We start from the raw sequence: 57,671 nt of genomic DNA, 5'->3' as shown, positions 1-57,671 counted from the left end.
TTGACGTTGATCGCGCGGGTCGGCACGCCGTTTTGCCAAACCAGGCCTTCGACGGTGAATCCTTCACCCCCCTTGAAGCCGAGTTTGATTTGTGCGGCGACTTCACGGCCTTTCCATTGGCGCGGGATTGTGCCGGAAAACCGGAACCACGTCGTGTTCCACATTGCGCCCCACGGTTGTCCGACGGCGAACGGCGTGTATTTTTTGGCCAGGGCTTCGGTGGCGGGAATCGGCTCGCCGTGGACATGATATGCGGCTATGGAAATCGGAGCGGGCTTGCTGTGAATGAGGCCCTGGATACGGCCGAGGGTTTGGGCGATACGGCCTTCGGTCAGGTTCGGGTGCTTATGCATGGTTGAGCGGGGCATTTAACAAGAGAATACGGTCGTGGCCAGCACGAAAATTGTGACGGCCTGTGGGCTGTTGAGTTCATTGGCAGCCATCAATGCCCCGTGCTCGGTGAAAACGAAAGGCCGGTAGCGCCGTCCCCCACGCCCCTTGTTTGGGGTCGCATATTGCGACCTCAAAGCATCCCATTCTTTATCGGAAAGCTGAAATGCGAAATCTTCGGGAAAACGATCCTGATTGCGGCGCATCTGTTCATTGAGCCGTTTGGACATAAAAATCAGATGGGCTTCTGATTTTCAATGAAAGGGATTGCGAGAAGTTAGTCAAGTACTTAATGGAATGTTAGATTCAAGTGTTTTTAAAGGGTCTGCAGCCCCACCCGCACTATATCAGTCTGGTGTTTGTCACGTGTTGGTTCGCCCCTTCGGGGCTTGAGGTTTGTGCCATGTGCATTCTCCCCGCGCTTCAAGGTCACATTTTGTGACCTTGAACGCAGATCGCGCACCTTCGGTGCTTCTTTAGGGCATGCCGAGATGCCCGGGGTTTTATTGCACCCGGATGATTTCCATCGAATCCTTGCTGGTCGTCCCTAGGCCGTATTTGGCGCTAAGCCGGAGGTGGACGGCGTCGTTGCCAATGGGTACGACTTTTTTCTCCGCGCGCCATTTTTCCAGGCGTTCCAGGCAGAGGGTGTCGAGGGCGACCGGGTCCTTGCCGATCATGATGATGCCGGGGGATGCGGCATAATGCGGGATGAAATCGGGTCCGCCCGCGAACTGGGCAATCAGGCCATCCACGATGTGCAGAACAGTTTTCTTTTTCAAAAGGTCGTTGTTCATGATTTCAGCCAGAGCCAGGCCGCTGGTTTCGGAAGGCGAGTAAAAGCGCCGGTTGTTGTCCACGCTGGCCATGGCGAGCGTGGCAATGCAGCCATTGAGGCCGAATTTCTGGTGGTCGCTCATCACGGGGATATTGATGATTTTTGTCACCTGCCGGGAGACGATGTTGTTGAAATAGGATCGGTTGCTGATCTGTTGGGGTTCCGGCGCCGCTTTCCCAGCGTCCTTTTTCTTGTCCTTTTTGTCCGAATCATCGACGGAGTTGATCAGGTTCTCGACCGTTTTTGCTTTTCCGCGGAACTCGGAATCGCCCCAGATCAACTGGCCCACGACTTCGTTGAAATAAAATTTCTCGGGATCGAAGCCCTCGCCCGGAATGACGGAAAGGCATTTCCAGTCCTGGTCGGGCTGCATGGGCACATAGCCCGCGCCGATCATCTGGTCCTCGAATTTATCCCAGACAATGATTTTGGAAGGGGGGACTCCGGCTTCCATGAGTCCCTTGACAACCGCCTGCAGCAGGCTGCGGTGGGTGGAAAGTATGGAACCTCCCGCGGTGCTGATATGGATGCCGACGGTATCGCTTGGGGAAACAAAAAGCCCCCAGGCCTCTTTCAAGGAATTGCGTTTGGTAAAAGAGAGAAAGGAGCGGTTAAAATTTTCCGCGACGCGCGCGTCGTCGATCTGGAAACGGTCCACCAGGGCGGGATTTTCAAGGATGGCGATGCGGGATTTGGCCGGCAAGGGCGCAGGCGGGGGCGCATCAAGGGGCCGGACCGCCTGGGCGTGGAGACAGGCGGGCAAGGCAAGGGCCGGCAAAGTATATTTCACTGCAGAGACGCAGAAAGCGCGGCAATTGAACCGCGGATGGACGCGGATAAACGCGGATGAAAACCAGCACAGGGTTTCACGCAAAGTCGCAAAACAACACATAGAACAACGATTTTTAACGCAAAGAAGGCAAGACGCCAAGGCGCAAAAATACATGGATTGCCGCGTCGCCCGCCACGGCGGACGCTTTTTACTCGCGACGCATGTCGGAGTTGGGCCGTGGCGATCCACTATCGCCCCCTGTGGTTTGCCGTCCCGGTGTTTCAGGCTTGTAACTTGAAACTTGTAACTTGAAACTCAGGTTATGGCCATCCCTCCGCATGTAATCGATCAGGTGCGCCAGGCTGTGGACATCGTGGATGTGATCGGCGGGTATGTGCCGCTCAAGCGCGCCGGGGCCAGTTTCAAGGCCTTGAGCCCCTTCAACAAGGAAAAGACGCCTTCTTTCTTTGTTTCGCCCCAGCGCCAGACATTCAAATGTTTCAGCAGCGGGCATGGCGGGGATGTTTTTAAATTTCTCATGCTGTATGAAAACATGGATTTCCCGTCCGCCGTGAGGCGTTTGGCGGAGCGGGCCGGGATCCGCATCGAGGAAGACCGCTCTCCGACCCATGACCGGGAAAAACAAAACCGCGACCGCCTGCTGGCCTTGCATGTGGAGATAGCTTCTTATTGGAGAGAACTCTTGTTGCATGATCCGCAGGCCGAACCGGCGCGCGCCTACATGCACAGCCGGGAAATCCCGCAGTCGTGGATCAAGGAATTCGGACTGGGTTATGTGCCGAATGCGTGGGATGACACGCTCAAATGGGGCAAAAGCAAGGGATACGACGAAAAAATCCTGCTGGAGGCCGGCCTGGTGGTGCGGAATGAATCGGGGCGCGTCTATGACCGTTTTCGCGGGCGGTTGATTTTCAATATCTGCAACGACCAGGGCCATGTGATTGCCTTCAGCGCCCGGCTGCTCGATGCCGAGGCGAAGGCCGCCAAATATATCAATTCGCCCGAAACCCCGATTTTTACGAAAAGCCGGGTGTTGTTCGGATTGGAGCGGGCCAAACGCCCGATCATGGATGCCGGTCATGCGGTGGTTTGCGAGGGGCAGATCGACGTCTTGCGCTGCCATGCGGCCGGGGTTTTGAATGTCGTGGCGCCGCTGGGCACGGCCTTTACACCCGAACATGCGCGGATGATCCGGCGTTATACAAAGGAAGTCGTGCTCTGCCTGGACGCCGACAAGGCCGGCTTGAATGCGGCAGAACGTGTGGCGCAGATATTTCTCGGCCAGGCGGACAGTCTGGACGCGATGATCCAGTCGGAACTTGGCGTTCGCGTGGTGCGCCTGCCGGAAGGACACGATCCGGACTCGTTGATCAGATCCGAAGGCGCGGAGGCTTTCAGAAAAATTTTGGAACATCCGCTGGAGTACCTGGATTTTTACCTGGAACGACTTGAAGAAACGCATGACATGAACACGATGGGGGGGCGCAGGGAGGTGATTGAAAGTGTTGCGGCGTTTTTGGCCCGAATCCCCAATCGGGTGTATCGCGAACAATTGTTGCTCAAGGCTGCGCTTCGCCTTCAAGTGAGTGACGCGATTTTACTCGAGCGGATCGAGGCTTTGGTGAAGCAGTCGAGAAAGGTTCCTGTTTTACACGGAGAAGAGGAGGCAAAGCCAAAAGTGACGGTTGCCCGTGTTCTCCAGCCCCATCCGCGGGTGGGGGATTTGATCCAGTTGATTATGTCGCAGCCGCAGCATATTCCCGAGGTTCAGAAACAGCTCGATCCGGCCTGGGTGCGGGACCTTGCGGGGGCGCCGCTCTTGCTCAAATTGATGGATTTTTACAATGACGAGGAGTGGCAAAGTGTCACACCGTTGCTTTCGAGGCTGGAGGATGAGGAGCAGAATTACCTGGCGGAACTGAATGTCGAGGGGTTGAAGGAAAGGACGCAGGAGCCGTTTATGGAGATGCTGGCCAAGATCATTGCGGCCTTGCGTGTGAGCGACCTCAGCAACCGGATCGTCCTGCTCACGAGAAAGCTGTCGCAGCCGGGTTTGAGCGACTCGGAAAAGGCCGCCCTGAAGAAGGAATGGCAGGAGCTCAATCAGCAGAAAAATTCTTTGACAGCAAGGACTTAGCAACCTACCTTTACTGTCCTTTTGCTGGTTGGGTAGTTCTGCTCGGGAAGCCGGGAAACCCGTCCGGCTTGGCAGGCGAGGCCGTATATTTTTGGAAAAATCCAGGAAAGTCATTTTGAAAAAAAGCAACGTAAAGTCAGCCAAGTCGAAGAGCGGAATTTCAGCCAAACCGTCCAAGCACAAAGAGGTTGCAGCGCCCAAGCCTGTCAAAGGCAAATCCGCCGGCAAAGCCGTTGAAGTTGCGGCGCTTGCAGACGACTCAAAGCCACATGCCGATGGCGCTGCCAGCCTGAAGCAGGCGCTGGCCGGCAAGGAAGTCAATGCCAGCAATTTTTCCGAAAAAGAAATGGTGGCCGCAGTCTGGAGCGGCAACGAGGAATGGCATGCCCGGTTGCGCGAAGTCATCAAGCTCGCCCGCGAGCAGGGATACCTGACATTTGACGATTTGCACGAAGCCCTGCCGGGCAGCGTGAACAATGCCGAACAGATCGAGGCCATTCTCGGATTTCTCCGCACGCTTGAGATCGATGTCATCGACGCCTCCGAAGTGGACCGCTACAAGCAGTCGCTAGGCTCCCAGGAGGAAGAGGAGGAGGAGAAGGTTGAGACCAAGCTGGATATTCTGGACGACCCGGTCCGGATGTACCTCAAGCAAATGGGCCAGGTGCCCCTCCTGACGCGCGAGCAGGAAGTTGAAATTTCGAAACGCATCGAGGATGCGGAAATGATGGTGCAAAAATACCTGCACCACTTTGGATTTATCGCCGAGGAATACATCAACCTGGCCGAAAAACTCGAGCAGGGCCGGGAACGGTTTGACCGCGTGATCCAGGACAAGAAGATCGACAGCCGCGAGAAGTACATGAAATCGCTGCGCAAGAATGTCAAAGCGGTCCAGGACGCGAACAAAAAAGTCGGCGATGTTTATATCCGGATGATCGAGGCCAAGAATCCCGCCACCCGGGCGCGCGCGCAGAAGGATTTTGAAAAGGCAGACCATGTCCTGCAAAAACTTTATCCCAAGTTCTTCTTCAAACAAAAGGTGACGGAGGAATTCGTCGCCGTCTGCGAGAATTACAGCCGGCAGACCGTCGAGTTTGCGGCTGAAATGGCGCGGCTGGAGAAGGTCAAGAACAAGAAAAAGCACGAAAAGGACCGCGGGCAACAACTGGAACAGCAGTTGGAAGACCTGTCCCTGAAGATCCGCCTGCCGCTCGAAGTTTTCACCGCCGATTACAAGGAACTGCGCGGCTGGCTGCGCAAGGCGCTCCGGGCCAAAACCGAGATGGTTGAAGCTAACTTGCGGCTGGTGATATCCATCGCCAAGAAATACACCAACCGCGGCCTTTCCTTCCTCGACCTGATCCAGGAGGGGAACATGGGCCTGATGAAGGCGGTTGAAAAATTCGAGTACCGCCGCGGCTATAAATTCAGCACCTACGCCACCTGGTGGATCCGCCAGGCCATCACCCGCAGCATTGCGGACCAGGCCCGGACCATCCGCATCCCGGTGCACATGATCGAAACCATCAACAAGCTGATGCGCGTGCAGAAGCAGTTGGTGCAGGAATTCGGTCGCGAACCCACGCCCGAGGAAGTGGCCGATGAAACCCAGATGCCGGTCGAGCGCGTCCGCGCCGTGCTCAAGATGGCCCAGCAGCCGATTTCATTGCAGGCCCAGGTCGGCGACAGCGACGACACCACGTTCGGAGATTTCATCGAGGACAAGAGCGCGGAGAACCCGTCCGACATGACGGCCTACGCCCTGCTCAAGGAAAAGATCAAGGATGTCCTCGACACCCTGACCGACCGCGAGCGCGCCGTTCTGGAGCAGCGGTTCGGACTGGTTGACGGTTATTCCCGCACGTTGGAGGAAGTGGGCCGCCAGTTCAAGGTGACCCGCGAACGCATCCGGCAGATTGAAGCCAAGGCTTTGCGCAAAATGCGGCACCCGACGCGCATCCGGCATCTTCAGGGCTTCCTCGAAACCGAGGCTTGAGCCGAACAAAGGATTTTAACGCAAAGAGCATAAGACGCCAAGGCGCAGGAAAGCCGAAATGCGTTTTTGGGTTGGAACAAGCGGCAAAGTACAATTTTGATCGGCCGCAAAAAATGAAGTGAGTTGGTAAAGGTTCAAAATCTCCGCGTCTTAGCGTCTCTGCGTGAGAAAAGGCATTTTATGTCTGAACGAAACATCCGGGTTGAGCTGGGAGCTCGCGCTTATTCGATTCATCTGGGGCGCGGGATTGTCCAAAAGCATCTCGCCCCGCTGCTGGCGAAATCGGAAATCGCGGTGCTTACGGACAAGACCGTGCAGGCCCAGTCCTGGTTCGCTCCGCTTTGGGATTTTATCCAAAAAAACGCCGACAGCAGTGTTTTACTGACGGTTGAAGCCGGCGAACCCAGCAAGGACCTTTCCGTATTTTCGCGCCTTTGCTCCGAGCTGGCCCGGAACAATATCAGCCGTCGCGGTCGGCTGATTGCCATCGGTGGGGGCGTCATTGGAGATCTGGGAGGTTTTCTCGCGGCTTCTTATTTGCGCGGGATCGGACTGGTTCAGATTCCCACGACCTTGCTCGCTGCGGTGGACAGCAGCGTGGGCGGCAAGACAGGGGTGAATTTGCCCGAGGGCAAAAATCTTGTCGGAGCGTTTTATCAACCCGAGCAGGTGCTGATCGACCTCGATTTTCTCGCGACATTGCCCGGGCGCGAACTGTCAGCCGGGATGGCGGAAGTGGTGAAACACGGCGTCATCCGGGACCCCGCGTTGTTTGAGGTCGTCAAGAACGGCGTGCCGAAGGAACTCGGCGGCATTATTGAGACATCCGTGCGTATCAAGGCGGATGTGGTGGCGCACGATGAACGCGAGGAAAGCGGGTTGCGCGCCATTTTGAATTTTGGGCATACGATCGGCCATGCCATTGAGCAAACGGCGGGCTATGGGCGCCTGTTGCATGGTGAGGCAGTTTCCATTGGGATGATAGGCGCGGCCTGGATCTCGCACCGGCATTGCGGGCTGGATGTGAAGGCCGTGGAGGCGCTGCGTTTGGCGTTGCAGGCGAACAAGCTGCCCGTGCAGATCGAGGGGCTCGACTATGAGAAATTGGCGCCGGTGATTTTGCGCGACAAAAAATCCACGAACAAAACCGTCAAGTGGGTGCTCGTGCCGGAGATTGGGCGGACGCTCCTGTGCCCGGACGTGCCCGAAAACCTCGTGCGCGAAGCGGTTGAAGTTTGTGCGGGTAGGCAATGAGCGGCGGCAAACGTGCTGCCGTTTGCGTTTCCTTCAATGTCAAGCGCGGACGTCTCCATCCATTTCCATCTAGGTTTTTTCAATGATGCTTTTCGAATTCTTCCGAATGCGGAACAAGAACAAGGTGCTACCTGCCATAATGCTGAAAATAACAGATGAGATGCCGATGGAGTATCGTTGTGTTATCTGTCTCTGCCTATCCACCTCAGTCTTATTTTCTAGTGTCGGTTTATTCGCATAAACCGAAATCGCGTGAATCATATCATGGCGAAGAATGCAAGTTGGTGCCAGCACGGTAAATGATGTAAGGAACTCTGCGATGAGTAAAAAGATGATGAGTTTCTTCATTTTCTTCCATGCTTAACAAGATTCGTATCGAACAAATCCTGTATGAGTAACCCTTTAGCATGCAAAACGGCCGGGTAACAATAAAATACAGGGCTATGCCAGGGAACACATTCCGAAGCATTCGCCGCGGCGACCTCTCTGCCCCTCTTGATAGAGTGGACTGGATCGTCGCGGATTTGGGTTTTGGAGTGCGCGGACATGTCCGCGCTTTGGAAACGGGCGACATGTCGCCCGTGGTGGAAAGCGGTGTCGTGCCACCGCACTCCAAATTCGCCATGTGATAATTCGGAATTGTATAGTCGGCTTTAATCCAGGGTCTTGCGGTACAGCTTGGAACCCAGCCCGATGACAATCACCATGAAAAGCAGGATGGGCCAGAGGTAATCCGCCACTTCCAATACTCCATTCCCCTTCAACATGATCCCGCGCACCACCCGCAAAAAATGGGTCAGAGGCAGGCAACTGCCCAGCGCCTGCGCCCAGCCGGGCATGCCCCGGAATGGGAACATGAAGCCTGACATTAAAATGGAGGGTAAAAAGAAAAAGACCGCCATCTGCATCGCCTGAAGCTGATTGCGCGCGATGGTTGAAAATAGAATCCCCATCGACAGATTTGCGCCAATGAAGAAAAACGCGCTCACGGCCAGGAGCAGAAAGTTGCCTTCAAACGGCACCCGAAAAACCGTCAGGGCCACGGCCAAAATCAACAGGATCTGGATGTAGCCCACCAGTATATAAGGAACGATTTTGCCCAACATCACCTCAATGGGCCTTGCCGGAGTCGCCAGCAGCGTTTCCATCGTGCCCCGTTCCCGCTCCCGCGTAATGGCCAGGGCGGTGATGATCACCATGGTCAGGGTTAAAACGACCCCCATCAGGCCCGGCACAATATTGTATTGGGTGAGCCCTTCCGGATTGTACCGCGCCTGCACCCGCAATTCCACCGGCGTGTTGCCTGCGGATGACGCATAGGAAAGGCCGCCGCTCAAATCCCGCGCCCAAACCGTACCCACCAGATTATTCATGGCGTTCAACGCATTGCCAGTCGCGACGGGGTCGGTTGCGTCCGCTTCCAGCAATAATGCGGGACGTTCTCCGCGGACCAGCGAGCGTGAAAAATTTTCCGGGATATGCAGCACAAACTGCACTTCGCCGAGGCTGAGCATCCGCTCGGCTTCCTCGGCTGTCGGTTCCTCCGGCACAAAATCAAAATACAGGCTGTTCTTCATTCCCGACATCAGGCTGCGCACCAGCGGACCGGAATCGCCGGCCACAACCGCTGTCGGCAAATGTTTGGGATCGGAATTGATGGCAAATCCAAAAATCGTGAGCTGCATGAGCGGAATGCCGATCATCATGGCAAAGGTCACCCGGTCCCGCCGCATCTGGATGAATTCCTTCCGCAGAATCGCGGTAAAGCGCGCCCAGGATTCGTTTTGGATTTTCATGAGTGTGGGTCCTTGGCCGTTCCCATGAGTGAAATAAACACATCCTCCAGACCCGATGGCACCGGCGCCCACTGGATTTGTCCGCCGCCAAACTTCCGGGCCGCCGCTTCCAGCGCAGCCCGGTCATGGCTGCTCACATGCAATTTCACGCCAAACGGCACCACCTGCTCGATTCCGCGAAACGCCCGGATTTCCCCGATCATGCGTTCCAGGCCCGGTCCGGTCACCGCATAGGTCACCAGGCGGCTGTGGGCGATTACTTCGGCGACCGATCCCCGGACCAGCAGGTCTCCGTATGCGATATAGGCCAGGCGATGGCATTGCTCGGCTTCGTCCATGTAATGCGTGGTCACCAGCACCGTAAGCCCGCGATGCGCCAGTTGGTGGATTTCCAGCCAGAATTCGCGCCGCGCCTTGGGGTCCACACCGGCGGTCGGCTCGTCCAGCAGCAGGAGTTGCGGTTGATGCAGCAGGCAGGCCGCCAGGGCCAGGCGTTGTTTCCAGCCTCCTGATAGGGCTCCCGCCAGTTGCGCGCGGCGCTCGACAAGCCCCAGCCTTTCAAGGGATTCCCGCACCGCATTTTCGCGCTCCGGCATGTTGTAAATTCGCGCAAAAAAATCCAGGTTCTCCTCAATGCTCAAATCCTCGTAGAGGCTGAATTTTTGCGTCATGTAGCCCACATGGCGCTTGATTTTGTCCGACTGTGTCAGCACATCGTATCCGAGACATGTGCCGCTTCCGCCATCCGCGCGCAGCAGGCCGCAGAGCATCCGGATAAACGTGGTTTTGCCGCTGCCGTTTGGTCCCAGGAAACCGTAAATCTCGCCGCGCTGCACCTGCATATCGATGCCGTTCACCACCGTCCGGCCATCAAACCGTTTGGTGATGCCGCGGACATCAATCGCCAGGTCAAATTCCGGTTCTTCTCCCATCCGTTCCATCACTTCAGCGTAATTTCCGCCGGTTGTCCCGGGTGCAAATGGTCCAAGGCGGCGGCATCCGGCTTCACTTCGATCATAAAGGTCAGCTTCGCGCGGGTCTCGTTGCTGTAAATGACGGGAGGCGTGTACTCCGCCTGCGACGAAACATAATTCACCCGCCCCGGCCAGTCCTGGTGTAGCCCAAAGGCGCGGATCCGCACCATGCGCCCGGCTTGAATTTGAGGCAGTGTTCCGGCATCGACAAAAAACCGCACTCTGATGTTCCGGGGAGGAAGCAAGGATACCACCGCATGGCCCTCCGGTACCCATTCCCCTTTCACATAATAGGTGTCCTGGATGTAGCCGGCTTCCTTTGCGCCCTGCGTCTTCTGATCGAGCCGCCATTGGATTTGCGCAAGGTTTTCCGACGACGCTTTCTGGTCGCTTTCAGCCTGGTCGTATTCCTTTTGCGAAATGGAATGACTGGCAATTAACTGGCGCGCGCGCTCCCAATTTTGGTTTGCCAGCACAAGCTGGGCTTCCGCCTGCGCCCGTTGCTGCTGTTCCGGGTCGGCTTCCAGGCGGAACAGCATGCGTCCGGGCTTTGCGGAATCTCCGCGTTCCACACCGAGTTCTTCCAGGCGTCCCGCGACGGGTGAAGCCACATAAACGTATTCCCCCTCCACAAAGCCCTGGAATTTCAGCGATTTCCAGGGCCAATAAACGCACGCGAGATAAACCAGGATGGCCGCAACGACAGCTCCGGCAATCCAGAGCGCCCGCCGGGCTTTCGTCATGGAATGAAATTTTTCGAGCATGGAGTTCATTCGCTTGCAGTCTGAAGGGACATTATTTGGGTGTGAGGGTGGAATTGCGGGATTTTTCCATGCCATCCTGAATAGAGCATTTCAGGTGGGCATGCAATCAAAGCCGGTTTGCCCGGCGTGCAGGGGAACGCGGAGGGTCGAGGACAGGAGGCATTGAAAAAATCAGGAACCGCCGCCCTTCCGGAACAACTGGGGAGGAAATACCTCCAGGGGATCCGACGACCAGGCAATCCCATTCAGGATCTCGCTGTCGTAGGAATCGAACACTAAAAAGCGAAAAAACAAAGTCCCATGCTGGAACCGGGCGCTTGCGAACACCACCGTGGACCCCCCTCCCACGGGCCGCGAATCCATAATTTCGTAGCCCAGACAGTCGCCCAACGATTTTTGCACAGCCTTGATGTCATTCGATAATTTTACAATGCCGGGTCCGGATAACAGATTGCTGTTGCGCGACCATTCCTGGACAGCCGCTTCCGCCCCAGTTGTGCGAAAGTCGCGGAATCCGGAATCGATCGCCCGATAAACCGGGGCGGCGCCAAGGGCGGCTTGAAGGCTTATAAATAGAATTGCAACAAGAGTTTGGGTTCGCATGGCAATAAGACGTTAGTTGTTCGTTACCGATTCATTGAAATGACCAGGTTTTGCGGCTTTCATCCGCGGGCATCCGCATCTATCCGCAGCCAAAAACATCCCGGCATTTTGCTGCTTGTTGTTAATCTGTACCTTTTGCGTATTTTGCGACTTTTCGCGGCCAATTCTCCGCGTTCTCTGTGGCTCAGTGGCGAGCGCTGCGGCCCCGTTTCCCAAACACGATGGATGCCATGTAAATCAATATCAACACATTAATAGCCAAAACACTCAGATGAAAGAAATCGCAGTGGCGGAAAAGCGCATCGACCTCGGCCGGGACGAAAATGCCGCAACTGATGAGGACCAAATATTCCGCCCAGTGTTGTTCCAGCCAAAGCCCGATGCCTTCGGCAAAGAGCAGGATCGAATAGAGCAGCGCGCCGACTCCGACATGGTGGAGGGTGGACGGAGTCAGGGCGACAAAATGCTCCTGCAGGCTGCGTATGATGCGGTGCTCGGTATTGGCGCGGACCGCCTTTATTACGAAGGCGGCAACCTCGCCAAGATCCGCGTGGATCAATTGGAAGACTCCCCAGGCAACGCCCAGGAAAAGGACGCCCTTGAAAATCTTAAAAGCCGCGATGATCCGCAAACCCAGAGGGTGATGACTTGCCATATTTAAATTTCCCTCCAAAGCCCGTGCCGGGTTTGCAGGGATAACCTGTAAAACAGTGTACCGGCTTGTGCCAAAAATCAATCCCGAGTTCATGCCTTGTGGGCAATTTTCCCGATACCGAGAAATCCAATTCGCACAAAGTTCACATTCAAAGGATGGAGTTTTATTCGATTTGCGATTACAGTTTCGGACGGTGAAGCGCAGTCTTGCATTCTTTTTGATGGTTCCCGCCCTGATCCTTGCCGGTTGCCAAAAGCCCCAGGAGCGCGCCCGCCATGCCTTGGAGAAGGAAGGCATTTCGTTTACAACGGCTTCTTATCTTAAAACTGTTTCCGAGGGCAATCTTAAGCGGACGAAACTGTTTTTACAGGCCGGCATGGCCGTGGACGCCGCCGATGCGCAGGGGGAGACAGCGCTCATGCACGCGTCCGCCGCCGGGCAAAAGGTCGTGGCGGAATATTTATTGAAAGCAAAGGCCGATCCCACCAGCCAGGACAAACAGGGGCGCAACGCGCTGGTCTATGCAATTGAGAACGGGCGCATTGAGCTGGCCTCTCTGCTTGCCGCGACGGGCGCAACTTTGAACCAGGCGGACAAAAAAGGCCGCACGCCGCTCTCAGCGGCGATGGACCATTCATCTCCTGTGTTTGTAAAATCCTTGATCGATGCCGGAGCGAGACCCGGTCCCGACGGCGCCCAGGGGCAACGATTCATTGTTTGGGCCGTGGCCAGCGGAAATCTGGAACTGACACGCACGCTTTTGCAACGGGGCGAGAATCCAAATGAAACCGTGCGCATCCCAGCCCGGGCGACATTTATCAAAACGGCCGGCGGTGACGAGTCCCTGGAATATTATCTGCGGCGGGAAGAGGGCGTGACCCTGCTGATGATCGCATCGGCCCAGGGAAATCTGGAGATGGTCGAACTTCTTCTGAAGATGGGGGCCAACAGGCGGCTGGAGACAAAGGGGCATGAGACCAGCGCTGTTTACCTGGCAGCCGTCGGCAAACACGCCCAGGTGGTGCAACTCTTGTTTGGCAAAAGCATACGGCCGGAAGACCAGCATTTCCGCGTGGAAATTTCGCTTTCAAAACAGCGGGCCACAGTGTTCAAGGACGGCCAGGTCTGGCTCAAGAGCCCGGTTTCCACCGGACGCAAAGGGTTTGCAACGCCGCCGGGGCTTTATGTTGTGACCGACAAGTATGAGGATTGGGTTTCGACTTTGTATGACGCGGAGATGCCATTCTTTATGAGGTTGAACTGCGGAATGATAGGCCTTCATGCCGGTGAATTGCCCGGTTATCCGGCGTCGCACGGCTGCATCCGGATGCCCTATGACAAGGCGAAGGAAATTTACGATAACATCGACCCCGGAACGCTGGTGTCGATTGGAAATTAAAATTTTGTCCGGCGCAGCGGTTCCAGATCGGGGTCGTCGGGCCAGACTTCATTGAAGCGTTGATCCATTTCAATGGCCCGGTCGAGATGGCGCCTGGCCTGGGCTGGACTTCCCAATTGTGCTTCATAACAGGCCATATTATAATGGTAGGTGGCGTTGTCCTTCAAAGAATCCGGCCCGTTGAGCAGGACTGTGCGCGCCTCTTTGGTGCGCTTGAGTTCATGCAGGCAAAAAGCCACATCGAGGTAGGGCGCCGGTTCGGAAGGCAGTTGGCGGGCCAGGTCCAGGCCGCTCAGCATCGCTTCCTCCCATCTCTGGAGGCGCATGAGGCTGGAAACCTTCAGGGCAAGGGCTTCGGGCCTCAGTCGGTCCGGACCGCCCAGACGTTCGAGTTCGGCAAGCGAGTCTTCGGCCATCCCCAGATTGTGATAGCCGAGGGCGGCATTGATCAGTTGCTCATAATTCACGGGGCAACATTTGCCAGCCCAAGGCTCCGAGGTAAAGCGCAACTTGCTTTGCGAACCATGCCAATCGGCTATTGGTCCACAGTCCGTTCGCCGGTGAAAAATTGTTCCAGGTCCCCGCCAATGCCGAGAAACGTGCGTTTGACATCGTTAAAAAAACCAGCGGCGCTATCGGGGGAAGAGCGGGTGGAATTAAAATAAACCAATTGGCCATTTTCGGGCGAGATGTAAACGGTGCCCAGATTGTGTTCATTGTCCAGCAATTCAACCCTCCACGAAGGCGCTTGATCGGAGGAAGGGCGTCTCAACTGGACCCGCACATGGTCATAGGAAATTTTTTGTTCGTTGGCATAGGCTGCGGCGGTGGACAACGCCTTCTGGACGGAAACCTTTACAAAGAATGGATTGAACGTGGAGGATTCCCGCGCCGGGCTGCCAAAATTAGCCGGTTGAAAAATCTCCACTTTGTCGTCCACGATCCTGACCATGCGCGCGTTTCCAGATGCCGTGGGGTCATAGAAATAATACGTCCATTGATTGATTTTTTCCCTGGGACCGGCCCCCTTGATCCAGAAAACCTTGGAACGATAGGCGGGGTCCATCAAGGCCTGGGCCTGGGCCAGCGGTCCCTGAGGCCCGTCTGCGCACCCGACCAGGGGAAAGAAACAAAACACGGCCAACACAAATAGTACGGGGTTTGTAATATGTTTCATAACTTAAATACTAGCAGAATCCCGGAAGACCGCCACCTCCGCTCCGCTTGTTATGCACAGGCAGGATTGGCTGGATATTTGAGCGGGAATGAACGTGGGTTCCCGAGTAGTGCGCCCGGATTGGGACTTTTGAGTGAAAGCTCCCAACCCGGTTTTTTTGTCCTTATCTTCTTGATTCATTATCTGACTATGGCATCCTGAAAGTATGAAAATAACTGTCGAGATTTCCGACAAAGACTTGAAAGACGTCATCCGTTTTTCCGGTGTAAAAAAGAAAGGCCCCGCCATCGCCAAGCTGGTCGCCGACAGCCTGATGCTCAAACGGAGGCGGGAGCTTTCGGATGAAGTGATGTCCGGCAAGGTACGGTTTGAGTTTCCCCACTACGAAACCATGCAGGAACTCGACCGGAAAAGCCCGTGGGACAAGTAATCGACACCTGTGTTTGGATCGATCACCTGCGTCAAAACACGCCGGATGGAATCCGGCGCGTCGCGGACGTTGCCATCCAGGCCGAAGACGCCTTGCTCTGTGAACAGGTACGATTTGAACTGCTTTGCGGTGCCTCGCGCCGGGAGCGCCCGTTGCTCCTGCGCAGGCTGGAAACCATGCCGTTACTTCACACTCCGCCACAGCTTTGGCACGCAGCAACAAATCTCGCCACCAAGGCATACGACGCGGGATTGCGCATACCCTCCGTCGATCTGCTCATTGCCGCCCTCTGCATCCATCATGACGTGGCCCTGACAACCTTTGACTCCCACTTTCGCGATCTGGGCAAACGCTGCACACTCCGCGTCAACCTGCTGCCTCGCCCCGCCTGATTCGTATGGCCGCTTCCCTCTTCAATCTGATCGTGGACGCCGTTCGGCGGGTTTATCGCCCCTCAGTGGCCCGGGTTCGGAAAGTCCAAATGAAACCCGGACGGGTGGTACTCGGAAGAACGGCCCACGCTCCCGCCATCGATTCTCGGGATGTGGCGAAGGCCCTCTACGGGGATGCGCCGTGAAGTGTTTGGTTGGTGCAAATCGCCCGTGAATCGGGAACCAGGCTGGTTACTTGCGATGTGGGAAGTCTGCTGAACTGGCCGCAGGACACGATCCAAGCATCAAAACGCGCACGAGCCGGTTAAGTTTAAGCACCGCCTGGACTTACGGCATGGACAACCTGGTGCTCAGGCCGGTCTGGCTGCAGGGCGATTCCCCGAGCGAATGGAGCCAGTTTTTCGCTGGCATGGACACCATAAGCCGCCCAGAGTAGAGCATGTGGAGTGTGGGGGCAAGCTCGAGAAAAACAGGATCAGCCTTCCCGCAACCGCAGGCGGATGGTGAGTTTCAAGTCTCCGCTTTTTCCATCCGTGCCAATCTGCGTTCATCAGCGGATAAAAATGTGCTCTTTTGCGGCCAACTCTCCGTGTTCTCGGCGGCTCTGCGGTGAACCCTGTTTTAACTGGCTATTTTCGCGACCGATTCGTGCAGCGCGCGCAGGCATTCGATCCAGAGCGCATCGCTGATGGGTACATAGACTTCCTGGCCATCCGGGTCTTTTACCTTTTCGTAAATTCCCAGATGTTCCTGCAGCAGCGCCTCGGTAAATCCATCCAGAAAATAACCTTCAACCGTTTCTTCAACGGGCTTGGGAGAGTCATTTCCCTGCAAGCGGCCGAGGGCGGTGTCGATCACCGAAAGAATTTGCGGAGCGGAAAGCGTCAGCCCGAGGCGCTGCCCCTCCTCAACCGTGGTGGCGAGAAAATCTTCGAGGCGCAAAACAATCGCCTGGATTTGTGACAGGTCCGGCTTTCCGGAAGGGGCGGATTCCTGGGGCAGGATCATGGATTTTTCCGGTCGGGCGCCAGCTTGTAGGAATCCTTGCCGTCCTGCATGACCCAGCCTGCACTGGCAAGTTGGTCGCGGTAAGTATCGGCGGCCTTCCAGTCCTTGTTCTTTTTGGCTTCCCAGCGTTTGGCCGCGAGTTCCCGGATTTCGGGCGGGGCTGTAATTTCGGATTCCTTGGGCAGAACAAGGCCCAGCGCGTGCAAAACGCGTTGCAGGCCCAGCCAGGCCTCTGACGCCTGTGTTTTTGCAAGCCGGCCTTCGCGAATGGCCGAATCCGTTTCCTTGAGCGCAAGAAAGGTTTGCCCCAACGCCTCGGAGGTGTTCAAGTCGTCCCGCAACGCTTCCCATGCGGGATTGAACGGGTTGGCCACCGGAAGCGACTGGGCGTCGCGCGCCACTTCATCATAGGCAGGCTCGGCACAACCTGACGCTCCCGCCAGCGCATCCGCGCTTCTTGCGATTTTTTGCAGGGCCTGCCGGGCGGCAGACAGGGAGTCAATGGTAAAATTCAGGGGTTGGCTGTACTTGCCTGCCAGCAAAACATAACGGACTTCCATGGCGGAGAAACCCTTTGCCTTCAGTTCCTCCAGCGTGAAGAGATTACCCTCGCTCTTGCTCATCTTCCGGCCTTCCACCAGCAGGTGCGTGGTATGAAACCAGTGCGAGGCGAATGGCTTGCCCGTGGCGGCTTCGCTTTGGGCAATTTCATTTTCGTGATGCGGAAAAATCAGATCCACGCCACCGCCGTGAAGATCAAAGGATTCGCCGAGATAACGCATGCTCATGCAACTGCATTCGAGGTGCCAGCCGGGCCGACCTTCGCTCCACGGGCTGCGCCAAAAATTCGGGCCGTCCTCCGCTTTGCGCGCCTTCCAAAGGGCAAAATCCGCCAGCGATTCCCGTTCATATTCATCGGCCTGGATGGCCTGTCCCGCCGCTGCGGGCTTGTTTGTGCTCAGTTCCCGTTCCTTGACACGCGAGAGGCGGCCATACTCGGGAAACGAATCGATGCTGAAATAAACCGAGCCATCGTCCGCACGGTAGGCGTGCTTGCGGTCCATGAGCTTTTGGATCAAATCGACCTGCCCCGGAATGTGTTCAACCGCGCTGGGTTCGATATGCGGGGGCAGCAGGTTCAACTCGCCGCAGTCGCGCCGGAATAATTCCAGCCATGCATCGGTGAATTCCTTGAGCGTACGGCCTTCGGCTTGGGATTGCCGGATGGTCTTGTCATCCACATCCGTGATGTTGCGGACGTGGCGGGTGGGTTGGCCGCCGAGTTCCAGCACACGGCGCAGGATGTCCTGCGACACAAAGGTACGGAAGTTGCCGATATGCGCAGGCCCATAGACCGTCGGCCCGCAGCAATAAAAGCGCACGGTTTTGCCATCGAGCGGTCGGATGGGTTTCACCCGCCGTTCCAAGGTGTCGTAAAGCTGCACGTCCTGTTTCATTGAAATGAGGGGATATCCAACCGCAGTACGTCCGTTGACGCAAGCCCGCATCCATGGCTTTGCGGAAACAAAAAAATCCGAGGCAAAAAGGCTAGGGGATTGGCCACTAAAGAGCGCAAAGAATCACAAAAAAGAAAAGTGGTGCGAGCGGATTTTATCCTCGAAATCCCGTTCATTCTGTCTGCTTGTGTTTTAAATTGAAAATACCTTTCTCTGTGTACTTTGCGTTCTTTTGCGGCCAATAGGATGCTTTTGTTCTTTATCCTGCGTCCAACTCGGCAAGAATACCTGTGTATGTCAGAAAGCAAAATTGTGTTTAAAGAGCGCGGCAGCCATCAGGAAGTCGAGGAAGGCGCGGATCTGATGCCGAAATTCGACAAGGACGGCCTGATCCCGGTGGTGACAACCGATTACGACAGCGGCGAGGTGTTGATGGTCGCCTACATGAACCGCGAGGCGCTGGAAAAAACCATTGAGCTGGGCGAGGGCGTTTATTGGAGCCGCAGTCGGAAGGAACTCTGGCACAAGGGAAAAACCAGCGGCAATGTGTTGAAGGTGCGGGAATTGCGCATCGACTGCGACCAGGATGCGATCTGGATGCGCGTTACGGTTGTGGGAGCGGGAGCGACGTGTCACACGGGGTTTCGCTCCTGTTTTTACCGCGAGATCCCGGCGGGTGAAAGCAAGGGGTTGAAGCTTGTGTTTAAGGAAACGGAAAAACTGTTTGATCCGAAAAAGGTGTATGGCCCCAAGCCGAAGGGCTAAGGAAGTCCTTTTACAGAAAGATCGCGAAGGACGTGCTCTTCACAGCCTAAGATAAAAGCCGTTGGGTATCGCCTGCTTAGAGGAGGCAACGGTGCTTGCGCGCTAGTAGAGTTGGAAATCCTCAAAGGTCCTGACGAGAGATTCAAGTGAAATACTTATCAAACCATTGCATGCAAACGCAACAAGGGGTATCTCGTCTCTCATTCATTTGCACTTACGTCCGCAGTCTTGTGCAGGAATGCAAGTTACTCAAATTCAACGGCTTAAGTTCACAAACAATCCTATTGAATTACCTTTTTTATCGGCTTGTTTTGGCGAGCTAATGGTGCGAGACTTCCCAACGTGAAACGACTTGCCCTCATTTCAGCGGGCTTTTTTGCCCTCGCAGCCTGGGCCTTGATTCAAACAGACAATCCCACGCGCAATTCCGCGTCTGGCGATTCCCTTTCCGAGAGTCAGACCCTTGCGACCCTGGCAGACCAACAGGCCGCGTCTTCCGATCCTTCTTCCGCGCAGTCGAAGGATGTTATCGCCACCGCTTTCAATCCCGGAGCAACCACAATCAAGACCTCCGCTGCTTCCGCAATTCCTAACATTTCTACCGGTTCTGCGATTGCTTCAAGCGTTGATTCGCAAGCCCCGGGAACCTCGGCAACGAACATCCCTGAAAATGCAGTCCCGGCTTCCGAGTCCGAACAGGCGCCGCCGGGTACTGTGATTGTCCCCGACTCCAGCCTTGAAAATCCAGGAGACATCGGCGTGCGTTCGCACACGAATCATTTGTTCATCAAGCCACCGGATGCGCCAAATATGAATCCCATGGCCGCCGCTGTCTTCAAGCCGTCCGGTGAATCGCCGCAGTCGATCCGTGCGGTTTATAATCTGCCGGCCACGGGCGGGGCAGGTACGATTGCGATTATAACCGCCTATCATTATCCCACCGCACTGAATGATTTCAATGTGTTCTCGAGACAATTCAGCCTGCCCTTGGAAAGCTCGACAAATGCAAACGCGGCCACCAACACGGTCTTTCAAGTCGTCTATGCCACAGGCAAATTGCCCGCCACCGACGCAGGCTGGTCCCAGGAATCGGCCCTCGACATCGAGTGGTCCCACGCCATGGCACCCAATGCCAAAATCGTTTTGGTTGAAGCCCGCAGCGCGAGCATCGCCGACCTGAACCAAGCCATACAAATTGCGGGCAAGCTGCCGGGCGTGCGGCAGGTTTCAATGAGCTGGGGCGGCAGTGAATATTCCTGGGAAACAGCCAACGACCTGCTCTTTACAACTCCGGGTGTCGATTACTTTGCCGCAAGCGGTGATACAGGTGGCAAAACCATTTATCCCGGTACTTCACCCAATGTTTTGAGCGCAGGCGGCACCAGTATCCACCGCAATTCCGCAGGGGTATTTACAAGCGAAACCGGTTGGTCCTATTCCGGTGGAGGCAAGAGCCCCTACGAAACGCGTCCCTATTTCCAGACGCGCATCGCTTCGATCGTGGGAACCAGCCGCGGCGTTCCCGACTGCTCATTTGATGCTGATCCCAATTCGGGCGTGGCCGTTTATGACAGCACACCTTATTACAGGTATTCAGGCTGGATGGTCTTCGGCGGCACGAGTGTTTCCTCCCCCTCGCTGGCCGGTGTCGTGAATCTGGCAGGCTCCATCGAGCCCGGTACAACGGCGGAGCTCAACTTCATCTATGGCAATCTGGGCACAGCCAATTTCCGGGACATTACTTCCGGTAGCGCCGGCCATTTCAATGCTCAGGCCGACTGGGACTTTGTCACCGGCATCGGCAGCCCCTTGGGCCTGAACGGGAAGTAATCCCAAGCTCCCTGCTTCCGCCTGCTTGCGGCAGAAACGATCACCAGGATTTGGTGTGCGAGTGTTCCGAGCCGTAACCTCCATCGATATAGAACTTCGTCATGTCTCCATAGCTGAAGGCCATAAACCAGTTGTGGTAGCCAGGCGAGTCCTTGGCGGCATTCGGCGGGAAACGCAAAATCACCGGAATCGTGAAGGATTCCCCCAGCCGCACCGGCGGAACGTTGACGTCTGCGGTGAGGATGAGCGTGTTCTCATCGCAGAACGCTGAGCCTCCAGTCTTTTTGTTCAGATCGAAACTAATGCTGGTACGCACTTCAATGTGGACCACGGTTTTTTTTGACTTGGCTGGCCAGCCAGATCCGCTGCCCGAACTTCCTGTGGAATCGTTGCCCTTGGGTTCATTCACGTTTTGTCCGTCCTGATGTTTGGGGGGCGGAGGCTGCCCACCGCCCGTCGTTTGGGGACCGTGTATGATCAAGTCGGGATCATTGGCGTTCGGATCGGTCTTGAGTTTGTCTTTGCTTGGATCGGTGTTTTTTGGAACAGGGTCGTAGTTGGTGCCCCCGGTCTTGCCGGTGCTGGTGTTACCGTCCGAAGTTTGGTTTTTCACAAGGCTGTAGTTTGTCGTCTTCACAAAACTGGCCTGTAACAACAGGACCGGCGGGTGGTACAGATAGGCGGGATCAGGGGCGTAGAAGAGCGGATTGAGAACTCCGCTGGTGCTTGGGTCCGTCAGTTTGGCAATTCCTTTTTTGAGTTGCTCCCTGGCTTCATCAGGAATATCAACGCCGGCCTGATCCGCGGCGCTGGCAATGATGTAATCAGCACCCATGTTCTGAAGGGAGGCGGCATCCGGCAGGGTGGGCGGGATGCCGCAAGTGACGAGGGCGGCGTTGACGAGTTCTTTCGCGAGGGTGGCGGACAGGTCCGGGCCAACGATGGGACCGAGGACGGGCCCGATGATGGAGGCGACAATGCTGACGAGCTGGCCCTTGATATCGTCGTTGTAAACTTTTGCAAAGAAGTTGAGGGCGTTTTCAATGGCGCCGGGGATTCCGCTGACGAAATTGCCGACGGCGTCCCAACCCTCGACATCCTGGCTGGCCGGGGAAAAATTAATGAAAAAGTGATCTCCCTTATGAAGCGGGCCGGGCTTTTTTACCCCATTCTCCGTCCTGTTGGCTGAATAGGCATCTGCGATGATTTTTTCGAGTTGGGCGGGCTCGCGGGTCACCACGAAGTGCATGATAAAGCCGGCCTCACCGCCATTTTCGCCGCTGAGAGGATTAAAATTCACGGCTGGCGTGAAACTCAGAGCGGTGATGAGAGGCTTGGTCGGTGGAGGCGCTTTGGATGCTGATGGTGGCGGGATCAAGCCAATGCCGTTGGCGCTGGGAATAAGGAGCACGGGGCTGGAAGGCGGGCCTGCAGCCGAGCCGTTGGCCAACAGCGGTGTAATCCGCAGCAGAAAGTGATCAGCCTTCGCCCATGTGAAGCTTTTCTTCTCATAGATGGATTTAAAATCAAAGTCGAAGCGCGACCAGCCGTCATCCTTGGGAGTGAATTCGACGATGCCGCTTCCTGCGGGAGGTGGTGACTTCGACGGGTCCGACCAGTTGGGGGCGTCTGCTGCATCGCCAACGCCGGCGATTTCAAAGCGCGCATGCTTGACGGAAGCCGGAGCGTCCACACGCCAGCGGAAGTTACACAGCGATAAAAGCGTGTTGTTTATCGAGACGGAACTGTGCCATTCGGAATCCGGATTGATGCCGATCTTGTTCCCGGATTCGTCCGTTGGACCCTGTGTAGCGTCGCCTCCTCCGTGTGAAACTTGAAGAGTCGCCTGCACTTTCGATGGCAACGGTCTTGCGCCCGGATTTGTAATGGGGCCAATCTTCATGGAAGCACCCTTGCCATCTCCGTTGTCTGGAACTTGATGAGGCGTCACGCCGGCAGTCGTGCTGGAAGCAGGAATGAGCACCCCCCCTGCCGCCACATGAAGTACACGCCCTTCACTCGTGTGATATTCGCCCGCAGGAGCAGGAGCAGGAGCGGGAGCGGAAACGGCGCGGCCGACAGCCGCATACAGCAGAAGTTTGCCGCCAACGATACGGGCCTTGCGGCCATCCGCGAGCGTCAGGAGAGTCTCATTGCGGGGCTGAAGATTCGATTCCTGGCTCGGCAGCGTGCGAATTTGCGCAAGAGCCATTGGGCAGATGAAAGTGCTTGCAGTCAGCACGATCAACCCGGCGGAAAGGCATCTCGTAATCTGTAATATTTTCATGAGCGGGATCCTTGTTGATGTTGTTTGTTGTTCATGCCGGAAGGCCGGGCGACAAATAATCACTGATAGAAAACCACTTTTGGCCCACGGAGACGTCGATCTGGGGTTTCAAGCCGGTAGTGCGGATCCTATGGCGAAAGACTGGCTAAAGAGGACACTGAAGACAAGCACAAGCGTTTTCGGGTCATCAGGCAGCCTTTTCGGCCTGAACGGAAAATAAAACCCGAGTATTTCGCATCTGCAATTTAGCCAGGATGCCAAAATCCTTGTCCGTTAGTTTGCAATGTTGTCGAGGATCGTGCTGAGGAACTTGGGATGATACTTGGCAAATTTCTCGCCCGCCGTGTTCCGGGTCATCACGATGACCAGATCGTGCTCGGGATCCATTCGCAAGGTTGCCCCTGACGCCGCACCGTGGCCGAAGGTTCCTTTGCCGAGGCACTCGTCCTTGTACCAGACGAGGCCAATCCCCCACTCGACGGTCGTGTCAGGCCCGAGCAGTTTGTTCAATCGTACGGGAAGCATTTGTTGGAATGTTTCAGGACTCATAAACTGTTTGTCGCCATAGCTGCCGTGGTTCAGCAGCATCTGCCCGAATTTTGCGATGTCCATCGGCGTGCTTTGGGCATCGTAGGAACTGTTGGTGACCTCGGTGCTGGCGCAACCAAGTGGATCCAGCAGGTGATGTTTATAAAACTGCGGCAATGCTTCTCCACTGACCATCTCGACGATCTTGCTGCCGAGCGCGGGACCGGCGCCGTCGTATTCAAGCCGCTTGCCGATCTCCAGGTACGGATAATAACCGGCGATCACGTCGTCAAAATCGTTGAGATCGTCACCCCAATGTCCCTGCAATCCGCCCGTGTGCGTGTAAAGATGACGGATTGTCAGCGGCGTGGAAATAGCGGCTCCAGCGAATGCCGGCAGATACTTTGACACGGGATCATCGAGATTTACCAAGCCCTGATCGACGAGCATCATCATGGCCGATCCGGACATCGCCTTCGTGATCGAGGCCATCCAACTCTTTGTATTCACCGTCATGGGCTTGCCGTCGCGCTGTCCGTAGGCTTTGTGCAAAACAATCACGCCGTGCCGCACAATGCAGACGGCAAACGGTTCGCCGCTGTCCGCCGACCATTGCTTGAGCTGAGCGTCAATGTTCTTCGCCGCGTCGGGCTTCATCCCTGCTTCTTTCAACGAACCTTCATGAAGAATCGTCGAGGGCTTTTCCTTCACGATTTGCGGGCAGACGAACAGGTTCGAATACAGCTTGTCGGCGCCCGAGAGCTTGCGTTTCATCCCGGCCCACCACTGTCGGTCATGGGCGAGGAAATCATCAAAAACGCCCGCATCCTTCGTTCCAAGCTTCGTATCGTAAAGCTCCGCCAGCACCGCTGGGGCTGCCGCGTCCCGCGAAAAACTTTCTTTCAAAAGTCCTGTCAGATATTTGCCGGTCGAGTGCTTTTGTTCATTTGCCACGATGGGGTTGATCCCCGTTTCCTTTGGAAATTCGATCGACCCCGCGCTGTCCTTCCGCGCCCACCAATCAAGGTCTTGTGGCATCCGATACAATGTCAACAAACGCCGGAATGACTTTCCGTTCCCAGCCTTGATTTCGACGACGGCGCCGTAGCGGCCCGGCTTTTCCGCCGTCGTGACCTGATTGTAATCGGCGTCGTAGAATGTGGTCGTTAGGGTATAGGATCCTATCAAATCCTCCACATACGACGGGTGTTCAAAATCGCATTTTGGAAAATTCGCGCCCGAGAACACGCCTGGATGGAAGACCAGATGCTGCTCCATGAAGGCTTTTGCGCGCGACGCCTGAAGATCTGGCAGCTTGATGGTTTTCAGCAATTGACCATCGACAACGAGATCCAGCGGTCCATACCCCTTGTCTTGCGGGGGCATCGGCAATACGAATTGCGCGCCCGCGCGTCCGCCTTCCGAAGTGAGCGGTAAGTTGCCCAATTTGCGGCCATCCCCCTTCAGCGTGAGCGTTTTTCCAAGAAGGTCCGCCGTTGCCGCCACATGCACGCGCACCCGGCGAAACCGTTCGTATTCGGCAGAAGCAACGGCCTTGATCGGCGGGCTTGGTTTGTATGCAAGCCGCAGGCGCTGCATGTTCATCGAGTCATGGCCGGAACCGAAGGGGTACCAAACTGCCGAGAAAAGGCCTTTTCCGCCGTCCGCGTCGTTGACGTAGATCTGGAAGGCCAGTTCACGCCCGGCTTCGGGTTTGATCCCGAAATTTGACCAGGGCAGCAGGACTTCCAAGGTGTAGCCATGCGCGGTCCTGCTGCGCACGGCGGTGACTTCAGCTTTCGTTTTCTTCAGGGCTTCCGTTTTGCGTTCGTCCTGCAGGATCGACCGGAGTTCGGGGCGTTGCGGATCGACTCCGGGGCTGACCACCAGTTGAACCACATCGGGCGAGCCGCGCTGGGGCGAGTAGAAAATTTCGACCGAATCCCGTTGCCAAAGCTCGTTGTGCTCTTTTGCCTCGTCAGCCACGTCGTCAACGACGTTGAGCAACAGGAGTAATCCGTGCTCATCCCAGCCGAGACGGAAGGCGGCATCGAGATCGGCAGCCGCTTTGACTGTGCCGTCGGCGTTTCCCATGACCTCGACGCGAAACCCGCGATTGCCCCAATCATCGGTCTTGCCGTCGATTGTGATGTTGTCGAGGCTCGGCACGTCAAAAGCAGGCGCCGCCTCTTCCGCATGCAGCGGGTTTATGTGGAGCAAGACTAACAGACTAATACCGACAATAACGGTGCGCATGGGTTTATTCCTTGAATCTTGGACGGCTTCTAGCTTTTGTCATTTGAAGCGGGCAGCAATTTGGTCATGACGAAGAATAAACCAATCACGACGCCTGCAAGAATAATCCAGTAGAGGATGCCGCTTTCACCGCTGACCCATGAGTTGAGATTGAAGAATGCCTGGGATCCTCCCGGGTTCCCGACTTTGGCAGTGGAGCGGGGGCTGGTTTTCAATTCATCCAGCACACTCGCAATGTCGTACTGGGGAGTGCTTGCGTTCGGATTCCCGGCAAGCAAACGGACCGGCTCGTCTGTCGATCTATAATAGAGCAACCGTATGATCGGAAGCTGATATTCAGCTTTTGAAATCTCAATCGGCGCGTTGTCGCCATTGTCCGTTTCAATAAAAAGGGTTTTGGATTGGGGATGACGGTACAGTTGAATCAGGCAGGAAGCATCAGCCTTTTGAGGCACATGCTTCCATGAGGCGGAACCCAAAAGAATTTTGCCATGTCCCATGTCTTCCTCATAAACCGAAAGAGTTCTTTCAAAGAGCTGCGTTGGACTTTCCAGGGTAATTGCCTTTACGGGCAGATTGGCCAGGGGCAAACGCACTTCCCATTTGCCTGTCTTGCTTGTGGAATTATTTTTGTCCGCCACGATTTCTGCGTCCGTGGTACGATCAACAGGCAGGCGCTCCACCCAATAGGGGATTTGCCTGTTTCCTTTGATGATTCTGGCGTCGCCTAGATTTTCGCCGGCGCACGCCAGAGCCTCGGGAGGCAATTCAAGTTCCTGCACGCCGACAGCCTGCTGCTGGATCGAAAAATTCTTTTGCCAGTCATTGGGCGACAATATCCCGCCGAGAATTTCATTTCCCAGGATCAGAGTGTTGTTTTTATAGTTACCGTACGGTTTTAATGGTGTCGTTGCGGCCACTTGCACGGCATTTGAAATTTTCAAACCGGAGACGTCATAATGTTTTTGTTCCGCTTGTTTATTGCCGGTCAGGACTTGATAAGTCCCGCCGCTGAGGGCGTAAAAGACGCATGACAGCGGCAGAACCCTTGCTTCGATCTCATTGATTTTCAGCGGGGGATTGTCCCCGTTTTCAATATAGAGGCGGCATTCTTTTGTGTCTGTTTGGACCCCATAAAACGGAACGATAACTTTTCCGTCCCTGCTTTTTCCATCCAGGCTGCGGGTAAGCGCGCCCTGGGCAATTTCGCGCTCCGTCACAACACCTCCTTCGATGTTGGGAATTGATAATTTGACGGAGCGTTGAAAAACCGGGTTTTCGATGCCAAAAGCAAGGCTGTAGATCGGCAGGTTTGCCGCCGGAAATTGGATTGAATAATAACTTTTCCCAACCGTTTCCACATGGTCTCGGATGACGATTGGGTAGGAAATCGTTTGCGCTCCAATATTTCTTTCGGCCTCCACCACATAGGCCCGATTCACAATAATAGGCTTTCCTTTGTCGTCGGGTATGGCGACGCGAAATTCCCGAGCTTTGATCGCAGAGAACTTAAAATTCGTTTTTTCCTCAAAGGGAACCCTTTGCCGGTAGATTGGATCATGCTCCAGCACGGTCACCCATTCCCTGCCGTCGAAGGCCTCCACTTTGGCCGACCTTTGAAAATCATTCGTACCCACGGATAATTGGATTTCCCGAATCAGGGCCGGGGTATTGGTTTTAATTTGAACAATGGTTTCTCCATGGAGCCATTGGGTTGAAAGTGATTCGACGGAAACGGGCTTTGTTTCCGTGTTACCGGAACCGATAGCAAAACCCACTTCCTCACCACCGGGGGACACGAACCGCAAATCCCGCAAATCCGCCTGGCTTTTACCGAGAACATCCGGGCTGAGATCGAATTTGTAAATCCCCGCCTTGGGCACGGAAATTCCCTGCCCGTATTGCCATGCTTCCTTCCAATCTCCGGCAACGCAAATCTGGACGGCCATGAAAAGCGCCGCGCTCCATTTTAAGATGTGTTTCATGGGATTCCTGTTCGAATTCTGCTGTTATTTTGATTCGGGACTTTTGGCGACAAATTTTTGATAGAGGAACGACGACAGGATCAGCAGCACGGCCACAACCACCAAAGTCGCAATGCGATACAGCGCGCTCAACTGCGAAATGTCATGGAAGAATATTTTTAATACCGTAATGCCAAAAAGGCCGATGCTCGCGTAGCGCGCGGCCCTTGCCTGGTGGCGAATACCTGCCACCAGCAATCCAAGGGCAAAAATCGCCCAGCCAATCGAATAGGCCATGTCGCGGGCAAAATTATCCGAGAAATCAAACGTAAGCGTGGAGCCTGTCGCAAAATAATCGGCAATTTCAATGTTCATCAAAAGAAAGAGCAGGACCAGGGCCGCGCCTGTCAGCAGTCCCTGCCAATTCCAACCGTCCCATTTTCCAAGCTCCTGTCTTTTGAGCAAACAGGAGCCGCCGAGCATCGCCGCAATCGCGAGCCCATAGGTGTACAAATACCAATTCAGAATGGGAACGGACGATCTGACGTGATACTCCAGGATGGCCGGGTTCAGCGCCAGACGCGCAAACGCAACCGCGAGCAGCCCGCATCCGACCATCCACAACCCGTTATGGCGGATTCGATTCCGCAACCAGATCAATGCCGCGCCTTCAAGCGCCCACGCGATTGTCAGCCATTCGTTCCCGAATTGAATCGGGAAAATGATTGTTATAAAAAACAGCGCCGTTCCCCCGTACCAAGCCAGGATGGCATTTCGTCGCGGGCTGCTTTCGGGAATTCCTCGCAGCAAATATCCCGTGGCTCCAATATAAGGCAAGGCAAAGAGCAGAGGTACAAGTCCCATGCTGTGATTCGGGTGAAATTCCTGGATGTTCCGATGTGCGAGAAGGAAATGGGCCAGGCCTGCGATGCACGCAATGGCCCAGGGATGCAATTGTTCCGTGAACGCTTTTTTGAAAACCAGCGCGTATCCAAAGAACAAAACGAAAAATAGAACGCTCCATGCGGGCGCGGCATCGTGCATGCCCTGGTTCGACGTGCCGTGCCAGGCCCACTGGGTCAGTGCCGTTCCTCCGAGGGCAACCCAGCCCAGCCAATACGTCTTCGCCCATCTAGCCGTGCCCAGCAACATGACGGAAAGCAGCAAGGCCAGTCCAAACACAAACGATGGATTTGCCAGGTGCAAGTGGTCCATGACCATGATCAGCAGCACATAGGGCAGTGCAGCGGATAATGCGGGCAATTGCACCACGTTCAGGGGAATTCTTTTTGTTGCGTCGGCAAGAGTGAGCGACCTCCGGTAGTGGAGGAGGACAAAAACGCTACCCGTAAACAAAGCCACCGCAAACCCCCCGACCATCCACAGCATGGCGTCGATATCCGTGCCGCCGACGGGCACCCTGGTAATCCAGGACCCCACGGCAACTAGAGTCAGCACAATCATGACGGCCAGGGCCCAGTAGGTCGCCATGATGACGGTGAAGAACATCACCACGAGATTCACGGCGATGATGGCGCCCCAGATGATGGGCGATACGTTGTCCAGCATGTAGATTGGCAGGAGAACCAAAAGCATCGCCATGATTGGAAAGATTTGCGTCCAGCCGGGCGCAATTTTTGCCCCGCGCAGTTTTTGTAAAAACGCAGGGCCTGCGCTATGCAACACCGCAAAAATCAAATCGAAGGCCAGAACCAGCTTTAATGCCGGTTCCTTGAAATAGAGGGACATCCAGATCGACAGCGCGCCGAAGATCATCATTCCAAAAATGGAATGGATCCAGTAAAGCTCCGCAACGATCGAGACGGCCAGCAGGGCAGTTGCGCTGATAACGGCCAGGCCGGTTAATTCAGCCAGAGGGTAGGCTGAATTGTTTCCGGCGAGCAAGAGCACGGAAAAGAACAAAATGGATGTGGCGGCATGCCCGCAAGCGCTTCCAAAATGCCAGTTCAACGGGTTGTTTTTTCTCCTTTGGACGAAAAGCAAGCCGGTGTATCCAACCTGGAAGACCGTCAGGATTCCAAACAAAGTCCAGATTTTTTCGTTTGAATAAAAACGGATGCACCACGCAATTTCCATGACCACGGTCCCCAAAACCGCCAGGGCTTGCATGTATCCCCAATTTTTTCGCAGCACCACCAGCCCCAGTCCCGCATTCAGCAGGAAGATATAGGAGAAAAGCCCCAGGGCGTGATCTTCCCCGCTTCCCAGCAGGAACGGAGTCAGGAAGCCTCCCAGCAGGCCCAGGATCGCCACAAACTGGCCGTCCAACGCCACGGCAATCGAGAACGCTGCGGCCGTCACAACCACCATCAGCACAAAGGCTGCGGCAGGCGGCAATAAATGGTACAGGCTGGTTGAGGCAAACAGGACGGCATACAACACAACAACTCCCACGGCGCACAAGGTCTGCGACAGTACGGCAAATTGCTGTTTTTTGGGCCATGCTCCGGCAATGACCAGGCCGATTCCGAACAAGGCCCCTATGGACATTCTCAGCGCCGGCGGAATCAGGTTGTTGTCAAAGGAGTACTTCAGCGCAAACAAAACGCTGATGAACAAAATGAGCCCGCCGAACCACGCGAACATTTTGACTCCTAGGAATTGTTCCCAATTGAATTCGAAGGATGGAGCGGTTCTTTCTTGCTTTTGCGCGCTTCCGGTCTGTGCGACGCGCATGGGAGCACTTGATGCGGGCTGTGGAATCACGGGAGGTATTGGGGCGGTTTCACTCACGACGGGCTTTTGAATCAGCGGTGGGGGTGTTGGTAGTGGCGGAGCAACAGGCGCAGGGAATGTTTGGCCTGCGGGCTCCGGGACCGGAGTTTTTTGCGCGGAACTTTTAAAGTCCAGGTGAGCGCTGGATTTTTCCCTGAGCCTTTCGAGGGAATTCTTGAGCATTTCCACATCCGATCTCAGGTTCTCGATCCTGCTGCCGAGAATGGAAAACAAAACGACGACGGCGACAATGGTTAAAAACAACACGATTCCTAGCATAAGTTTACTCCTTGATGGTTTTCCCGAGTGATTGGTCCAGTTTGACTAGCAGTTTTTGAAATTCCTTCAGTTCTTTGGCGTTGTATTCGCCGAAGATGCGTTCAACGGCTTTGCCGTATTCCGGGGCTGTTCGTTTCCATTGTTTTTTTCCCTTGGAAGTGAGTGTGATTACGGATTTGCGCAAGTCGGCGGGGTCCGGTTTTTGCGTGAGCAGGCCATCGCGCAGCATTCTTCGCAGCACGATGGAAACGGACGCCTTTCCGACAAGAAGTCCGGACACCAGTTCTTTTTGAGCGATGGTTCCTCCATGAGTCATGGCGAGGTTGAGGACATTGAATTGCGCGGGTGTGATTTTGAAGCGGCTGAAAAAGGCGTCGCTCTTGCGCGACATCGTATTGGATGCGGCCAGGAAGGCGAGCAAGACCTCATGTCCGGGGCCGATGGATTTGGACATGATTGGATTCAACACGAACTTAGTTAGACGTCAAACTAAATATTACGGGCCCGGGAGCCCCCGCGCCCCAGCAGGATTAGTCTCGAGCGAGTGGTACGTTGGAACGGCGGGAGCGATTCAATTTTTAACATGATTATGAACATTCCTTCTTCGTTTTGACGCCAAACTTGGGTTAGCTGGCATGGACATGGACCAGGCCGGGTATTTCAGGATGAGGGCATGGGACGAATATTCGCAATTTATGTATTTAATTGTGGGCCAGGAGGTTGAGCAGTGTGCAGGAAAGTAACATTGACACATGAGTATCAATTGATACCTTTATGACGGATCAGATTCCCATACCCAAACCTTGGCGAAGCCAAGTTGTGGCCATTCTACGAATGCGAAATGACAGCAACATTCAATTTACTTTTGAAGGCCGCAATCTTTGGCAGGCGCGGTTCCCCAATGCGTGGACTTCCGATCTTTGGGAAGCATTGGGTGCCGCGCTTATTAAAGACAACATCACAGGCCAGGAAATCACAGATATGGCGGAAGGCTATGAAACCTGGGAATTTTTCTTCAATCAGGACAGCGTGAAGCTTTACGGCAAAGTGGGGCTTCACCCGAACCGATCAAGAATCAAAATCTATTCCGCCCATCCTCCCAGAAAAGGAGACGTGTTATGAATAAAACGTCCGCCCCGGACTTGCCGGACGAAGAGTTCGAAAAAATTTGGATCGAAGCTCCGGTCTTTATTCCAACCTTGGATGGGAAAAATATTGCCGAAACCATCAATCACCGGGTTCAAGCCTTGAAAAGCCGGAAGACCGGTGAAATTTATTTTGACGGTCATGCGCTGGGCGAGCTCGACAAGGTCAAAGCCCGGCACATGGGTTTGCTCACTCCGGAACAGATCAAGGAACTCCGCGAGCATCTGGATCTGACCCAGAAGGAAATTTCCGAACTTCTGCAGATCGGCGAAAAAACATGGACCCGTTGGGAAACAGGCCGGGAACGCCCGTCGCGCTCACTGAACCTTTTGCTGCAGAGTATTCTGGACGGCAAGATCGATGTCGTTTATCTCAAGTCGCGCAGGCCGGATTGTCGTACAACAGATATTGCGGCTTGAACGGCAGATAGATATCAGATTGCAGGGATCCTCTCACTTCAAAAGCGGTTCATATTAATCCAACCAATTATTAGGCTGTTGGTGGAGCTGCTGCTTGCTTGAAACGGCGGACGTATTTTCGCTTTTTATAAATAGCGGGGAAACAAAAATATAAATCAAAGAGTAACCGCCAACTATCAAGCCAGCACCAAAAAACAAGCTCGAAAAAATGCCTAAAAAGGAGGGCTTAGTCTTATCGTAAGCAGCAAGGCTTATATCTGACGACTTGAGGTGATTTTCCTGGATCTCCTTCAATACGATTGCATAGCGTGGGTCTTCCCGAATCCGCATCGCTTTTGTATGCGCATTCGGAATAAAATAAGTAATTGCGCTAAAAGCAGCGGAAAAGATCGCTAGGGATAAAAATCTGGCGATCCAGACTCCTTGTGCGTTGCTCGGTTTGATCATAGTTCGGTGAATATAGCTTTTTTATTAGCTTTCTAAAAGCAAAAATGTTGGATTTCTGTTTCTTCACTCGATTTTCACTATTCAGAAGGCCGAGTATTTGCACAGGAATCCTTCTGGGCGTTTTGAGTGGTGAGGCTTTTCGGATTGTCGTCTCCAAATACTAACGTTTTGTGTACAGCTTGCATAACATCTGATGTACATCATCGACGCTGAGTGTCTGAATGCAGAGATTGTTCTGGCAAACAGTATTTCGACCATTGCTGTTTACGGGCTGCAAACCGTAAATTTTCACATAATAAAAGATTGCCACGGCTGGGCGGGTTGATTTAGAAGGGGGCAGGTTACAGGCCATGAGCGACAAAAAATCAACAGACGGCCATGCCGAGCCCGACGCAGCCGCCCTGCTGGCGGAGGGCGTCCGTTATTATCAAGGCGAGGGCGTGGCCCGCGATTACCAAGCCGCCTTTGAAAAATTCAGCCTGGCGGCCCAATCCGGCAACCCCGCCGCGCAATGCTGGGTTGGCCTTTGCCATTACCGGGGCGAAGGCACGCCCAAAGACGCCCGCGCCGCTTACGAATGGTTCAGCCGTTCCGCCGAGCAGGGTCACGCCAATGCCCAATATTATCTGGGTTGCCTTTATCTGCGCGGCGACGGCGTACCGGCCAAGGACCTGGAGCACGCGGTGGTTTACCTGAAAAAAGCCGAACAGGCCGGTCATCCCGAAGCACGCAAGGAACTGGACAAAATTTGGAGTGCGCGCGGCTCTTTGCAACCGGACCTCGACGATCATGCCGGCGGTTTTTTCGGCAAGGTGGGTGACAAACTGAGCCAGATGACGGGCTTGCAACCACTGGTTGGATTTAATCTGCGTGATTTGTTTTCGGAAGTTTTTCGCAAACGCAAAGCCGAGGAAGTCGAGGAGCAGTTTGCGGTCGGCACGCGCCTCACCACTCCGGACTTTAACAGTGTGCAGGCCAATTGGCCCAAGCCCTGGGTCTTCGGTCCCATTCTGTTGCTGTCCGCTGCCGTTTATTTCGGATTCAGTTATGCCTTCGACCGTTTCCAAAATTGGAACCTCATCCCCGGCTGGCTGTTCATCGGATCTTTCGGTGTGCCCATGGCGACGCTGATCATGATTTTCGAGATGAATATTTTGAAAAACATTTCGGCCTATCTGGTGGCCAAACTGCTTCTTGCCGGCGGCCTGCTGTCGATTGTGTTTTCACTCCTGCTGTTTCAGGAAACCAACCTGGACAAGGCCTGGGGTGATATTGCGGCCGGACCCATTGAAGAAACCGGCAAACTGCTGGCTGTTTTGATTCTGGCGCGGCCCAGCCGCTATCCCTGGACCATCAACGGGATTTTGTTAGGAGCTGCCATTGGTACCGCTTTCAGCGCCTTCGAATCAGCCGGATATGCCTTTCGGGCGCTGGAAGGCATGCTGGGGAACAATGCCACCATGGAAGGCGTCATGATGCAGCGCGCGTTCTTCGCGCCGTTCGGCCACATTTGCTGGACGGCCATCACCGCCGGTGCGTTTTGGAGGCTCCTGGCCGGCCGCAAATTCTCCTTCAACTACCTCGGAGATTGGACTTTCCTGCGCATTGCCTTGGTTCCGGTGGTGTTGCACATGCTTTGGAATTCAGGCCTCACCCTGCCTTTGCTGGACTACAATTTAAGCCACGTCATCCTGGAAGGCGTCATTTGCATTGTGGGCTGGATGCTGCTTTTCATGCTCATCCAGGACGGCATCAGGCAAATCAAGACCGCCCAGGGCGGCTCTCCCACGCTGCCAGCTCCGCACTGAAACACATGAGCTAAACCCGCGCAGGTTTTTTGCGGAGTGGAGTTTTCCGCCTGGTCGTCTTCCGTTTGCGGCGTTTTTCGTACAGCTCGCAGACCTTCTGATACACGTCATCGACGTTGATGGCCTGCATGCAGAGATTATTCCGGCAGACGGTATTTCGCCCGTTGGCGGCGGTCACGCAGGGACTGCAGGCCAGCCCGGCCCAGAACACATGGCTGCGCGGGGAACGTGCGCGAAACAGGGCCGGATTCTCCGGGCCAAACAAGGTGACGGTGTCAATCGGCGCCAGGGATGAAAAGTGAGCCGGACCGCTGTCGTTGGTCACCATAATTTCGGCAAGAAAATAAAGCGCCATCAACTGCCGGAGCGAAGTGAGTCCGGCCAGATTGAAACAACGCGGATGATCGATGGCCGCGACCTGCTTTTCGACCTCCCGCTTTTCCGAGGGGCCGCCGGTGAATCCGACATGCAGTTCAGGATAGCGGCGCAGGAGGCGCTGGGTCAGGTCCCGGTAATTGTCCTCATGCCAGCGGCGCAAGGGGATGAGGTCGCCGCAATTGGAGTTGAGCAGAATGAGAGGCAGTCCGTGCGAAGGTTTATCGCCCGACGCCGCACGCACGATGTCGCGTGTTTCATCCAATTCGCCGGACCGGAGTTTATACAACGGCGCTTCGGTTTCGGAGGATTCCACATAAGCGGGAATTTTTTTGCCGAAAGTGGGGAGCTGGCGTGGGTCTTCAAAAACGGCGTCGAGCATGACTTCGAAGAGATCGGCGGTGTGGATGTGCTGGTTGCAGATCAAGCGGTGGGTCATCAAATTGCCGCGGTATGCCGCCTCGCCATGAAAGGCATGGAACCCGATGCGCCAGCGCGCGCCGCTGAGATAAGCCAGTGCAGCGGTGGAGCGGGCAAAAAATTCCATGTCGATTGCGAAATCAAAACCGATACCGCGCGCCTTCCTGATGGCTTTGATGGCGCCGAACAGGACTTGCGTAATGGTTTCGTGCGGGATGGTGATGACATTTTCGGTGGGAATGATCCCAAGGGCATCGAGGACAAAACGGTTGTCGTCGAACACGAGAAAATAAAGGTTGTTCCTGCCGAAGATTTCGGCGGCCCGCTGCAGCATGGGGCGGGCGAGGATGGTCGATCCCTGTTCGGCAAGCTTGATGAACAGGATTTTGCGCCGTTTCATGTCGAGCGGGCGCTCGGGCGTCGGGCCCCCCAGATAACGCAAGAGGGTGAGGAATATGCAGGCGGGCACCCCCAGCAATGCATCCAGGAATCGCATGAGTGAAACTTTCATTTTTGGGGAAAGAAAGTGCTGGGAAGATGTCCGGAGCCGGGTCTGGCTGCGGCGCTGACATCGTCATTAATCTGGGTTAACCGGACGTACATCATCGAAATAAACAGTTTGGAACCCGTTGGGCAAGAGAATCTTCTTACTACAATGAAGCATAAATGCCACTTTTTTTAGTTCCTTATTTACTTTCTGACGTCTCTGGGGGAGCTTGGGCTTCGCAACTCTTGCAGTGGAACACATTATGACATTTGCATCATGCCTGGCCCGGATGCCTCACCCTCTTCTGAAAACCCCGGCAAAAGGTCTTGCCAAAAGGCCGGGCAAACAGGGGCGCGCCCACATCCGGGCTAAAAACAAAACCGCCTGAAATGAGAAATTTTTTGAAATCGATCAATCAAGTTTTGAGGCGGTTTTGCAGTTTTAAACTGGAAAATCACGAGCGCAATGCGCTGCTTGCCTTTGTTATCATAGCCCTGTTGCTGTCTGTGGTGCCTGTCGCCAATACAATCAAGGGCCCGGACTGCAACAAGGACTACAATACCTGGTACAAAGTGGCCCATTTGGTGCGGGAGGGTAAGCCCATTTTTCCGCCTGGGGTGACCGATTTTGGCTACAATTTCTTTTATCCGCCGGCCATCGCCACCCTGTTGTATGCTCCCATTTCCTATGCCGGCAAGGTCGGTCTGGTTGCAATTCTTTGTGCGCTGAGCGCTGCGGGCCATCTGGCGGCCATCCTGATCAGTGTTTATTTTGCAACGGGCCGGATCCGCGGGCAGCCTTGGGCTCTTTATGTCGTGCCCTTTCTGGTGAGCCTGCCGTTTTGCTGGGATATTTATGTTCTCGGACAACTCAACCTGACGCTTTTGGGCGTGATGATGCTCGGTTTTCTGGCCTTGGAACACAAGCGGCCCATTGCTGCGGGCGCATTTCTGGCTCTCTCGGCGGCGGCCAAGGCTTTCCCGCTCACAGCCATCGCATATCTGATTTGGCGGCGTTATTGGCTGGCAGCCGCTTCGATGCTGGCAACGCTGGTTTTGGTGCTCGTGTTTTTGCCGGCCCCGATCCGGGGTTTTGACCGCAACTGGCAGGAGCTGACCACGTGGGCGGACAAAATGTTGCTCCACAATACCGGCACAACCATCGCCAACCAGCCGGACCGCGGTTATCGCTACGGCAACCAGACGCTTCTTTCGGTCGTGCACAGGTTGACTCGTCCGTTGCCGGTGGGCAAACCCAAGGACGGCGATATGACCGTCAATTTTATAACTATTTCCCCGCAGTCGGCCTTTCTGGTTTTCTTTGCGCTGGCGGGGATCATGTGTCTGGCCTATGTCTGGGCCATGCCTGTGCGTAGAAATTGCGTACCGCGCACCAACGCCATTGAGTATTCCATCCTGCTGATCTTGATCGTCGTTTTTTCCCCCAAGGCGGGGTCCTATTATTATTGCTGGATCATTCCAGGGCTTACGGTTGCGATTGCGGAGTGGCTGGAGTCACCCAAGGGCTCGGCCCGTCGCCGCTGGATCACTGCCGGGCTCGCGTTGAGTCTGCTGGTCCTATCCACGGCTTTGAGCCAAAACTTCGATCGCCATGCGCAGGGGATGGGCGCCACGATGTGGGGCGCGGTGCTTTTATTTGTATTGCTGGTGGGATTGCTGCGCGACAGAAGCCGTCAGTTGAGTTGAAATCCCGGGGCTGAAGCCAAGGGCATAAACTGGAGGGACGACCGCCGTGTCGTCCCACTTTTCCTGTGTGATAGGGATTTTGGGACGGCACGGCGGCCGTCCCTCCATCCGCGTCTCTGGAATGAATTATTCCTTTTTGCCTTCGCCGGGGCGGAATTCTTCTTCCGCGCGGTCGAATGCATCGCCCATCGAACCCAGCATGTCGGACCCGCGCAGGTTTTCGAGTGAAGCGCGTTCCTTGTCCAATTGCTCGGGCGTGTAGTTGGCGGCTTTGATGGAAAGGCCGATGCGCCGTTCCGTCTTGTCCACCTTGACCACACGGGCCTGAACTTCCTGGCCGATCTTGAGGACATCCTTGACCTTCGCCACGCGTTCTTCGCTGATGTGCGAAATGTGGACCAGACCGTCGATTTCCTCCGCCAATTGGATGAAGGCGCCGAAGCTGGCCACTTTGGTCACCGTGCCGGTCACCAGGTCGCCCACTTTGTAGCGGCTTTCGATGTTGCTCCACGGATCGCTGTTGAGCTGTTTGATGCCCAAGCTGATGCGCTGGTTTTGCTTGTCGATGCCGATGACCTGCGCCTCGATTTCCTCGCCCTTCTTGAGAATTTCGGAAGGATGATTGATCTTGCGGGTCCAGGACAGATCGGAAACGTGGATCATGCCATCGATGCCTTCTTCCAGTTCCACAAAGGCGCCGTACGCGGTGAGGTTGCGCACAATGCCCTTGACCTGGGAATTGAGAGGATATTTCTCCTGAATGCTGTCCCACGGGTTTTGTTCGAGGGCGCGCAGGCTGAGTGAAAGCTTTTGCTCGGCCGGGTTGACTTCCGTGACGGCGACTTCCACCAATTGCCCGGTTGTGAGCACATCGGACGGACGCGCCACGCGTTTGGTCCATGAAATTTCGGAAACGTGGATGAGGCCTTCGACCCCGGGTTCCAGTTCCACAAATGCGCCATAGGGCAGGAGGCTGGAAATCTTTCCTTTGAGATGCGTGCCGACCGGATATTTTTCCGCGATCTTTTCCCACGGGTTTTCCGTGCGCTGTTTCAGACCCAGGCTGACGCGCTCTTTTTCACGGTCGATTTCAAGCACCATCACTTCGATTTCCTGGCCCAACTTGAGGATTTCGGAAGGATGATTCAGGCGGCTCCAACTGATATCGGTGATGTGGAGCAGGCCATCCAGGCCGTCGAGATCGATGAACGCGCCGAAGTCGGTGATGTTCTTGATGACGCCCTTGACGAGCGAGCCCTTTTCAATACCGGAAAGCAGCTTGGAACGCTTTTCCGCACGCTCGGCTTCGATGATTTCGCGGCGGGAAAGCACCAGGTTTTTGCGGTCTTCGTTGATTTTGACAATCTTGCATTCGATGTTCTTGTCCTCGAATTCCCGGAGGTTCTTGGGGGGAATGATATCGATCTGCGATGCGGGGAGGAAGGCTTCGACGCCCACATTGACCATGAGCCCGCCTTTGACAATCTTGCGGACGCGGCCGGTGATGGTGCCGCCTTCGTTGTAAATTTTGACGATCTTGTCCCAGTTTTGTTTCTGGGCGGCTTTTTGCCTGGAAAGAACGACCATCCCCTCGTCGTCTTCGAGACGTTCGAGCAGGACTTCGACTTCCTGGCCGACGGCGAGTTCTTCCGGCTGTTCAAATTCGTCGCTGCCGATGATGCCTTCGGACTTGTAACCGATATCGACGACCACTTCCTTGGATCGGACTTCGAGAATGGTGCCTTTGATGATGCTGCCTTCTTTGAAATTCTGCAAAGAAGAGTCCAGTAATGTTGCGATGTCTTTCATGAGATAATAATCACCCGGCAATTGCTCCTGTTGATGAGGTTGGGCTGCGCGGAGCGCGGGCGTTTTCGATTTTCTGTAACCATCCGCCAAACCTCGGCGGCAGAGGGTTGAGGTTTCTTTGCCGTCCTACTCGTGCAGGACTATCAGGCAAGGGGAAAAGCAATACGCAAGCCCGGAGGATTCGGCAAGCGGAAATTAGGGCTTATTTTTGGCTGGACGGCGGATTTCCAGCAAAAAGCGGCTGCTAAACCTATTGATGGAAGGAGCGCCATAAGCCAGCTCTTGCTTGGGCTGCAAGGTAAACTGCTTCCAGGGAGACACTTCCATGGTCATGCCCTCCTGGTTTTTAAAAATAGTCCGGATTTGTACCGCCAAGGGCGCGCTGCTGTTATTCACAACCCGGCTTTGGGCCAAAAAAATCCCGCTCTGGTCCCAGTTGGCCGTCTGATTTTCAATCAAAAGGGATTTGGCCAAATCTTCCTCGGTGATCAGAGCCGAAGCCGCTTCGGGGATTCCCTGGGACTGGGCTGTTTTTTGCTCCGCTGCGGGCGGCGAGGCGCAGCATGCCTGTAATAAGAACAACAGCGTAATGGCATAAAACCGGCACATGCCGCCAGTCTAAAGGGACAGACGGGTTGAGTCATGTAAAATGACAGGTCGATTGTGGGTAACGCAGGCGTTGACCCCTGATTGTGGCTTGTTGCATAATCAGCCGATCCAATATGAAAACAAAACCATCGCTTATTATGGGCTGGGTGCTGGCGGCTGTGATTATGCTTTCCTTTTTCATGCCGTGGGCGCGGTTTGGGGCGGAATCCTTTTTCGGCAATGTCCTGGGCGTCTCCCACCACCTGGCACAGGACGAAAACGATTTCGTGCATGGCTATGTGCTGATGCGGCCCGGGGAATGGCATGCTGTGTTCCAACATCCCGGCGACGGATTATCGGGCTACCAGCTTGTGGTGCTCTCTGGCCAAAAATCGTTGAAGTCAAAAGTGGAGCAGGCTTTTGTGGAAATGCTCTGGGGAGGAAAGCATTCCGATTGGGCGATGAAATTCCTGCTTTTGGCTCCGCTGTGTGCGATTGCCGGAGCACTGCTTATTACACAACCAAAACCCGCGACGAAATGGCTGGCGGCTGTGGCTGTTATTCAAGTGGTATTTTACGGATTTGTACGCTGGAAACTAAATGCAGCCTATCTGGACCGCCTGGTGTCGCAGGTGAGTTTTAATTTGGGCTTCTGGCTATGCCTTTATGCCACCATCCTGATGGCGCTGCTGCTTTTGATCCGTGCCGCGTTGCCGGACAAGACGAAGTGGTAAGAACGGGCTGTCGCCCGTTCTTACTTAAACAATCAGGCTTTTTTGGCCGTCTTCCGGGATTTGCGCGCTGCGGGACGTGGCGCAGGCACTGCGGCCGGGATGGGAGCCGGAGTGGCCGCTATTGTGCCGACGGGCTTTTGGATTGTTTTGTCCTCTTCCTGGTGGATGGCTTTCGTAAACTCCTTTTCGATTTCGTCTTTGGCCTTGCGGAATTCGCCAAAGCTGCGGCCCAGGCCGCGGGCCAATTCGGGGAGTTTTTTGGGTCCGAAAAGCAAAATGACAATAATCAGGATAATGCCCCAATCCATGGGCGCAAGAAAACTTGCCAATACAGGCTGAATCATAAACCTAATGTAACTCCCCATGGCGCAAAAGCAACGAGATAGTACCGGGTATAAACATTGCTGCGGGCCTCAAACCTTTTATCGAGGGCCGAGTGTTGCTGTTGCCTCATTTATCTGGGTCGAGCCAAGCTTGACCCTCCATTTCCCGCGAGTCGCATTGTGACTGCGCGTTAAAGTCATACACATCCCAAAGCGGTCGCCTCGGTGGCCTTTTTGCCCCTCTTATAGAGGGGATTACTGCGCGGCTTCGACGGTGACTTGGCGCGAGGCGCTGCGGCCCTGTGCATCGGTGACGCTGATGTGATGTGCGCCGGGCAAGGGCTTCCACGCAAGCGTTTCTTCCGGCCGGGTTTTTCCGAGATAGGTGGAGTCGGCAAACCAATACAGGCTGTCGGCACCCGGCGCCGCAGAGGCCTGTAACAGCAACGTTTGCTTGTTCTCTTCCCCCGCAGCCGCCGTCCGCAAGGCATAGGTAACACCCTGTTGCGGCGAGGTGATGACCGGCTCTGAAGCATTATCCGAGTTGGCGGGCAATGTCTGCGTCTGGACGCCCGCATACGTCGGCGGCGTGCGACGGGGCAAGCCCGCCTTGCGGAACAGCTCCAACAAATCGCTTGTCCAAACTTCATAGACCTCCGTGTGTACTTCACGTGCATCTGTTGGTTTTCTCACGCGCCTACCGGTCCGGGTATCGACATAGATTTCCTGGTGAACCGTGCAGGTCTGGATCGGCGAAACCCCGGGAATGAACCAGTCTTTGATCGTCCTCGGGCAATGCGCGCCCGCAGGCTCGCCCGACAGTGCGCAAAGATCCACGCGTTCGAGATTCAGGCCGTCTGACTTTTCCCAGTCGGCAAGACCTGCGGCTTCACTTATGCGCGCGCGGATGGCATCGATCATTCCGAAGAGCAACGGCGCCGCGGTGCGGCGACCGACAAACGCTTCGTTGCCTTCGCCGGAAAAATTCCCGACCCAGACGACAAGTATGTAGTGGTCGAAAACCCCAACCGACCACGCGTCGCGCAAGGACCAGGAGGTGCCGGTTTTCCAGGCCACGGCGCCACCGTTGTTGCGGAGTCCCTCGCTGCGCAGGCTGTCAGGCCGGCCTGTTTGTTTCAAAATATCCAATACCATAAAACAAGCTTCGGGGCTCAGGAGCTGTTGCTTTTCCGCGGAAACTTCATCCAGCGATGTGCGCAACGGACGGTAGGCGCCGCGATTGGCGAGCATGGCGTAGAGCCGGGCCAGTTCTTCCATGCTCACTTCGGAGCTGCCGAGAGCCAGGGTCAGGCCGTAGTGCGTTTCTTCCTGTAAATTTTTAACCCCGGTCTGCGATAAAAGTTGATAGAGCGTGTGCTTCTTCAAGCGGGAGGACAGCCAAACCGCCGGCACATTGCGGCTTTGCTGCAAGGCAGTGCAGGCCTGGATCGGGCCGGCGAATTCGCGGTCGTAATTTTCCGGGTTGTATCCCGCAAAACCGGAGGGCGCGTCCTTCAACAATGAATGCGGCTGGATCAGGCCCTCGTCCATTGCAAGCGCATAGAGCAGTGGCTTGAGCGTGGAACCGGGTGAGCGCCGCATCGTGGTGCCGTTGACCTGGCCGTCGATGTCCTTGGAAAAATAATCCGCAGAGCCGACCGCAGCCAATACTTCCATGTTCCGCGAATCGATCAGCAACGCGGCCGCATTATTCACGCCTCCAGACCTGCGCTTTTCAACAAACTGCGACACCTCGCGCTCCAATGTGTGTTGCAGGGAAAGTTCGAGCGTGGAGTGAACGCGATATTGCGCCGCACGAGAATCCAACCCGGATGATTCATCTTCTTTTGAAAACTCGCACAAAATATTTTGCCAAAAGGTTGAACAGAAAGCAGACAATCCGGCATCCGGGTTAATAGCCTGCATGTTCCCGGCACCTGTCGTTTTATTGATTGGGAACAAAGACAACTGGTGGATTTCCCGAGAGGACTGAGACATGCAGGCTAGTGAATCGACAAAGTGCGGCGCCAGGAATGGAAGATTGCGCGGGGTTTTCACCTGCAACGCCATGTCGAGCGTGGGCCGCAGTCCGGCGTCCTGCGGATGTTCCTCAACCCATTGGGCGAAAAGCGCGGCGCGAGCCTTGAGCAGCGCATCATTGCCGCGTGCGGTTTCCCCCGGAAAACGCGGCGCGCGGCGGGCGGGACTCTGGGGAATGACGCTCAGTGTGACGGCTTCGGCCAGGGACAGTTTGTCGGGGGTTTTCCCATAATAAATGATGCTGGCCGCGCCGATGCCCTCGATGTTGCGCCCGTAGGAAGCCTGGTTGAGATAGGCTTCCAGGATTTCGTTTTTGGAATAGGTGTACTCGATCTGTACGGCGCGCAGGACCTGGATGAACTTGCCGGGCCAGGTGCGGGTGTTGAGATGGAAGCGGATGCGCGCGAGTTGCATTGGGATGGTGGAGGCGCCGAAGCGGCGATGCAGGCCTGTCATTTCGTTCAGAGCTGATTTCCCGAGCGCGACCGGATTGAATCCCGGATGAAAACCGAAGTAACGGTCTTCATGCAGCAGCGTGGCCTGGACCAGCAGGGGCGAGATTTCCTTCAGCGGCGTACGAATCCGGTAGGTCTGGTCGTCGGCCAGCGTGGCGCGGAGCAGGTTGCCCTCGCGGTCATAATAGCAACGGGAAAACTTCACGCTTTCCCACAGATCGGGAGCGGGCAGGCAGAAACGCAGCGCCAGGCCTGCCATTATCAGCAGGCCCAGCCCTAACAATAAGCTGCGCAGGAGCCGCTTCATTTCAATTTTCGACTTTCAGGGTTCCGGTTGTGCCACGGGCCTGCAGGCTGGGGCGATACATGGCCTCGGCCTGAACGGGCGGCGCCTGGTATTGGCCGTGGTTCACGGCCCGGATTTTGTAAACAAATTCCGACACTTCGCGCTGCGTATTTGTGTAAAGCACAATCCGGTCTTCGCGGATGTCGGCATATTCGCAGGTTGCATTGCGGATGGAGTCGGCCTCCACTTCAAATCCGCCCGGCAACAGATCCACAACAGCCACGTTGTCGGCATAGTCCTGGTCGAGGCTGCGGATTTTGATGTGCACCGTCAGTTCCTCGCCGAGGGCCGCGCCGGTCACAACCTCGTTCTTGCGATTCCGGTATTCGCGCTGCACTTCGAGGCCTTGCGAGAGGGGAGTCGCAGACGGGTTGCGGTCAAAGCCGGATTCGGTGACTTGATAGAACGCGCGGGGCGCACCGCCGGACTTGAAGAGCAGCGACTGGGCTTCCGGACTGATCTCGCCGTGCGGGCAGAGGGTGCCGCTGAGTTCCATGGGGCTCACGCGGCCATCCTTGAGTTTCTCCTCGATGGCGAGCTTCACATTTTTATCTTTCCCGGCGGCCTGTGAATAGGCTTTGAGGCCCATGATGGCGTAGGCGGCGGAGTGGGTGTTGTAAGCGCCTTGCGCGATGGGATCGACGATCCGCATCAGGTCATCGACGGAAACCGCACTCAGCTTTTCAGGGAAATGCCGGGCCAGGATGTACAAGTATTGCGAGTCGCGGCCCAGATCGCTGTAGAAATCCTCCCACTCCAGTTTCGGATGATGGCCAACGTGGAAGCCTGACATAATTTTATCTGCGTCCTTGGCGTTATGCAACATGGCATAGGAAGCGGCGCAATAGAGAGCCGTCAGGTCGTCGTGCCACTCCGTTTTGTGTTCTTCCTCCAGCCAGGTGTGCAGGCGGTCGAGGTCGTTCGTGGCCACCTTTTGGTTGCGCGTGATCAGATAAATCGCATAGGCCTGTTGGCGCGCCTCGTAGAGGTTCGAAGGTTTGTCGGCTGCGATTTCTTCCAAATGACTCATGCCGCGCTCGAAGAAGTCATCGGGCACTTCGTAGCCGGCTTCCTTCGCTTCGGTCAGGAAATGCATCACATAGAGCGAGGGAAAGTCAAAACGCAGATTCTGTTCGGGTTTCCAAAGTGCAACGGCGCCCTTGTCATTCTGGCGCGTGCGCAGAATGTTGATGATTTGGGCGATGTTCTTTTCCCGCTCGGACGCGGCCAGCGTCTCTCCCGTTTCGGCATCCACCAGTATGATGGCAAAGGCGCGGCTCGTGAGCTGCTCCGAGCACAGATGGGGATAGTCGTCCAGATAAGTCTTGAGACCCCAGGCAAATCCCAGTGGCAGCAGGGAAATGCCGGCCTGCTGTTTACGGAACTGCGGGTACAGATCCCGTTCCTTCGGAATTTCCATACTGCTCTTCTCAAAGTAACCGCTGTGGATGCGCGTCAGGAACGGCGAGGAGGGACGCACACTGAGATGTGAAGACCTTTGCGCGGACTCGCCGTTGAGCGATGCGGTGAAAACGAGATCGGCATTGCCGAGGATTTCACGGGCTTTGACTTTGCAATGGAAAACCGCATCGCGGCCCTCGGCAATCGGCAGGTTGCTTTCGGGCTTTTCAATCAGCTCAAGATTTTCGCTCGTGGCCAGGCTGAGGGTCACATGCGCATCGGGGCCGGATTGCTCCACATTGTTGGCCACGGGAACGGTGACTTCGAATTCGTCGCCCGGCGCGGCGAACGTGGGCACGTTGGGCTGGATGACGAACGGCCCCTGGATCGTGGATGTTTTTTCCGCAGCACCCGCGGTTTCAGTTCCGGCAGCAACCGCCATGACGCGCAGTGTGCCATTAAAATAATCCGGGACATCGTAGGTCAATTGCTGTTCCTTCCCGGTGGCATCGATGACGCCCGACCAAAACACGACTGGCTTTTCCGATTTGCGTTTGAAGGGGTTCAGGTTGGAGGCCAGTTGATCGTCGCCGCCGTCGCCGCCCGCCGCAGCCAACGCTTTGACTATGGAATACTCGGGCAGGATCAGGTCCAGGATCTGGCTGGTGGAAACCTGCAGGGCGCGTTTTTCCATGAAATGCTCGAGCGGGTCCGGCAATCCGTAATGCGCCACCTGCAGGATGCCTTCATCGACGGCATACACAACGATCTTGCCGGGCCGGTCGGTTTTGAATTTGATCGGGAAAGGCTTGCCGGGCCGGGCTTTTTCAGGCGTGTCGAGGGTGATATGCACCGTATGCGGATCGCGGTTGATGCGGAACGGCAGCACAGCGGTGCTGAGCGGGCTGACGAAAATTTCCTTCGAATCGAGCGAACGCACAAACGTGATGTTGACGTAGGCGTTGCCTTCCAGTCCCGGCGGCAGTGCGATGCTCTGCGTGCTGCCGGTGGTGTCGGCCTGGAACCATTTGGAGGCATACACTTTTTCGCGCTCAATGGTGATCAGTCCCGCGCCTGTGTAGGGGGCGGTGATGGAGACGGAAATGTTTTCACCCGCCTTGTATTCGTTTTTCGAAAGCTTCGCCTTGAGCTCCGCGTTTTTCTCCAACGACCGGGAAAGATTCGCATTACCCACAACGCTGAAGCGCAGGACGCTCAGGCAGGTGTTGTCGCTGTTGAAGATGCGGGCCACGTAATCGCCCGGCTCCGCGGTGGGAATGTCGTATTGGAATCCGTCTTTGGCGAGTGCGATCGGGTTGTTGGCGACTTCTTTTTCTTTCAGAACGGATTGATAGGCATAGTTGCCGTTCGGGTTCTGCGTGAGAACAGAAATGTAATGCTGCTCCATGAGCTGCAGGCGCAGGTTGTCCACCGCGCGCGGCTCCAGGTTGCGCTGGATGGCAAGGAATTCGGCCTTGTGTTTACTGCCAACGCGGAGATAGGAAAAATCACCGTCGGATTTGCAGCCGATCAGGAATTCCCGGGCGGAGACCAGGACGCCGCCGGATGTGGCCACATTGCGGCCGCCCTCGGGTTCAAATCCGCGCACGAGATAACTCAGTCGATAGACCCCCTGCTCGAAGCGCCGCAAATTGAGGTCGAGGTGAGCTTCGCCCTTGTCGTCAGTCTGGGTTTCGGTGAGTTGTTCCTGCAAGGTGTGCAGCGGTTTCTTGGGGTCGAGATCCGGATCGTAAAACACATGATTCGGATAGCTGCGGAACGCATAAGCAGCGGGCGAGAGTGTCATTTCCCCCTGGATGCGGTTTGCCACGGCCGCGGTGCCGTACAAATTGCGCAGATGCACCTGGATTTTCAGGTCGTCCGGCGCGATCCAGCCTCCCGCCGGGGTTGGGCTGAGGTTGGACTCGATCTTCAAACGGTCTGGTAAAAATTCCTCGACCCGGAATGATGTGTCGCCGAGCAATTCGTCTTCCTCCTTGTCATGGGTGATATAGACCGAGGCCCAATACGTACCCGTGGGCGACGATTCGCGCGGCGTGTAGGACAACGCGAGAAAGCCATCCTTTGTCAGGCGCACGGACTCGCTGTGCACGGCCATGTCGCGCGGGTCTGTGATGACCAGTTTCAGCGGCAGGCCGTTCAAGTCGCCTGCCCAATCGTATTGCTTCGCGATGAGGCCGATGTGGACTTCATCGCCTGGACGATACAGACCCCGTTCGGTGAACAGGAAGGCGGTCAATTTTTTCGCGTCATCCAGTTCCAACCCGCCGGTTTCGTAGCGGGAAAAATTCAGGCGTCGGTCCGCCCGGTTGAAGGGCAGGAAGGAAACGTCCGCGCCTTTTTTGACAACGAATGCGACCGGCTGTTTTTCGCGTTTCAGATCGCTGACACGCGCCAGGCTCGCGCGGCCTTCCGCATTAGTCGTGGCTTCGGCAACCGGTTCGCCGTTTTTGCCGAGGATTTGCACTGAGGCCCCGGCCACGGGTTTTCCGGTCTGGATCGATTGCACAAAGAGGTCGTGCGTGCCGTCGGCATTGTCTTTGACGATGATACCGAGGTTGGTGATCAGAATGAGACGGCGGTCGCCACTCTTGCCGCTACTCTGGTCGGGCCAGCGGCTTTGGTCCGGCATTTGATCAGGCTCAGGCTTGGAAAGTTTTTGAGGCGTGCTTTCGTCGTCGGGTTGTTCCGTGACTTCGAGGAAGAAGAGGCCGCCGGCTTCAACGTTGTGTTCCGCAAGCAACTTCCGGAAATCCAATGCCAGGTAGTTGGGTTTGGATGAGTCGGAATTGCCGATGCTTACGGTTTTATAAAAAGCCCGGCTGATGTTGTCTTCCCCGAAACTGTAATTGCGGAAGAACGGATTCTGGAAATTTCCCTCGGACTGGCTGACGAGGTGGTTGATTTCGGAGGGTGAGATTTTGCCCAGGCGGTATTCGACCTGTTTCACGCCGCGGGTGAGAACCGACAACTTGCATTCTCCGCTTTGGGCCAGGATGGACCCGTCGTGCATGATCCGGATTTCCCTGGGGTAATCAGGAATCTCCAGCACATTGCTATACGGATCTTTCATGACAAAGCCGCCCAGGCCTTCCAGTTCTTTGCTCAGCTTCAGGCAGGCGAAACGTCCCGGCGGCAGGTCCAGCGTGATCGAGTGAAGGTTCGGATAATCCTGATCGGAAGGATTCAGCTTGAGCGGAATCTTTTCGGAAAGGCCCAGGATCGATTCGTCGATTTCCGCCGGGCTCTGCCATTTGTAATTTTCAACAATTTTTTCGTTCAGGCGCGCCGGTTTGTCCTTGGGCAACATGTAAAGCGAGAGGTGTTGCAAGAGTTGCTCCGGCTTGACGCCGACCGATGTGCGCAGCACAAGCGTTTGTTGGGGGTCGCCGTCGCGGTTGCGGACAATCTGGAAGTTGGAAAAATCCACATTCAAGAAGCTGTAGAGATCGGGAATCCGGATGTCCTTTTTGAGAGGTTCGCCCAGCCCCGCGCCTGCCAGGGGTTTCAGGCCCTTGGCGATTTCGAGGTAGAATGTGCAGGGCTTTTCAGGCAGGCGCACAGGCAGGGAACGGAACCAGGCCTTGCGTCCGTGATCGGCGAGCGTTACGGCGAAATCGGGTTCGTTGTTTTTGCGGATCAGGAGGCCGTCCAGGTTGGGACCGGAAAGTTCGAGGGCCTTTTGCAGGCGCTCGGCTGAAACCGCATGGCTGAAATTCAACGTGGCCGTGACCTGGCGCATCGCAGGTTCCTTCGGATTGATATAAAACTGGAGGTCATCAATGGAGGCTGTGAAGGGCCGCGTGGTGAAATTGGTACTGTAATTGCGCAGATGCACATGGGGGGCGAATAGCGAGCGGGCCAGGCTGATGTGATAACGGGTGCGGGCAGGCCAATCAGCCTTGGGAGTGAACATCAGGCGGCGGTCGCTGGCCCAGCTCCAGTCGCCCGCCGTTTCGGGTTCGAGCCGGACGCCCTGGGTGACGGATTTTCCGATCTGATCGAGCTTGGCGACCGAGTTGCTGAATTCGACGTAGAGCGGTTGGGGAATGAGCGCATCGTCCGTGACCTGGGCCAGATCAGGTATGGCCGCTGCGGCGACGATGGCGTTTTCGTCCGGTTTCGGGGTGAGGAGTTTAATTCCGACTATGAGGAGCGCAACACCGAGGACGATGGCGCCTGTTATAAGGGCGGTTTTTTTTGGCTCGGCGGTGACTCGGGTCCGGGCGGTCTGCACCCAGTCCGGGGGCTGCCAGGTGACGCTGCCGAAGAAGCTTCGGAGGGCGGACGGGATCTTGGTGAGGAAGGAGGTTGTCTTTTCAACGAGGTGGGTAAGAAAATGTTTCATAGTCTGGGATTATAATCGCGGGAACTGCGGGGTTTATTTCAAAATTCGAAATTATCTTTACCACAGACACGGAGAACGCAGAGCTTTTAACGCAAAGTCGCCATGCGCCTGTGGCGCACGCTAAAACGCCAAGAAAGACATTTTTTTGCGGTTGGGACAAGTAGCATCCATCCCCCTGACAAGGGGGAAGAAAAGGGGGTTCGTTTATTATTTCTTCCTCTGCGTCCCCTGCGACTGCGGTGAACAACATCGACAAATCAGCGCCGGAAGCTAGGGTTTTGCGAAGGGCGAAGATTATGAATTCATGCCGAGCCAGTTTTTTTAAATTTTCCGCCGGAGCCGTCCATGGCCGTTAAATCCATAGCCTTTATCAACTTCAAAGGCGGCGTCGGCAAAACGGCCCTGACCGTGAATCTGGCCGCCTGCCTGTCGTATTACTTCCAAAAGCGGGTGCTGGTGGCCGACTTGGATCCCCAGTGCAACGCCAGCTTCTGGCTCATGAACCCGCAGGATTGGAAAAGCCACGTCGCCGGCGGGCGCAATTCCACATACCAGATTTTCGACGACCAAATCGTCGGCAAACACCAGTTCGATTTTGATTCCGCAGTGGTGCGCGGGGTCCCGCGCAAGGAGTTTCCATTGATCGCCAATCTGGATCTTCTGCCGGCCTCGGTTGAGTTGCTGACGATTGAGGACAAAATTTATCAAAACCGCTACGCCCGATTTTTGAATACCTGCACAGGGCCGTCAAGGAATCTGTGAAAGCCTACGACTACGTATTTTACGATTGCCCGCCCAACGTGTATGCCGTCACCAAAAATGCGCTCTACGCCGCCGATTTTTGCGTGGTGCCGTTCGTGCCCGATTTTCTTTCGCTTTCGGGGTTCCAAATCCTGGCGCAGCAGGTGGAGCAGTTCAGCGACAGGGTTTCGGGATTCCGGCAGGGCCGGCGGCGGTCCTCCATCACCGCAATTGCGGTCAGCCATTACCGTGAAATCAACGCTTTCCGGCAGGGCGTCGAGGAACTTCGCAACACCCTGGCCCAATTGAAGGCGCAGCATCAGGTTCTTCCGAGTTGTGAGGTTCTGGAGCCCTTTGTGCGTCTCAGCGCGGATGTCGCCGCCTCCACCGGAGAGCATCTGCCGGTCTGCCTGCACGCGCCGGACAGCATCGGCTCGGCCGATTACTATCAGCTTGCCCAAGCCCTGGAAGCCCACCTGGAGCAATTATGAATTACAAAGACCTCGCCCGCGACCTTCGGGAAACAGCCGCGTTGCTGGACAAACACGGCCCAAGCATGGAAGGCAAGGCTCTGGCCACCAAGGCGGCCGCGTTTGAAAAGCAGGCCGCCAAATTCAAGGCGGTGGTCCAGGACGCCGCCGCCGGACTGGCCCCGGGCATCCGTGACCTTGAGCGATTGCTCCAGTCGCCGGAGAAAAAGCATTTTACATTGCCGGTGCTGAAATTGCTTTTCAAGGAAACGACCGGACATGGACCGCCACTCGCACAGTGCAAGACTGCCACGACGCTGAAAAAGCATTGGCTGGCCGAAATCAAATCGTCCGGCCGAGGCGAGAATGCCTTGTCTGTCGCGCAACGCCATCTGGCACAGCTCAAGACGCCCGCCGTTCCCGTTCCCAAGGATGCCGACGCATTGAGGGTTGAATTCAACAGATTGGGCGGATTGTCTGACGAGGAACTGGCGCTTGAACTGGACAAGCGATTCAAGAAAATCGATGTTCTGCGAAAATTGGCAGGCGCCAACGGCGTGCCTGATGCCAAAACGCTGCCCAAGGAAGAGTTGGTCCGCAGCCTCATGGAGCGCGCCCGCCGCATGCATGGCCACCTGCTCTGATACGTTGGCGATCATCCGCCGCAGTCGGCGGGAGCAGCGGATCGAGGATCTCCTGGCTTTCTACCCCGAACTGGTGGCTCCCGGCTGGGGACGGCCCCGGCGACAAATCAATCTGGGCCACGGTAATCGCATCGATCTTCTCTTTGCCCGTCCCGGCCGACAACTGGTGGTTGAGATCAAACGCGGTCGTGTGGATCTGGCCCACTGCCTGCAGTTGGAGCGCTACATGAAAAAACTGGCCAGGCCTTCGGCGATTTGCTCCGGGATTTTGGCTGGCCGTGCGATTCATGCCGACGCGGCGCACTGGATCCGGCACAAGCGCGGACGCGTGGTTTTCAAACAGCTCGGGAGGGATATTCCCGAGCGCGTTGTGGTGTGTTGCGCGTGTCGCAAGGCCTATGACGCCCGGTTCCCGGTTTGCCCGGTTGATGGCGAAGCGGATCGTTTGTAAGGGATGTTCCTTGCTCCTTCGCCTTCTTGCTGTTTAATTCCAGCTTATGATTGAACGTTATTCCCGCCCTGAAATGACCGCCGTTTGGACCGAGGAAGCCAAGCTTTCCCACTGGCTCGAAATCGAAGTGCTGGCCTGCGAGGGCATGGCCAAATACGGTTCCATTCCAAAAAAGGACGCCGCGAAAATCCGCGCCGGGGCGAAGTTCGACATCGATCAGGTGCGCAAAAACGAGGAGCGCACCCAGCACGATGTGCTGGCGTTCCTGGAAAATGTCGCCACCTACGTCGGGCCTGCGGGGCGTTGGATTCACCAGGGGCTGACCTCTTCCGATTTGCTGGATACCACGCTTGCGATTCAAATGGCACAAGCGGGCGCCCTATTGTTGAAAGATATCGAAGAGCTGCGCAAAGCGGTCGCCCGAAAGGCGCGCCAGTACAAATTCACGCCGATGATAGGCCGCTCGCACGGCATTCATGCCGAGCCGGTCACCTACGGACTCAAGCTGGCCCTGATGTATGAGGAATTTGGCCGCGCCGAGGAGCGGCTCCTTGCCGCCTGCGAACAGATTGCGGTCGGCAAGCTTTCCGGCGCCGTCGGTACCCACGCCCATCTCGACCCGAGAATCGAGGAATATGTCTGCAAAAAGTTGAACCTGCAGCCCGCCAACATTTCCACCCAGATCATCCAGCGCGACCGCCATGCGCATTACATGAACACGCTGGCGCTCATCGCCAGCAGCATCGACCGCTGGGCGACCGAGTTCCGCCACTTGCAGCGTACCGAGGTGTTGGAAGTCGAGGAATATTTCGCCGCCGGGCAGAAGGGCTCTTCCGCGATGCCGCACAAGCGCAACCCCATCATCGGGGAACGGCTCAGTGGCCTGGCCCGCGTCATTCGCGGCAACGCAATCGCCGCGATGGAAAACGTTGCTCTCTGGCATGAGCGCGACATCTCGCATTCGTCGGCCGAGCGCGTGATCCTGCCCGACTCGACGATCCTTCTCGACTACATGCTCGCGAAGCTGACAACGCTGGTTGAAAAGCAGGTGGTGTATCCGGAAAATATGAAGCGCAATCTGGACATCACGCGCGGGCTGTATTTTTCGCAGAGCGTACTGCTTGCGTTGACCGACCGCGGAGTGGAACGCCGCACGGCCTATGAAATGGTCCAGCGCAACGCCATGGCCTGCTGGCAAAGCGGTTCGGGCACCTTCCTCAGCCATCTCCTGACCGACCGGGAATTGCTCAAACTGATTCCTGTGGGCGAATTGAAAAAAATCTGTTCCCTCGACCGGCATTTCAAGCATGTCAACGGTACGTTCAAAAAGTGCGGGTTGTAATAGGGCGGCATTTGCGCTCGCAACACGGGTATAATTTTGCGATAACGAATCTCATGAAACCCCCGCCACTGCCGAGTCACTGGCAAGTCATTGCGGATAAAATTTCCGGGTGCCCGGAATGCATTGACACCGTGCTGGAAAATATTGAGCGCTGGCTGGCCCGGGGCCACGGAGCTCCCGAACGTTTGCGCGAATGGCAGAGGCTGCTGTTGAACGCGAAAAAGTCGGGAAACGGAATGTCCGATCTCCTATCGGTTTTGACATCGGACGATCCCCAATCCGCGCGCATGCGCGACTTCAGCCCGTTTGCCGGGATATTGACGCCGGACGAACGCCGGGAAACCCGGGAGCCATGGACATACAGGCATTAAACCATCTCGTGGACGCGGCCCGCAGTTTGAGCCGCAATTCCCTGATCCGGGTTTTCGGCTCCTCCTCCCTTCTGGTTTTGTTTTCTGATTTGGGCGGCGTCGGAGGTCCTCTCGAATTTTCCTATGATGCCGACCTTTTGTTGCAGCCTACAGATGAATCACAGTCCGCCATGTAATGGAACGCCGCCTCGTGCCGACAGAGGTTGTGCGGGTCTATGAAAGATGGAAGGCGATCCAAGACCGCTCCAAATAAATCAAAAAATCATTTTTTACCATGAAGCGATATGGAGTGCGGTGGCAAGCCGGAGGCGCGACACCGCTTTGGATTTCCAGCTCAATACAACTCCGAGAGGAATCGCGAATAAAAAGCGCCGCCGCTGCTGCGATTTGCCAGCGCACTTGATTCTCCCGCTCATTCCCGCTCAAAACACCTTATTGAAAGGTTTGGGTTCTCGCGATAACGCAGCGGCAAAACCGCGGCAAATTTCCACCGGATTGACATGAAAAGGACATCGCAGCCTTGTACCGTTGCGTGAAATTGAAATGTTGGCTGTGGAAGCAATTGAACAACCGGATATCGACAGCGGATTAAATTCGTCCAAGACCGTATCTCCCGATGAAATCCAGGTGGAAATCGATCATCGGGAGCGGCCGTCCGGATTGGTGGAAGCCTTTACCGCGCACAGTGGAGTCCAAGTATCTGTATCCGAACTTCCAATCGGGGATGTCTGCGTGGACACCAGGCTTGTGGTCGAACGCAAAACGCTCGCCGACTTGGAGCGCTCGATTGTAGATCAACGCCTTTTTTCGCAAGCCCTGCGCCTGGCCCGCGTGCGGGATGGAGGCGCTGTTCCTTTAATCGTGCTGCAAGGAAAGATTGCAGAGGGCGCAGTGAGCCGCGAAGCCGTCCAAGGGGCATTGGTGACGTTGACTCTGGTCTTCGGTTTGCCGGTCTTGCGTTCCTGGGATGTGGCAGAGACCGCCCGGCTCTGCCTTTATGCGGGCCGGCAATTGCGCAGCGCCGCAACCGGCGAAGGTCTTGTGCGCGGCGGCTACCGGCCCAGGAAAAGGCGTAGAAGGCAGCTGTATATCCTGCAGGGGCTTCCCGGCATCGGTCCCGAACGGGCGGGCAGGATTGCTGGCCAGATTCGGCAGTGTGGAAGCTGTAATTAGCGCCAGTGAATTAAAACTGGCGGAGGTGGATGGGGTCGGACCGGGAACCGCGGCGGCAATCCGCCACATCGTTCAGGAAACAACCCTGAAAAATCCCTACTCCCGCTGAGGCGCGGGGGCGCTCCTCGGCGGCGCGTAGTTGCCGTTTGAGGATTTCATGGGCGTCAGTGGTCCGCCAGTCGGTGGCGAGTGGGAACTGCGGGCGTTTTTTCCGCCGGAGTGCGGTTTTCTTTACAGGGACGCGACGCAGGGCGGATGCAGGATTCATAGGGACCTTCATAGTTAGATGGAAAGGTCAAAAATGAGCCTGGTATCGACAGGCGTCAACACTTTCGCGTGGCATCCGGGTCAGGAGAGCAGCGGATTTTTGGTGCGCAGTTTGTGGAATCGGGAAAAGTCCCGGTCTGCGGTCCAAAGTTCCCGGACGCCGTGGTGCAGGCACAGCGCTGCAATGCGTGCATCGTGAACCATGGGACCGGCGCATTTGCTTTGGGTCAGGAGGGATTGTAACAGCGGCCAGTAACCGGGCCCTTCCGCGAGCAACTGGCAGTTGGGCGAGTTCAACCAGACATCCAGTGACTTTACTGCGACGGGCATGGGCGTGGGCGGAGAGTAGATACGTGAGTGGGTGGCAATGGACAGGTACTCGTGCAAACAGGGCCAGGGGATGCCCCAACGCTGGCCAGCTTCAGCCAGAGTGAGCAGGCTTTTCAAAGCCTGAGTGTGAAATTCCGAATCCTGCCGCAAGGCGTACACGAGCAGGTTGGTGTCAACGGCAATCATGCGCCGCGTCCCGCGTAAGCGGCATCCCGGAATTGTTCCCAGGTGGCCCCTTGGAAGGAGGGGGTGAGTCCCCGGCCTTTGAAGGTGACCGGCTCAAGCCGGGCTGGCTGGCGGTGTTGGCGTTCTGTCAAAACACGGGTCAATCCCTCCTCAGTCAGGTTGCGCAGGGTGGTCTTTTCCTGTGCGGCGAGACGCTTCGCGCGCTGCAGTAAATGATCGGAAATTTCCAACGTAGTCTTCATGGAAAGTTAATATGACCCATATACCCATATTGTCAAATATAGAGAACCCTATCCAAACAGAAATTTTGGAGTGCGCAGACATGTCTGCGCTTTAAAAACGAGTGTTCTTCGCTGAATTTGCTCTTTTTCATTTGTTCTGTCCCATCTACAGGATCAGAACTACATTTTCAAAGCGTCCCGTTTCCGGGGGTCAGGCCACACCCAAGGTAAGCCTTTGCGTTGAATTTCGATATAAAATCCGCTGCACCAGCATTATTTGGTGTAGCCGAACCACATCCATTCAAAAAAACGAATTCATAGTCCAACCCAGACGGCAATTCGCTGCTATAAAGCTCATAGGTTGTTGCCAATTCTGATCCGTCCGGAGGAATTAGCGCTATTCCAGTAAACGCTGGAGAGGCTTTAGTGCGGAGACCATGCCCAAACCACGCGAGAAAGCCACTCTTTGGCAGCGCATCTAAGAATTTGGGTTTTGTCGTCGAAGAATCAGTTGAATCTCCGGTTAAGGCCCATCCAAGATTATCGGTAACCCCACTTCCCCATAGTTGAACGAAGGTCAACCCCTGTTGTTTTAAAGTTCCATCGGTAAAACTTTGACCAATGAATGCTGGCTTAAGAGCGTTTTTCTTAGTAAAGGTCTGTTGTAGTACATTATCCTTAAATTCTATTTCTTTGGTTTTTGGGTCAGTATCAGATGCAACTTGGATTACGGTGTAAAGTAATGCTTCCGGAATTTCACTGACGTTTTCACCCTCTTTGATCATGATTAATTTTTCTGAAAGAAACTCCCCACCTGTTGACCGCGTTAAAGTGATAGGCTTTTCCTCGACCGAGGTTTTAACGGTCATCTGAATGGTGTCTTCAGTCTGGCCAGAATATCGCCGTACACGGAAGACCTCGACTTTTTCTGAAGGAGTTCGCGGTGTTTGATTAGCAAACGTCGTTGATCCGCTAGCAAAATTTGTAAATACTAATGAGCTTGCAGAAGTCTCTTTCAAAGTCATGGCCACTGCATTGGCGTTTATATCTGGAAAAGTTGCTTCCACGTCGATTTCATCAATTTGGCCAGACGATAATGTCCCGGAAATATGCGCCACGATGGACGACTTTGAATCCGAAAATACCATGGTATTGGCTCCAGTTTCCGTAAGCGTGTCCGATATAACGTCACCTATTTCAGAATTTGAAATAGTAAAATGGATTGTATCGGGTTGATTGGGATCAGGTGCCTGATTAAAAGACAAGGACATTTGGAAACACATAGAACGAAATACACCAACATTTTCTGTTTCGCCTAAGCTAATGATTTGGTTGCTGATCGATTGTGTTGTATTGGTGTAGCGTGCTTTAAAAGTGTCGTATGCGTTTTCGTTAAAACTTATTGGAGATAAAACCTCAATTGTAATTGTGCCGTCACTACTTGAAAAAATCTGGGTATTAGCTCCAGTTTCAGCTAGCGGAATAGTTTGTGTTCCCGATGAAAAAGTCAATGTATCGACGACCTGACTATTTAGCGACTGTAAAGCTTGAATAGTAAACACCGGAGGAGCGCTGGAAGGCACAGTTGCAACCCCGCAACCAACACCCGTTCCGGGGACCATGACCGGAATATCATCAACGGGTTGATATTTGTCATTGTCATCTTTTCTAACTATGTCAAAGGGAACTAGGATGATTCCGTGCTGGCCTGGGGCGATGGAGGAATCGGAGCCTGAGTAGGTTGCGGTGCCGACGATTAGGGCAGAGTTGTTGATGGCGACGCAGGGGCTGGAGTAGGTGGGGCTTTGCAAGGACCATCCGCTCGTGGGAGGAAGGAGGTCGTTGAGGTTCTTCTGGATGTAGGTGTCGGATGAAGTGCCGTCAAAGTTGG

At 55.4% G+C, this 57,671-nt stretch carries 51 protein-coding genes and 2 pseudogenes (1 of these 53 running past the window's edge); 24 read left to right on the top strand and 29 right to left on the bottom strand.

The window, feature by feature from the left end; all coding sequences use genetic code 11:
- The 3 genes from PHD76_08295 to PHD76_08285 form a co-directional block, all read right to left on the bottom strand.
- Window positions 1-353, bottom strand: partial view of an alpha-mannosidase gene (locus PHD76_08295; protein ID MDD5261834.1) — the start only. Its footprint begins 2,830 nt before the window's first position; the window shows 353 of its 3,183 coding nt (coding positions 1-353); it begins with the start codon at window positions 351-353; its stop codon lies off the left edge, out of view.
- Between the two features lie 15 nt (window positions 354-368).
- The gene (locus PHD76_08290) at window positions 369-620 is read right to left on the bottom strand and encodes an ORF6N domain-containing protein (protein MDD5261833.1); all 252 of its coding nucleotides are present in this window, start codon (window positions 618-620) and stop codon (window positions 369-371) included.
- A 273-nt stretch (window positions 621-893) separates the two neighbouring features.
- Complete coding sequence (locus PHD76_08285; protein ID MDD5261832.1) at window positions 894-2,006, bottom strand: DUF362 domain-containing protein; 1,113 nt, start codon at window positions 2,004-2,006, stop codon at window positions 894-896.
- Between the two features lie 316 nt (window positions 2,007-2,322).
- On the opposite strand from PHD76_08285, the gene dnaG reads away from it, so the two are divergent.
- From dnaG to aroB, 4 genes and pseudogenes are all read left to right on the top strand, one after another.
- Window positions 2,323-4,158: a DNA primase gene (gene dnaG, locus PHD76_08280; protein ID MDD5261831.1), complete on the top strand. Its 1,836-nt coding sequence runs from the start codon at window positions 2,323-2,325 to the stop codon at window positions 4,156-4,158.
- Window positions 4,159-4,504: 346 nt separating this feature from the next.
- Window positions 4,505-4,864 (top strand): annotated as a pseudogene (locus tag PHD76_08275) (RNA polymerase sigma factor region1.1 domain-containing protein).
- Between the two features lie 471 nt (window positions 4,865-5,335).
- Window positions 5,336-6,157, top strand: a pseudogene (rpoD, locus tag PHD76_08270) (RNA polymerase sigma factor RpoD).
- 180 nt (window positions 6,158-6,337) lie between these two features.
- Window positions 6,338-7,411 carry a 3-dehydroquinate synthase gene (gene aroB, locus PHD76_08265; protein ID MDD5261830.1) on the top strand — a complete coding sequence of 358 codons (1,074 nt, stop codon included), beginning with the start codon at window positions 6,338-6,340 and terminating at the stop codon, window positions 7,409-7,411.
- A gap of 69 nt (window positions 7,412-7,480) precedes the next feature.
- On the opposite strand, the gene PHD76_08260 is transcribed toward aroB, so the two are convergent.
- Entirely contained in the window at window positions 7,481-7,759 is a 279-nt protein-coding gene (locus PHD76_08260; protein MDD5261829.1) for a hypothetical protein, read from the bottom strand.
- Window positions 7,760-7,854: 95 nt separating this feature from the next.
- Between PHD76_08260 and PHD76_08255 the strand changes: the two genes are divergently transcribed.
- Window positions 7,855-8,040 carry a hypothetical protein gene (locus tag PHD76_08255; GenBank protein ID MDD5261828.1) on the top strand — a complete coding sequence of 62 codons (186 nt, stop codon included), beginning with the start codon at window positions 7,855-7,857 and terminating at the stop codon, window positions 8,038-8,040.
- Window positions 8,041-8,064: 24 nt separating this feature from the next.
- Here the strand turns inward: PHD76_08255 and PHD76_08250 are convergent, their stop codons facing one another.
- The 5 genes from PHD76_08250 to PHD76_08230 form a co-directional block, all read right to left on the bottom strand.
- Window positions 8,065-9,207 (bottom strand): ABC transporter permease, encoded by a 1,143-nt coding sequence (locus tag PHD76_08250; protein MDD5261827.1) that lies wholly within the window; start codon window positions 9,205-9,207, stop codon window positions 8,065-8,067.
- Window positions 9,204-10,148, bottom strand: a complete 945-nt coding sequence (locus tag PHD76_08245; protein MDD5261826.1) for an ABC transporter ATP-binding protein — start codon at window positions 10,146-10,148, stop codon at window positions 9,204-9,206. The genes PHD76_08250 and PHD76_08245 overlap by 4 nt, the downstream gene beginning before the upstream one ends.
- Entirely contained in the window at window positions 10,148-10,954 is an 807-nt protein-coding gene (locus PHD76_08240) for an HlyD family efflux transporter periplasmic adaptor subunit (protein MDD5261825.1), read from the bottom strand. The genes PHD76_08245 and PHD76_08240 overlap by 1 nt, the downstream gene beginning before the upstream one ends.
- 162 nt (window positions 10,955-11,116) lie before the next feature.
- The gene (locus tag PHD76_08235) at window positions 11,117-11,548 is read right to left on the bottom strand and encodes a hypothetical protein (protein ID MDD5261824.1); all 432 of its coding nucleotides are present in this window, start codon (window positions 11,546-11,548) and stop codon (window positions 11,117-11,119) included.
- Window positions 11,549-11,732: 184 nt separating this feature from the next.
- Window positions 11,733-12,203: a DUF2127 domain-containing protein gene (locus tag PHD76_08230; protein MDD5261823.1), complete on the bottom strand. Its 471-nt coding sequence runs from the start codon at window positions 12,201-12,203 to the stop codon at window positions 11,733-11,735.
- A gap of 220 nt (window positions 12,204-12,423) precedes the next feature.
- Between PHD76_08230 and PHD76_08225 the strand changes: the two genes are divergently transcribed.
- Window positions 12,424-13,602 (top strand): ankyrin repeat domain-containing protein, encoded by a 1,179-nt coding sequence (locus PHD76_08225; GenBank protein MDD5261822.1) that lies wholly within the window; start codon window positions 12,424-12,426, stop codon window positions 13,600-13,602.
- Here PHD76_08225 and PHD76_08220 read toward each other — a convergent pair.
- Together PHD76_08220 and PHD76_08215 are read right to left on the bottom strand one after the other, a co-directional pair.
- Window positions 13,599-14,069 (bottom strand): hypothetical protein, encoded by a 471-nt coding sequence (locus PHD76_08220; protein MDD5261821.1) that lies wholly within the window; start codon window positions 14,067-14,069, stop codon window positions 13,599-13,601. The two genes, PHD76_08225 and PHD76_08220, sit on opposite strands and share 4 nt — an antisense overlap.
- A 68-nt stretch (window positions 14,070-14,137) precedes the next feature.
- Window positions 14,138-14,779 (bottom strand): hypothetical protein, encoded by a 642-nt coding sequence (locus tag PHD76_08215; protein ID MDD5261820.1) that lies wholly within the window; start codon window positions 14,777-14,779, stop codon window positions 14,138-14,140.
- 205 nt (window positions 14,780-14,984) lie between these two features.
- On the opposite strand from PHD76_08215, the gene PHD76_08210 reads away from it, so the two are divergent.
- The 3 genes from PHD76_08210 to PHD76_08200 are packed head-to-tail and all read left to right on the top strand — an operon-like array spanning window position 14,985 to window position 15,786.
- On the top strand, window positions 14,985-15,209 hold the full coding sequence (locus PHD76_08210) for a hypothetical protein (protein MDD5261819.1): 225 nt from the start codon (window positions 14,985-14,987) through the stop codon (window positions 15,207-15,209).
- A complete protein-coding gene (locus PHD76_08205; GenBank protein MDD5261818.1) occupies window positions 15,197-15,601 on the top strand; it encodes a PIN domain-containing protein in 405 nt (134 codons plus the stop codon). Before PHD76_08210 ends, PHD76_08205 begins: the two co-directional genes overlap by 13 nt.
- A gap of 5 nt (window positions 15,602-15,606) precedes the next feature.
- Window positions 15,607-15,786: a hypothetical protein gene (locus tag PHD76_08200; protein ID MDD5261817.1), complete on the top strand. Its 180-nt coding sequence runs from the start codon at window positions 15,607-15,609 to the stop codon at window positions 15,784-15,786.
- A gap of 436 nt (window positions 15,787-16,222) precedes the next feature.
- On the opposite strand, the gene PHD76_08195 is transcribed toward PHD76_08200, so the two are convergent.
- Both PHD76_08195 and cysS read right to left on the bottom strand, forming a co-directional pair.
- Window positions 16,223-16,609: a hypothetical protein gene (locus PHD76_08195; GenBank protein ID MDD5261816.1), complete on the bottom strand. Its 387-nt coding sequence runs from the start codon at window positions 16,607-16,609 to the stop codon at window positions 16,223-16,225.
- Window positions 16,606-18,066: a cysteine--tRNA ligase gene (cysS, locus tag PHD76_08190; protein MDD5261815.1), complete on the bottom strand. Its 1,461-nt coding sequence runs from the start codon at window positions 18,064-18,066 to the stop codon at window positions 16,606-16,608. Before cysS ends, PHD76_08195 begins: the two co-directional genes overlap by 4 nt.
- 294 nt (window positions 18,067-18,360) lie before the next feature.
- Between cysS and hisI the strand changes: the two genes are divergently transcribed.
- Both hisI and PHD76_08180 read left to right on the top strand, forming a co-directional pair.
- On the top strand, window positions 18,361-18,831 hold the full coding sequence (hisI, locus tag PHD76_08185) for a phosphoribosyl-AMP cyclohydrolase (GenBank protein MDD5261814.1): 471 nt from the start codon (window positions 18,361-18,363) through the stop codon (window positions 18,829-18,831).
- Window positions 18,832-19,173: 342 nt separating this feature from the next.
- Window positions 19,174-20,661, top strand: a complete 1,488-nt coding sequence (locus PHD76_08180; GenBank protein MDD5261813.1) for a hypothetical protein — start codon at window positions 19,174-19,176, stop codon at window positions 20,659-20,661.
- Between the two features lie 40 nt (window positions 20,662-20,701).
- On the opposite strand, the gene PHD76_08175 is transcribed toward PHD76_08180, so the two are convergent.
- The 5 genes from PHD76_08175 to PHD76_08155 form a co-directional block, all read right to left on the bottom strand.
- Entirely contained in the window at window positions 20,702-22,948 is a 2,247-nt protein-coding gene (locus PHD76_08175) for a hypothetical protein (protein ID MDD5261812.1), read from the bottom strand.
- Between the two features lie 273 nt (window positions 22,949-23,221).
- Entirely contained in the window at window positions 23,222-25,732 is a 2,511-nt protein-coding gene (locus PHD76_08170; GenBank protein MDD5261811.1) for a serine hydrolase, read from the bottom strand.
- A 29-nt stretch (window positions 25,733-25,761) separates the two neighbouring features.
- Window positions 25,762-27,717: a hypothetical protein gene (locus PHD76_08165; protein MDD5261810.1), complete on the bottom strand. Its 1,956-nt coding sequence runs from the start codon at window positions 27,715-27,717 to the stop codon at window positions 25,762-25,764.
- A 24-nt stretch (window positions 27,718-27,741) separates the two neighbouring features.
- Window positions 27,742-30,711 carry a DUF2339 domain-containing protein gene (locus tag PHD76_08160; protein ID MDD5261809.1) on the bottom strand — a complete coding sequence of 990 codons (2,970 nt, stop codon included), beginning with the start codon at window positions 30,709-30,711 and terminating at the stop codon, window positions 27,742-27,744.
- A 4-nt stretch (window positions 30,712-30,715) separates the two neighbouring features.
- On the bottom strand, window positions 30,716-31,165 hold the full coding sequence (locus tag PHD76_08155; protein ID MDD5261808.1) for a MarR family transcriptional regulator: 450 nt from the start codon (window positions 31,163-31,165) through the stop codon (window positions 30,716-30,718).
- Window positions 31,166-31,485: 320 nt separating this feature from the next.
- Here PHD76_08155 and PHD76_08150 point away from each other — a divergent pair, with 320 nt between their 5' ends.
- Both PHD76_08150 and PHD76_08145 read left to right on the top strand, forming a co-directional pair.
- Window positions 31,486-31,833, top strand: a complete 348-nt coding sequence (locus tag PHD76_08150; protein MDD5261807.1) for a hypothetical protein — start codon at window positions 31,486-31,488, stop codon at window positions 31,831-31,833.
- A complete protein-coding gene (locus PHD76_08145; protein MDD5261806.1) occupies window positions 31,830-32,276 on the top strand; it encodes a helix-turn-helix domain-containing protein in 447 nt (148 codons plus the stop codon). Before PHD76_08150 ends, PHD76_08145 begins: the two co-directional genes overlap by 4 nt.
- A 54-nt stretch (window positions 32,277-32,330) precedes the next feature.
- On the opposite strand, the gene PHD76_08140 is transcribed toward PHD76_08145, so the two are convergent.
- The gene (locus PHD76_08140) at window positions 32,331-32,723 is read right to left on the bottom strand and encodes a hypothetical protein (protein MDD5261805.1); all 393 of its coding nucleotides are present in this window, start codon (window positions 32,721-32,723) and stop codon (window positions 32,331-32,333) included.
- A 350-nt stretch (window positions 32,724-33,073) separates the two neighbouring features.
- Here PHD76_08140 and PHD76_08135 point away from each other — a divergent pair, with 350 nt between their 5' ends.
- Window positions 33,074-34,531: a PrsW family glutamic-type intramembrane protease gene (locus tag PHD76_08135; protein ID MDD5261804.1), complete on the top strand. Its 1,458-nt coding sequence runs from the start codon at window positions 33,074-33,076 to the stop codon at window positions 34,529-34,531.
- Between the two features lie 10 nt (window positions 34,532-34,541).
- On the opposite strand, the gene PHD76_08130 is transcribed toward PHD76_08135, so the two are convergent.
- On the bottom strand, window positions 34,542-35,837 hold the full coding sequence (locus PHD76_08130) for a glycosyltransferase family 9 protein (protein ID MDD5261803.1): 1,296 nt from the start codon (window positions 35,835-35,837) through the stop codon (window positions 34,542-34,544).
- 365 nt (window positions 35,838-36,202) lie between these two features.
- Here PHD76_08130 and PHD76_08125 point away from each other — a divergent pair, with 365 nt between their 5' ends.
- A complete protein-coding gene (locus PHD76_08125) occupies window positions 36,203-37,519 on the top strand; it encodes a glycosyltransferase family 87 protein (GenBank protein ID MDD5261802.1) in 1,317 nt (438 codons plus the stop codon).
- Window positions 37,520-37,645: 126 nt separating this feature from the next.
- Here the strand turns inward: PHD76_08125 and rpsA are convergent, their stop codons facing one another.
- Together rpsA and PHD76_08115 are read right to left on the bottom strand one after the other, a co-directional pair.
- Entirely contained in the window at window positions 37,646-39,328 is a 1,683-nt protein-coding gene (gene rpsA, locus PHD76_08120; GenBank protein ID MDD5261801.1) for a 30S ribosomal protein S1, read from the bottom strand.
- A 195-nt stretch (window positions 39,329-39,523) separates the two neighbouring features.
- Window positions 39,524-39,937: a hypothetical protein gene (locus PHD76_08115; GenBank protein MDD5261800.1), complete on the bottom strand. Its 414-nt coding sequence runs from the start codon at window positions 39,935-39,937 to the stop codon at window positions 39,524-39,526.
- Between the two features lie 113 nt (window positions 39,938-40,050).
- On the opposite strand from PHD76_08115, the gene PHD76_08110 reads away from it, so the two are divergent.
- Window positions 40,051-40,650, top strand: coding sequence for a hypothetical protein (locus PHD76_08110; protein MDD5261799.1), 600 nt, complete (start codon window positions 40,051-40,053; stop codon window positions 40,648-40,650).
- Between the two features lie 32 nt (window positions 40,651-40,682).
- On the opposite strand, the gene PHD76_08105 is transcribed toward PHD76_08110, so the two are convergent.
- From PHD76_08105 to PHD76_08095, 3 genes are all read right to left on the bottom strand, one after another.
- Window positions 40,683-40,958 carry a twin-arginine translocase TatA/TatE family subunit gene (locus PHD76_08105; protein MDD5261798.1) on the bottom strand — a complete coding sequence of 92 codons (276 nt, stop codon included), beginning with the start codon at window positions 40,956-40,958 and terminating at the stop codon, window positions 40,683-40,685.
- A 270-nt stretch (window positions 40,959-41,228) separates the two neighbouring features.
- Entirely contained in the window at window positions 41,229-43,775 is a 2,547-nt protein-coding gene (locus tag PHD76_08100; GenBank protein ID MDD5261797.1) for a transglycosylase domain-containing protein, read from the bottom strand.
- Window position 43,776: 1 nt separating this feature from the next.
- Window positions 43,777-49,584: an alpha-2-macroglobulin gene (locus PHD76_08095; GenBank protein ID MDD5261796.1), complete on the bottom strand. Its 5,808-nt coding sequence runs from the start codon at window positions 49,582-49,584 to the stop codon at window positions 43,777-43,779.
- A gap of 345 nt (window positions 49,585-49,929) precedes the next feature.
- Between PHD76_08095 and PHD76_08090 the strand changes: the two genes are divergently transcribed.
- The 8 genes from PHD76_08090 (at window position 49,930) to PHD76_08055 (ending at window position 54,776) form a co-directional block, all read left to right on the top strand.
- Window positions 49,930-50,346 (top strand): ParA family protein, encoded by a 417-nt coding sequence (locus PHD76_08090; protein MDD5261795.1) that lies wholly within the window; start codon window positions 49,930-49,932, stop codon window positions 50,344-50,346.
- Complete coding sequence (locus tag PHD76_08085; GenBank protein MDD5261794.1) at window positions 50,343-50,816, top strand: ParA family protein; 474 nt, start codon at window positions 50,343-50,345, stop codon at window positions 50,814-50,816. Before PHD76_08090 ends, PHD76_08085 begins: the two co-directional genes overlap by 4 nt.
- Window positions 50,813-51,439, top strand: coding sequence for a hypothetical protein (locus tag PHD76_08080; protein ID MDD5261793.1), 627 nt, complete (start codon window positions 50,813-50,815; stop codon window positions 51,437-51,439). Before PHD76_08085 ends, PHD76_08080 begins: the two co-directional genes overlap by 4 nt.
- Window positions 51,423-51,890, top strand: coding sequence for an endonuclease NucS (locus tag PHD76_08075; GenBank protein MDD5261792.1), 468 nt, complete (start codon window positions 51,423-51,425; stop codon window positions 51,888-51,890). The genes PHD76_08080 and PHD76_08075 overlap by 17 nt, the downstream gene beginning before the upstream one ends.
- A gap of 46 nt (window positions 51,891-51,936) precedes the next feature.
- Entirely contained in the window at window positions 51,937-53,232 is a 1,296-nt protein-coding gene (purB, locus tag PHD76_08070; GenBank protein ID MDD5261791.1) for an adenylosuccinate lyase, read from the top strand.
- A gap of 53 nt (window positions 53,233-53,285) precedes the next feature.
- A complete protein-coding gene (locus tag PHD76_08065; protein MDD5261790.1) occupies window positions 53,286-53,603 on the top strand; it encodes a hypothetical protein in 318 nt (105 codons plus the stop codon).
- Window positions 53,585-53,779, top strand: a complete 195-nt coding sequence (locus PHD76_08060) for a hypothetical protein (GenBank protein ID MDD5261789.1) — start codon at window positions 53,585-53,587, stop codon at window positions 53,777-53,779. Before PHD76_08065 ends, PHD76_08060 begins: the two co-directional genes overlap by 19 nt.
- Window positions 53,780-54,155: 376 nt before the next feature.
- Complete coding sequence (locus PHD76_08055) at window positions 54,156-54,776, top strand: ERCC4 domain-containing protein (protein ID MDD5261788.1); 621 nt, start codon at window positions 54,156-54,158, stop codon at window positions 54,774-54,776.
- A 10-nt stretch (window positions 54,777-54,786) separates the two neighbouring features.
- Here PHD76_08055 and PHD76_08050 read toward each other — a convergent pair whose 3' ends face one another.
- The 4 genes from PHD76_08050 to PHD76_08035 all read right to left on the bottom strand — a co-directional run.
- A complete protein-coding gene (locus PHD76_08050; GenBank protein ID MDD5261787.1) occupies window positions 54,787-55,044 on the bottom strand; it encodes a hypothetical protein in 258 nt (85 codons plus the stop codon).
- An 80-nt stretch (window positions 55,045-55,124) separates the two neighbouring features.
- A complete protein-coding gene (locus PHD76_08045; GenBank protein ID MDD5261786.1) occupies window positions 55,125-55,559 on the bottom strand; it encodes a PIN domain-containing protein in 435 nt (144 codons plus the stop codon).
- Window positions 55,556-55,801, bottom strand: coding sequence for a hypothetical protein (locus tag PHD76_08040; GenBank protein ID MDD5261785.1), 246 nt, complete (start codon window positions 55,799-55,801; stop codon window positions 55,556-55,558). The genes PHD76_08045 and PHD76_08040 overlap by 4 nt, the downstream gene beginning before the upstream one ends.
- 167 nt (window positions 55,802-55,968) lie before the next feature.
- Window positions 55,969-57,671, bottom strand: a 1,703-nt coding sequence (locus PHD76_08035; GenBank protein ID MDD5261784.1) for a hypothetical protein, incomplete at its 5' end; no start/stop codon positions are given.

Source organism: Candidatus Methylacidiphilales bacterium (genome assembly GCA_028713655.1).
In the GTDB taxonomy this organism is placed as follows: Bacteria; Verrucomicrobiota; Verrucomicrobiia; order Methylacidiphilales; family JAAUTS01; genus JAQTNW01.
This window is presented reverse-complemented; position numbering and strand designations above follow the sequence as displayed.

Bases quoted from the DNA above. Each gene is read 5' to 3' on its own strand.
- cysS (MDD5261815.1), bottom strand. From the start codon at position 18,066: ATGAAACAGGACGTGCAGCTTTACGACACCTTGGAACGGCGGGTGAAA.
- PHD76_08090 (MDD5261795.1), top strand. From the start codon at position 49,930: ATGGCCGTTAAATCCATAGCCTTTATCAACTTCAAAGGCGGCGTCGGC.
- PHD76_08260 (MDD5261829.1), bottom strand. From the start codon at position 7,759: ATGAAGAAACTCATCATCTTTTTACTCATCGCAGAGTTCCTTACATCA.
- PHD76_08250 (MDD5261827.1), bottom strand. From the start codon at position 9,207: ATGAAAATCCAAAACGAATCCTGGGCGCGCTTTACCGCGATTCTGCGG.
- PHD76_08200 (MDD5261817.1), top strand. From the start codon at position 15,607: ATGGCCGCTTCCCTCTTCAATCTGATCGTGGACGCCGTTCGGCGGGTT.
- PHD76_08215 (MDD5261820.1), bottom strand. From the start codon at position 14,779: ATGAAACATATTACAAACCCCGTACTATTTGTGTTGGCCGTGTTTTGT.
- PHD76_08175 (MDD5261812.1), bottom strand. From the start codon at position 22,948: ATGAAAATATTACAGATTACGAGATGCCTTTCCGCCGGGTTGATCGTG.
- aroB (MDD5261830.1), top strand. From the start codon at position 6,338: ATGTCTGAACGAAACATCCGGGTTGAGCTGGGAGCTCGCGCTTATTCG.
- PHD76_08150 (MDD5261807.1), top strand. From the start codon at position 31,486: ATGACGGATCAGATTCCCATACCCAAACCTTGGCGAAGCCAAGTTGTG.
- PHD76_08130 (MDD5261803.1), bottom strand. From the start codon at position 35,837: ATGAAAGTTTCACTCATGCGATTCCTGGATGCATTGCTGGGGGTGCCC.
- PHD76_08050 (MDD5261787.1), bottom strand. From the start codon at position 55,044: ATGAATCCTGCATCCGCCCTGCGTCGCGTCCCTGTAAAGAAAACCGCA.
- PHD76_08230 (MDD5261823.1), bottom strand. From the start codon at position 12,203: ATGGCAAGTCATCACCCTCTGGGTTTGCGGATCATCGCGGCTTTTAAG.
- PHD76_08245 (MDD5261826.1), bottom strand. From the start codon at position 10,148: ATGGAACGGATGGGAGAAGAACCGGAATTTGACCTGGCGATTGATGTC.
- PHD76_08195 (MDD5261816.1), bottom strand. From the start codon at position 16,609: ATGATCCTGCCCCAGGAATCCGCCCCTTCCGGAAAGCCGGACCTGTCA.
- PHD76_08125 (MDD5261802.1), top strand. From the start codon at position 36,203: ATGAGAAATTTTTTGAAATCGATCAATCAAGTTTTGAGGCGGTTTTGC.
- PHD76_08135 (MDD5261804.1), top strand. From the start codon at position 33,074: ATGAGCGACAAAAAATCAACAGACGGCCATGCCGAGCCCGACGCAGCC.
- PHD76_08210 (MDD5261819.1), top strand. From the start codon at position 14,985: ATGAAAATAACTGTCGAGATTTCCGACAAAGACTTGAAAGACGTCATC.
- PHD76_08140 (MDD5261805.1), bottom strand. From the start codon at position 32,723: ATGATCAAACCGAGCAACGCACAAGGAGTCTGGATCGCCAGATTTTTA.
- PHD76_08235 (MDD5261824.1), bottom strand. From the start codon at position 11,548: ATGCGAACCCAAACTCTTGTTGCAATTCTATTTATAAGCCTTCAAGCC.
- PHD76_08160 (MDD5261809.1), bottom strand. From the start codon at position 30,711: ATGCTAGGAATCGTGTTGTTTTTAACCATTGTCGCCGTCGTCGTTTTG.
- PHD76_08155 (MDD5261808.1), bottom strand. From the start codon at position 31,165: ATGTCCAAATCCATCGGCCCCGGACATGAGGTCTTGCTCGCCTTCCTG.
- PHD76_08240 (MDD5261825.1), bottom strand. From the start codon at position 10,954: ATGAACTCCATGCTCGAAAAATTTCATTCCATGACGAAAGCCCGGCGG.
- PHD76_08065 (MDD5261790.1), top strand. From the start codon at position 53,286: ATGAAACCCCCGCCACTGCCGAGTCACTGGCAAGTCATTGCGGATAAA.
- PHD76_08115 (MDD5261800.1), bottom strand. From the start codon at position 39,937: ATGTGCCGGTTTTATGCCATTACGCTGTTGTTCTTATTACAGGCATGC.
- PHD76_08110 (MDD5261799.1), top strand. From the start codon at position 40,051: ATGAAAACAAAACCATCGCTTATTATGGGCTGGGTGCTGGCGGCTGTG.
- PHD76_08145 (MDD5261806.1), top strand. From the start codon at position 31,830: ATGAATAAAACGTCCGCCCCGGACTTGCCGGACGAAGAGTTCGAAAAA.
- PHD76_08170 (MDD5261811.1), bottom strand. From the start codon at position 25,732: ATGCGCACCGTTATTGTCGGTATTAGTCTGTTAGTCTTGCTCCACATA.
- dnaG (MDD5261831.1), top strand. From the start codon at position 2,323: ATGGCCATCCCTCCGCATGTAATCGATCAGGTGCGCCAGGCTGTGGAC.
- PHD76_08255 (MDD5261828.1), top strand. From the start codon at position 7,855: ATGCCAGGGAACACATTCCGAAGCATTCGCCGCGGCGACCTCTCTGCC.
- PHD76_08040 (MDD5261785.1), bottom strand. From the start codon at position 55,801: ATGAAGACTACGTTGGAAATTTCCGATCATTTACTGCAGCGCGCGAAG.
- PHD76_08225 (MDD5261822.1), top strand. From the start codon at position 12,424: ATGGTTCCCGCCCTGATCCTTGCCGGTTGCCAAAAGCCCCAGGAGCGC.
- PHD76_08080 (MDD5261793.1), top strand. From the start codon at position 50,813: ATGAATTACAAAGACCTCGCCCGCGACCTTCGGGAAACAGCCGCGTTG.
- PHD76_08165 (MDD5261810.1), bottom strand. From the start codon at position 27,717: ATGAAACACATCTTAAAATGGAGCGCGGCGCTTTTCATGGCCGTCCAG.
- PHD76_08060 (MDD5261789.1), top strand. From the start codon at position 53,585: ATGGACATACAGGCATTAAACCATCTCGTGGACGCGGCCCGCAGTTTG.
- PHD76_08095 (MDD5261796.1), bottom strand. From the start codon at position 49,584: ATGAAACATTTTCTTACCCACCTCGTTGAAAAGACAACCTCCTTCCTC.
- rpsA (MDD5261801.1), bottom strand. From the start codon at position 39,328: ATGAAAGACATCGCAACATTACTGGACTCTTCTTTGCAGAATTTCAAA.
- PHD76_08105 (MDD5261798.1), bottom strand. From the start codon at position 40,958: ATGGATTGGGGCATTATCCTGATTATTGTCATTTTGCTTTTCGGACCC.
- hisI (MDD5261814.1), top strand. From the start codon at position 18,361: ATGTCAGAAAGCAAAATTGTGTTTAAAGAGCGCGGCAGCCATCAGGAA.
- PHD76_08045 (MDD5261786.1), bottom strand. From the start codon at position 55,559: ATGATTGCCGTTGACACCAACCTGCTCGTGTACGCCTTGCGGCAGGAT.
- PHD76_08075 (MDD5261792.1), top strand. From the start codon at position 51,423: ATGGCCACCTGCTCTGATACGTTGGCGATCATCCGCCGCAGTCGGCGG.
- purB (MDD5261791.1), top strand. From the start codon at position 51,937: ATGATTGAACGTTATTCCCGCCCTGAAATGACCGCCGTTTGGACCGAG.
- PHD76_08100 (MDD5261797.1), bottom strand. From the start codon at position 43,775: ATGAAGCGGCTCCTGCGCAGCTTATTGTTAGGGCTGGGCCTGCTGATA.
- PHD76_08290 (MDD5261833.1), bottom strand. From the start codon at position 620: ATGTCCAAACGGCTCAATGAACAGATGCGCCGCAATCAGGATCGTTTT.